Genomic DNA, 50653 nt, shown 5'->3' with positions numbered 1-50653 from the left:
TCAAAAACGAAGATGGTACTTACATTCATTGGATAATTCCAAAAGAATATGGAGAAACAGCCGATATAAGCAAGCTAATACTTTAAAATCTTCATTTAAAATATTACTAAAAGATGAAAATAGAGGTAACTACTATAAAAACAATGAAAATTATCAAAAGATATTAAAAACACTTTCTAAGTATAAATAAGATATAAAATTATGATGGAACGCCGTGTGCGGTGAAAGTCGCATGCACGGTGTGGAGCGGGGGAAAACTTGGAGACAACTTCAAAGAGTTACCTATCGCTATTTGTTAAAAGAGGATATTTAGTATATGATTCAGATATTCTTTTAGATATAAATTCTAGTGTTTCAAGAACATTATATATGCTTATTGAAAAAATAAGATTTGAAGAGCTATATGTTAGAGAATCAGTTTTTGCATTAATAAAAAAAATACCTTTAAAATATGAGAAAAAAACTTTATCAACAACAATTAAAACTTTAGAAAAAGCTTTTAATGAGTTAAAGCAAAAACATCTTATAAAAGATTTTAGATTTATAAAAACATCAACATGGTTAGAATCAGATGTTGAAATATATTTTGATGAAACTCATAATATTTTAAAGCAGGAACGTTTTGACGAAGATAATAAAGATCTTAAAAACATATATAATAATTTAGCTATAAGTTTTACAGAGAAAAATATAGAAGAGATAAAGCCTTTGATTGCTGTAACAAATGAAATGATATTTGAGGTTTTAGAGAAAATGCCTTCTAAAGCTAAAAACTTAAAGTCTATGCCTAAAATTATAAAAGACACAATAGAAACTTATGGTTATGAAAAAGTAAAAGCTACAGCTATATATATGTCTAATCAAAAAAAAGTAACTAGTCCTAAAGCATATTTTTTAAAGGCTCTTGAAAATAATTGGGCTGATGATATTTTACCTAAAGAAAGTAATGAAAGATTATCTGCTACTGTAGTTTCAAAAGAAGAAGTGAATAAAAAAGATGAAATTGATGATATTATAGTCAAATTTTATAATGATTCGCCTGATAATATAAAAAAAGATATTGAAGAAAAAACATATCGAGACTATATTAAAGAGTGTGGACAAGAAACAAAGATTCAACAAATGGCATTTAATGTTGCTAAAAATAAATTGATTTATAAATATATAGAAAAAAACAATTTACATAAAATCAAAAAAGTAGAAATTCAAGAGGTTCAAGAAATTCGAGAGAAAAAGTTTCAAAATAATGAGAATTTAATTTTAGAGTTGGAAGTATTTAACGATATAATAAATAAAAGTATTGACATGTATAAAATGATTCTTAATTTAACAGATGAAAAAATTATAGAAATTAAAAGGGAAACTTTAAAAGAATTAGGAACTAAATTCATTTTAAAAAAACTTACAATAGATGAGATAAATGAAACCATCGCAGAGAAACTGAAATAGGGAGGAAACATGGGAAAAGTTATTACAATAAAAAACAATAAGGGTGGAGTTGGTAAATCATGGCTTACTTTGCAATTAGCTCATATTCTTTCAAATATAGAGGACAATAGAATACTGGTATTAACTTCTGATTCACAAAATAATGTTATGTTGTATGCAGGTGTTGACATTGAATTTGATGAGGGATTGGAAAGTTGGTTAGATAAAGGCGATGGAGACATGATTGCCTTAAGAGAGAATTTATATTATATTCCATTAACAAGTAGTAATTTTAAAAGAGGGTTTGATAAAAAATTAAAAATATTGATTGAAAAATTGAAAGGTGAATATGATTATATTTTAATAGATTCAGTTCCAATACTAAATATAGATAGTTGCTTTCTAGAACTTGCAGATAGTATAGTAATACCAACAATGTTAGATACAGCAAGTTGCAAAGGAATTTTAAACTTGTCAAATGAAGTGGACTTATCAAAAGTAAAGGCGATTGTACCAAATAAATTTTCTAAGACAAAGTCAGAGAAATTTTGGAAAAATATATTAGGAGATTTTTTAAAAGGGAATTCAATTTATTTTGCTGAACCAATACCACAAATGGCATTTTTATCTGAATTAACACATCAAGGAAAAACTATTTTAGAAAGTAGTTCAAAAAAAATAGATGAAATACAGAATAATTTAATAGAACTTGCTAAGGTGGTGTCTTAATGAAAAAAATTAACGTAAAAATAGCAAACAAATTGGGAGAAAAATTTAAAGAAATTAACATTCCAAAAGCTGATAAAGCAATAACAGAAATAGTTGAAATTAAAGAAAAATATAATCCAATATTAAATTATGATGAGTTTGAAATTGAAAATATACAGAAAGAACAAATGATTCTATTTGAAGAAAAAGCAATTCATCATGCTAATGAACTTTCTAAAAATACTATAGCTTTGTCAAAGATATTTTATGAAGCTCAAAAAACATTAGCATCTGCGAAAACAGGATCGTTTGTAAAATGGTATGAAACATTAGGCTTTAAAAAAGATTTTGTATACATGCTTCTTAAAAGAAATGAATTATTTATGGAGGTTGCAAACGAAAGAATATTTGAGATACCCGAAAAAGCAATAAAAACTATTTCTAAAATAAAAGATAAAGTAAATGTTGAAGAGATATTAGAAATTGTTAATGCTGAAAAACCAGTCGTAGTAGCAAAAGAGATTGAAATCAATCTTTCGGGTAACCCGAAAGATAAAACACCCGAAATTGAAGAAGTTGAAATTATAGATAATAAGTTTGATAAAGTTATAGATATTGAAAGGAAAATAGCAGAATATTATCAAAAAATAAAAGAGTTAGAATATGAACTAAGTATCTTAAAGAAAAGTAGATAATATGAAAAAAATGAATTTATAAAAATAAATATTAAGAAAACTAAAAAAATTAGCAAGTTTAAATTTGCTAGTTTTTTTTGTTTTTTATAAATAAAAAATGGGATCTTTTAGTATAATAAAATTCTTTTTTAAAATTGAAATATCTATGGAGCTATATCAAAGATATCGAATATTTAGTTTTTAAAGAAGGTAATAAAAAATATTCAATAAAATTTTTTAGAGTATATTATCCTAAAAGATGTAAAATAGGAGCTTTAGATAAAAGGATAAGAGATGAAATATATGAATTTAAAAATGGAGTATCTTTTGATAAATTTCTTATTAAAATAAAGAATTGGCTTATGGAAAAGTACGGAACTTATCAATTAAATAGAATAGTTATTCTTCCTGTACTAAAATCTAATAAAAAAATAAATGAAAAGAGATATAAGAAATTTTGTGAACTTTTATGTGAAAATTTAAAAATTGAAAATGGATATAGTTGTATAACTATGAAAGAGAATAATTCTCCCGATTATTTAAAAAATGATGTAAAGGTTAAGAAATATGAGTTTATATTGAATGAAGATAAATTAAAGGGAAAACATCTTATAGTTTTTGATGATATATTAACTTCTGCAAAAACTTTTTACAGCAAGTTTCGTAAAGTCCATCACTAAAGTAGTGGGAATATCAAACTTTATAAGAAATCTAATTAAATATTTGTGTAAACCTTCAAGTTGGGGTAATATTAAATTGTCTGAATCTGTTAACTGAAGATGAAAAATAGGTCCAATTCTTTGAAAAGAGATAAAGTCTTTCGACTTGAAATATTTTTACAATCTAAAAGGTATTGAGAAATAGCTCTTGTGGTAGTTGAATGAACAAAATATATATACAAAGCATCAATGGCAACATTGATATTTGTCCGAAGTCTTTTGATGCTAATTGTTTTAGATTTAAACTCAGAAGAAATATTATTAAAATCAGAAGTCATTTTTACTTGAATATGAATATGATTACACTTTCTAGAATTACATTTAAATCTAGAATAGTAAAGATAAGCGTAATGTAAATATGTTCTTGAATTACAAATAGGACACTTTGGATATGGGCGCTTGTTCTTATTAGGATTAGAATCTGGACTAAATTGTCTAGCGCACTGCTTACATTGATATTTTTGATGTCCAAGTTTATTTTTACCAAAACGATAAAGATTTTTAGAGAAACAACGAGGACAAAAGATATTATTAATACACATAGTTAAAAACTGTTCCTTTCTTGGGGAGATTATTGGTTGGTCGAATAACTATTATACCTCAAAGGATTGGAGCCAAATTATATCACAGCTTCAAATATATTTTGAAGAAAGAATTTAAATTTAAGCGTATGAAAGCATAGAGTTAATAAAGCGGACTATTTTTTCGCTTTATTAAGATTTTTCTAAAATATATAAAAAGGGATGACTTAAAAAAATCATCCCTAAAAAATATAAAATATTACTCTAAATTTTTTAGAGTTTATACAAAATATGAAGAAGTTTCACTTTAATAGAATATCTTCACTAGTGGTTTTCAAAAAATCTAATATCTATCTAGTAAATTTGTTTTGACAAACTTTTATCAATCTAAATATTTCTTCAGTATTTCCTTTTACAAACTTTTCAGCTATCTCTTTTTTCATAGCTTCCTCTAAAGTTATTGGATAATTTATTATTGAGAAGAAACTATCTATTCCTTTTTCGTGAGTTTGTACTGCATCATCTGTTAATCCTCCTGCTAAAGCTATTACAGGAATATCAAATTTTTTAGCTATTTTTGCAACTCCTACTGGTGCTTTTCCCATAGCTGTCTGATGGTCTAATCTACCTTCTCCTGTTATAACAAAATCTGCATTTTTTAATTCTTTTTCTAAACCTACTTTTTCTAATATCATATCTATTCCCGGTGATAATTTACCATTTAAGAAAGCTACTAAACCTCCTCCTAATCCACCAGCTGCTCCAGCTCCTGAAAGATTAGAAACATCTACATTCATTTCTTTCTTTATTATCTCTGCTAAATCTTTTAATCCCTTATCTAGCTCTTTAACCATATCTTCAGTGGCACCCTTTTGTCTTGAATAAATTTCTGCAGCTCCTTTTGGACCATAGAACGGATTATCAACATCACATGCCACTAAAAATCTACAATCTTTTAATTCAGGTGAACTCTTTGTTGAATCTATGTATCTTACTTTAGATAAGATTTCTCCTCCAAATCCTAATTCTTTTTTATTTTCATCTAAAAATTTATAACCTAAAGCTTGTAACATACCAAGGCCAGCATCATTTGTAGCACTTCCACCTATTCCAACTATAAATTCACGACATCCCTTTAATATTGCATCTTTTATTAACTCTCCTGTCCCATAAGTAGTTGTCTTCATAGGATTTCTTTTTTCCACTGGTATTAATGGCAGTCCTGATGCTTCTGCCATCTCAATTACAGCAGTTTTTCCATCTCCCATTATTCCATATCTAGCTTCAATTTTTTCCATAAGAGGATTATTTACTGTTACTGTTACAAATTTTCCTTTTGTTCCTTCAACTAAAGAAGCTACTGTTCCCTCACCACCATCAGCGATTGGTACTTTTATTACTTCAGCTTCTGGATATACTCTTTTTACCCCAACTTCTATTGCTTGTCCAAGTTCAAAAGAGCTTAAACTTCCTTTAAACGAATCTATAGCTACTATTATTTTCATAAAAACTCCTTTTAAAATTTAATATGTGTATGACAACTTTCGTTATAAAACAAATAATTCTATTAAAACAATATAAAAAAGCAAGTTATAATAACTTTTGTATTACAACTTGCTTATGTTTTACAATTTAATTTAAAAATTGTCAACTTTTTTCTTATTTTTTTAAATCAATCATAGTTCTTTCTAGATGTCGCTTCATATATATTTGAGCAATTTCAATATCTCTTTTTTCTATAGCGTCTGTAATTAAATTATGCTCTAAAATACGATCTTTTAAAGGTAATTTAAAGTATTGTTCCTTTGCATGGTATCCCATAATATTTAATAACATTTCAAAAACTTTATATATTAGAGAGTTTGAACAATTTTCCAAAATAAATTTATGAAAAATCATATCTTGTTTAAAAAACTCTTCAGGTGTAATATCTTCTTCATTCATCTTACTATTTATATATTTTAAGTGAAGTAACATTTCATCAGTAGCATTTTGTATAAATAGGCCAACCCCAACAACATCAAGTGCTTGACGAAGTTCTAAAATTTTAATATAGTCTCCTTCTCCTAAAATCATGAATGGAATTAAATTATCCATGAAACTTGAGGGAGTTATTTTTTTAACGAAGCTACCACCACCTTTTTTTTTATATAAAATTCCCATAGCTACCATCTTTCCAATAGCTTCTCGAACAGAAACTCTACTCACCATTAACTCTTCAGCTAATTGATTCTCAGAGTCAATTTTATTTCCCTCTTTCCAAATTCCTAATACGATTTTTTCTTCAATATATTTAAAAACTTTATCACTAGCTTTTTCTTTAATCATTTTAAAATCATTCTCCTATATTTTTTTACATTATATCATGTTTTGATGTTTGAAAAAATAAGGATTGAAGATATAAGTTTTTTATTTAAGTTTTTGTTAATTTTATATGTTATAATGAAAAAAATATTGTAAAAGCTGGAGGTATGTATATGATTAGTGGAAAAGGAATTATTTTATTACAAAATATAATAGAAAATAACGGTGAAAAAAGTATAAAGGATCTTTCGAACGAGTTGGAAATAGGTGAAAGAACTGTACGATATGAAATTGAAAAAATAGAGGAATATCTAAACGATAATTATGAGATAAAAAATATATCAAATATTGAGTTAACAAAAGGAACCGTTAAAATCACTGATATTCAAATTGTAAAAAATATATTAAAAGAAAATTATAGTATAAAATTTTTATCTTCTGAAGAAAGAGAAATATACATACTTTTACAAATTTTATTTAAAAGATCTATAAATCAAGGAAAATTATCAGAAAAATTAGATATAAGTAGAAATACATTGAAGCTATACTTAAAAAATATAAAAGATTTGTTAGGTAATTATAACTTAAAATTAGAGATTTCTCCTAAAAAAGGGTTGATTTTAATAGGTGAAGAGGAAAATATAAGACTTTGTACACTGAATTTTTTTGGTATTTTAAAGAGCTCTAAAAACTATTTATTTAAAGAGATTATAGAAAATGAAGTGTTTGTAGAGGAAGATGGTATTGTTGCATTTATGAATTATTGTCAAAAGTTGATGAATAGAATAGTATCAGATGAAGCTTTTGAGATAATAAAAAAATATTTAAAAATAGCAATTGTTATGGCAAAAAATGGGAATAGTATGAGGAAAATAAAAAATGAAAACTTTTTAGAAGAAACAGAAGAGTACAAAGCAGTAAAAAAAGCAAGTGCGTTAATAGAATCAAATTATGATATAGAGTTTTCAAAAGTTGAGTATTTAAAGATAACAGATTTTTTCCTAGGAAGTCATACATATAATCATAGATATTCATATTATGAAAATTGGGTAGAAATGGAGGTTTTAGTTAAAAAACTTATACAAAATTTCAATAAGAGAATAGATGTTGATATATCAAAAGATGATATTCTCTTAGATGGATTATTGAATCATTTAAAACCAACTATTTATAGAATTCAGAACGGGATTCAATTGGAAAATTCAATCTACTTAGAAGTTATAGAAAGTTATCCAAATCTTTTTAAAATAACAAAAGAGGTTATGAATGAATTAGAAAGATATATAGAAAAAGATTTTTCAGATGATGAAATAGCATTTATAACAATTCATTTTAAAGCTTCTATGGATAGAAATAGAGTTATTATAAAAAATAAGAAAAAAGTTTTATTAGTTTGTGGTATGGGATATGGAACATCTAAACTTTTAGCTCAACAACTAAAAGAGTTATTTTCGATAGATATAATAGATATAATACCAAAACATATGCTAACAACAAGTTTAAATAAAAATGAGATTGATGTAATAATAACTACTGTAGATTTAAAGTTATTAGATTTTTTAACACCAGTAATAAAAGTAAATCCAATTTTATCTACTGAAAATATAAATATTTTAAAGAAAAGTGGCTTTGAAAAACGTAATAAAAAATATCTTTTATCTGAATTTATGAATGAAATAGAAAAAAATTGTACAATAAATGATAAAGAAAATATGATTGAATCTTTAAAAAATATTTTAAATTCAAATTTAATTGATGATATTTCGCCGAAAAAAATTACAATTTTTGATATGTTAAATAAAAAACAAATCTCTTTAGGAGAGATTGCAAAAGATTGGGAAGAAGCTGTAAGAAAGGCTGGAAACCTTCTATTAAAGAGTGGTTGTGTAGAAGAAAGCTATGTTGAAGATATGGTTCAGTGTATAAAAAATTATGGAAGTTATATGGTTATGGGTAAAAATATTGCTTTTCCTCATGCAAAAACTGACAGTAATGTTAATAAAACAGCTTTCTCTATAGTTACTTTAAAAAATAGTGTTTTATTTCCCGAAGATATACCTGTAAAAACTATAATAGCCTTTAGTTCTAAAGATAATAAAGAACATTTAGATGGATTTTTAGAAATAGTTGAAGAGATTGAAAAACCAGAATTTAATATGGAAAAATTTGTAAAAAAATTTTGAATAAAATAGGTTCTTTTTTATAGCTAAAAAATAAAATATACTTCTATCATAAAGGTAAACATAACAATCTGGAGGTAGAAAGTATGTCAAAAATTAGTAAAATAACTAGAGAATCTTGGATATTAAGCACATTCCCAGAGTGGGGAACATGGTTAAATGAAGAAATTGAAAATGAGAAAGTTGCACCTGGAACAGTAGCAATGTGGTGGCTTGGATGTACTGGAATTTGGATTAAAACAGAGGGAAATGCAAATTTATGTATAGACCTTTGGGTAAAAACTGGAAAAAAATCAGGAAAAAATCCATTGATGAAGCACCAACACCAACACCAAAGAATGATAGGATGTCAAGCATTGCAGCCAAATTTAAGAAATGTACCTTGTGTAATTGATCCATTTGGAATAAAGGAAGTAGATGCAATTTTATCAACTCATGATCATGGAGATCATATAGATGAAAATGTAGCAGCAGCAGTTATTCAAAATTGTGACCCATCAGTTCCTTTTATAGGACCACAAGCGTGTGTTGATTTATGGATAAGTTGGGGAGTACCAGAAGATAGATGTATTGTAGTAAAGCCAGGAGATATAGTAAAAATAAAAGATACAGAGATTGTTGCTCTAGATTCTTTTGATAGAACAGAGTTAGTGACAGCTCCAGAAGGGGTAATTTTAAAAGATAAAATGCCTCAGGATATGGATAAACTAGCTGTGAATTATTTAATAAAAACTCCAGCAGGAAATATATATCATAGTGGAGATTCTCATTACTCTAACTATTATGCAAAACATGGAAATGACTATAAAATAGATGTTGCTTTAGGTTCTTATGGTGAAAATCCTAGAGGTATGACAGATAAAATGACGTCTGTTGATATGTTAAGAATGGCTGAATGTTTAAATACAGAAGTTGTAATTCCAATTCACCATGATATTTGGACAAACTTTAAAGCAGACCCAAAAGAAATCTTATATCTATGGAATATGAGAAAAGACAGATTACAGTATAAGTTTAAACCATTTTTATGGGAAGTTGGTGGAAAATTTGTATGGCCACTTGATAAAGATAGATTAGAGTACATGTATGATAGAGGATTCCACGATGCTTTTGCAATAGAACCTGATTTACCATTTAAATCAATGCTTTAATAGAAGATAAAAGTATATAAGGAGGAAAAGTATGGGAGTGTTGTCGATTTTTGAGTTTTTCGTAAATAATATATTAACAAAACCAGAGTTCTTTGTAGGTATTTTAGTTTTCATAGGTTATCTTTTATTAAAAAAACCATTATATCAAGCTTTTTCAGGATTTATAAAAGCAACTGTAGGTTATATGATATTAAATGTTGGAGCTGGAGGACTTGTATCGACATTTAGACCAATTTTAGCAGGATTAAACGATAGATTTGGACTAAATGCAGCAGTAATAGATCCATATTTTGGTTTGAATGCAGTTAATAGTGCTTTAGAATCAGTGGGACTTACAACATCTTGGACGATGATAGCATTGTTAATTGGATTTACGTTAAATATTATCTTAGTATTATTTAGAAAATATACTAAGATAAGAACGCTGTTTATAACAGGACACATAATGGTTCAGCAAGCAACAACTGCAACATGGATAATATTCTATGCTTTTCCTCAATATAGAAATGCAACAGGAGCAATAATGATAGGTCTTTTCGTTGGAACTTACTGGGCAGTTGCAACAAACTTAACAGTGGGAGCCACTCAAAGATTAACAGATGGAGCCGGATTTGTAATAGGACATCAACAGATGTTTGCTATTTGGGCGACAGATAAAATTGCTCCAAAAATTGGAGATGCTAGTAAAAAGTTAGATGACTTAAAATTACCTGAATGGTTATCAATATTTCATGATAATATCGTTGCAACAGGAACTCTTATGATTATTTTCTTTGGAACAATTCTAGGAATCTTAGGTGAAGATTATATGAGAGTAGCAGATGCAAAGAATTTCGGAGCAAGTTTAAACTTTGTAACGTATATAGTATCAAAATCATTATATTTCTCAGTTTACCTAGCTATTTTAATGACAGGAGTAAGAATGTTCGTAAGTGAGTTAACTGAATCTTTCCAAGGTATATCAAATAGAATTTTACCAGGAGTTATGCCAGCGGTAGATTGTGCAGCAGCATATGGATTTGGATCTCCAAATGCAGTATTATTTGGATTTATATTTGGAGCTATTGGACAATTTATTGCAATAGCAGGACTTCTAATATTTAAGTCTCCAATTTTAATAATAACAGGATTTGTACCTGTATTCTTTGATAATGCTACAATAGCAATATTTGCAGAAAAAAGAGGTGGAGTTAAAGCAGCAATGATTCTACCATTTGTATCAGGAATACTTCAAGTTATTTTAGGAGCGGTGGCAGTAGCATTATTTAAACTTCAAGGTTTTGGGGGATGGCATGGAAATATAGATCAAAGTACACTTTGGGTAGGACAAGGATTTATATTAAATAATTTTGGTTTAGTAGGTTATTTCTTATGTATAGTTGGAATGTTAGCAATTCCTTTAATTCAATATAAAAAAGTTAATAATCGTGAGCACTACTTTAATAATGAGGTTGAAGTAGTAGAAGATGAAATTGTAGAAGTTAACTATTAAATGGAGGTAAAAATTATGGTAAAGTTACTAGCGGTTTGTGGAAATGGAATGGGAACAAGTATGATGATGAAATTAAAAGCTAAAGGGATTTTAGATAAACATAAAATACAAAACACATGCGAAAATTGTAGTATAGGTCAGGCTAAGTCTGGAATATCAACTTACGATATAGTTATTGCATCAACACATTTAGCATCGCAATTAAACCCAAATACAAGAACAAAAGTTATTGCTTTAAAAAATATATTAGATGTAAAAGAGATGGAAGCAAGAATATTGGAAATTTTAAAATAAAAATATACAAAACAGGAGCAGATTGTCTGCTCCTGTTTTATAAAAGAAGTGAAGGAGAGAAGAATTATGAATTTAAAAAGCTCTTTAATAGAAAATAATTCAATAGCTATAGATCAAATAGCTACTTCATGGGAAGAAGCTATTAAAATATCTACTGATTTACTTGTTAAATCAGGAGCTATTGAAGAAAGATATTACGATGATATTATAAAAAAAACATTAGAGTATGGGCCATATTATGTCATTATGCCAGAAGTTGCAATGCCTCACGCTAGACCAGAATCAGGTGTTATAAAAGATAGTTTCAGTCTAGTTACTTTAAAAGAACCAGTGTTCTTTGGTGAAGATGCAGGGCATGTAAGCATATTGATTACTTTAGCAGCAACAAGTGCTGATAGTCATAATGAGTTTGGATTAGTGCAAGTTGCAGATTTATTTGAGGATGAGGAAAATATTTTAAAAATTAAAAATGCTAAGACAAAAGAGGATATTTTAGCATTAATTTCATAAAAATTTGAAAAGCAAAAAATAGGAGGAAATAAAATGAAACCATTATTACAAGTAGCTTTAGATAACAATACATTAAGTGATGCATTAAAATCTGTAAGTCTTTTAGGAGATGTTGTTGATGTTATAGAGGCAGGAACTATTCTTTGTTTACAAGAGGGAATGGAAGCAGTTAGATGTTTAAGAGCACTTTATCCTGAAAAAGTTATATTAGCAGATACAAAATGTGCTGATGCAGGTGGAACAGTTGCAAAAAATTGTAAAGTAGCAGGAGCAAATTGGATGACAGTAATTTGTTCAGCAACAATTCCAACAATGAAAGCAGCATTAAAAGAGATTGATGATTTACAAGTTGAATTATATGGAGACTGGACATATGATCATGCAAGACAGTGGAAAGAGGCTGGGTTATCTCAAGTTGTGTATCATCAAAGTAGAGATGCTCTTTTAGCAGGAGAAACTTGGGGACAAAAAGATTTAGAAAAAGTACAAAAGTTAATAGAAATGGGATTTAAAGTTTCTGTAACAGGTGGATTAGAATTAGATACATTAAAATTATTTAAAGGAATGGATATATATTGTTTTATCGCAGGAAGATCTTTAAGAGATGCAGAATCGCCTAAAAAAGAGGCTCAAAAATGGCAAGAAGAAATTTCTAAAATTTGGGGGTAAAAACTTATGTATGATTTAAATAAATTTCCTCTTGGAATATATGAAAAAGCTCTTCCTAAAAATATAAGTTGGAGAGATAGATTGAAATATGCTAAGAAGTTAGGATTTGATTTTGTAGAGATTTCAATAGATGAGACAGATGAAAGGTTAGCTAGGCTAGATTGGAGTTTAGAAGAGAGAGAAGAGTTTATTAGTGCTGTTTTAGAAACAGGAGTAAGAGTGCCTTCAATGTGTTTTAGTGGTCATAGAAGATTTCCTTTGGGTAGTGAGAATAAAGAAATCAGAAAAAAATCGTTAGAACTTATGAAAAAAGCGATAGAGTTAGCTACTGATTTGGGGATTAGAAATATACAGATGGCAGGATATGATGTTTATTATGAGACTGGAAATGAGAAAACAAGAGAATTATATATAGAGGGAATGAAGCAGTCTTTAAAATGGGCAGAGCAAGCAAATGTGATGCTATCTATTGAAATTATGGATCACCCTTTTATGAATTCAATAACAAAATATTTAGAGTTTGATAAAATTTTAAACTCACCATTTTTAACAGTTTACCCAGATATTGGGAATTTAACAGCTTGGGGAAATGATGTTCGAGAAGAAATTTTGAAAGGAAGACATAAAATTAGTGCTATTCATTTAAAAGATACCTTGGCTGTTACAGAGGATTTTCCTGGAAAGTTTAAGGAGGTTCCATTTGGACAAGGATGTGTAGATTTTGTTGAGTTTTTTAAACTTTTACATGAAATAGATTATAGTGGACCATTATTAATAGAGATGTGGACAGAGAAAAGTGAAGATCCATTAAAAGAGATTGAAAACGCTAAAAAATGGATGGAGAGTAAAATGGCAGAAGGAGGATTCAAATGTTAGAAACATTAAAAGAAAAAGTTTTAAAAGCAAATTTAGAGCTTCCTAAAAAAGGATTAGTAACATATACATGGGGAAATGTAAGTGGAATTGATAGAGAAAAAAATTTAATTGTAATAAAGCCAAGTGGAGTAGAGTACGATAATATGACTATAGATGATTTAGTTGTTGTAGATTTAGAAGGTAATATTGTAGAAGGACATTTAAAACCATCTTCAGATACTGCTACACATTTAGCTCTTTATAAGAATTTTCCTAATATAGGTGGAGTAGTTCATACGCATTCAAGTTGGGCAACTATTTGGTCTCAAGCTGGGAAATCGATTCCAGCTTATGGAACAACTCATGCAGATTATTTTTATGGAGATATTCCTTGTACAAGAAAGATGAAAAAAACAGAGATAGAAGGAGAATATGAGTTAGAAACTGGAAAAGTTATTGTAGAAACATTTGATGAAAATGGACTAAATCCAGATTTTACACCAGCAGTTTTAGTAAATTCTCACGGCCCATTTGCTTGGGGAAAAGATGCGGGAGATGCTGTTCATAATGCTGTGGTTTTAGAGGAACTTGCTAAAATGGCTTATAATACTGAAAATTTAAATAGACAAGTAGAGAGAATGCAAGATGAACTTTTAGATAAACATTTTTTAAGAAAACATGGTAAAAATGCATATTATGGTCAAGGTGTGGAGGCAAATTAGATGAAAATATTTATAGATACAGCAAATGTTAATGAAATAAGAGAAGCTAATGATATGGGAGTTATTTGTGGAGTTACCACAAATCCTAGCTTAATAGCTAAAGAGGGAAGAGATTTTAAGGAAGTAATAAAAGAGATAACAGAGATTGTAGATGGACCAATAAGTGCTGAAGTAATCTCTTTAGAAGCTGCTAAAATGGTAGAAGAAGCGCTACCTTTAGCTCAAATTCATGACAATATTGTAATAAAACTTCCTATGACAATAGAAGGATTAAAAGCTTGTAAGATTTTAACATCAAAGGGAATAAAAACAAATGTAACACTTATATTTACACCATCTCAAGCACTTTTAGCAGCAAGAGCTGGAGCTACTTTTGTAAGTCCATTTTTAGGAAGATTAGATGACGTAGGAGTAGATAGTGTTAATCTTATAAAAGAGATAGCTGAAATTTTTGAAAAACATAATATAAAATCAGAGATTATAGCAGCAAGTATTAGAAATCCGTGGCATGCAAAAGAAGTTGCTTTAGCTGGTGCTCATATAGGGACAATTCCATATTCGACAATTGTTGCAATGACAAAGCATGAGTTAACAGATAGAGGAATAGAGAGATTTTTAAAAGATTGGGAAAATGCAAAAAAATAGTTTTTAAGGGAGAGTAGTTATGAGATTAAGAGATGTAAAGTTGGTAGAAGAAAAAGCTACTGAAGTAAGAAAAGATATTGTTCAAATGATTTGTAAATCAAAATCAGGTCATCCAGGAGGATCATTATCAGCAGCTGATATAGTAACTGCACTATATTTTTCAGAAATGAATATAGATCCGAAAAACCCAAAAATGGAGGGAAGAGACAGATTTGTTTTATCAAAAGGACATGCAGCTCCAGTACTTTACTCTGCTTTAGCTGAAAGAGGATACTTTGATAGAGAACTTTTAGGAACATTAAGAGCTTACGGATCACCTTTACAAGGACATCCAGATATGAAAAAACTTCCAGGTATAGAGATATCAACAGGTTCTTTAGGACAAGGATTATCTGTAGCTAATGGAATGGCACTATCAGCTAGAATCTCAGGAGAAAACTATAGAACTTATGTTTTAATGGGAGATGGAGAGTTACAAGAGGGGCAAGTATGGGAAGCGGCAATGTCAGCAGCACATTTTAAGCTTGATTCGATATGTGCTTTCGTTGACTCAAACAATCTTCAAATAGATGGAAATGTAGATAAAATTATGGGTGTAGAGCCTCTAGATAAAAAATGGGAAGCTTTTGGATGGAATGTAATTAAAATTGACGGACATAACTTCCAAGAGATATTTGATGCTTTAGATAAAGCGAGAGAAACAAAAGGGCAACCGACAGTAATTATTGCTAAAACTGTAAAAGGTAAAGGAGTATCATTTATGGAAAATGTTTGTGGATTCCATGGGGTAGCTCCAACTTGTGAAGAGACAGAAAAAGCGATAGCAGAGCTAGAGAAAGTATCAGAGATATAATAAATTCGGAGGATGAAATAATGAAAAAATCTACAAGACAGGCTTACGGAGAAGCATTAGTAGAGCTTGGAAGACAAAATAATAATATAGTTGTTTTAGATGCAGACTTAACAAAATCAACAAAAACAAATCTATTTCAAGAGGCATTCCCAGAAAGACATATAAACGTTGGAATAGCTGAAGCAGATTTAATTGGAACAGCAGCTGGACTTGCTACGTGTGGAAAAATACCATTTGCTTCTACTTTTGCGATGTTTGCAGCAGGAAGAGCATTTGAGCAAATAAGAAATACAGTAGCTTATCCAAAGTTAAATGTAAAAATAGCTCCAACACATGCAGGGATTTCAGTAGGAGAAGATGGAGGATCACATCAATCAGTTGAAGATATCTCTTTAATGAGAAGTATTCCAGGAATGGTAGTATTATCACCAGCAGATGCTACAGAAACTAAGAAAATGATATTTGCAGCAGCAGAGTATAACGGACCAGTATATATAAGAATGGGAAGATTAGATGTACCAGTATTATTTGATGATTCATATGATTTCCAAATAGGAATAGCAAATACTATAAAAGAAGGAACTGATGTTACAATATTAGCAACAGGACTTATGACAGCAAGAGCTTTAGAAGCAGCAGAAAAGTTACAAACTGAAGGAGTTTCAGTAAGAGTAGTAAATGTAGGAACAATAAAACCTTTAGATGGAGAGACAGTTCTAAAAGCTGCTCAAGAAACAAAATTTATTGTAACAGCTGAAGAGCACTCTGTAATAGGTGGACTTGGGTCAGCGGTATCAGAGTTCTTATCAGAGACGCATCCAACATTAGTTAAAAAAGTTGGAATCTATGATGTATTTGGTCAAAGTGGAAAGGCTGAAGAATTATTAGAAAAGTATGAATTAACGGCAACGAAATTAATATCAGTGATAAAAGAAACTCTAGAATAAGGAGGCATTATGAAAGCTGTAGCATTGGATTTAGATGGAACGTTGTTGAATAGTAAAAAAGAAATTTCTGAAGAAAATAAAAATATATTGAAAAAGTTATCTGAAAATGGCGTAGAGATTTTAATTGTTACAGGAAGACCTTATCCAATAACTAAAAAAATAGCACAGAGTTTAGAAATCCCTCTTACAGTAATCTGTTATAATGGAGCTAGAGTAATGAATTTAAAAACTGATGAGATAATTTTTGAAAAAGTTTTAGAGGAGAATCAGGTTTTAAAAATAGTAGAGTTTTGTAGAAAAAATAAAAAAGATTTAAATCTTTTTCAAGATGATATCTGGTATGTTGAGGATTTAGAATCTATCGGTACTAAATATTATAAAAATAATTCTAAACTAGAGCCAACATTAAGATCTTTTGATACTTTTGATAATCTTCAAATGATTAAAAGTATTATTATTGATGAAAATGATATATTAGAAAAAGTTGAAAAAGAGTTAAGAGAAATACTGGGGAATAGTGTTTATTTTACATATTCTCAAGATAAATATTTAGAAATTCTTAATAAAGATGTAAATAAAGGATTAACATTAAAGAAAGTTTTGGAAAAAAAAGGAATTAAGATGTCAGAGTGCATAGCTTTTGGAGATGCTCATAATGATTTAGAGATGTTAGAGTTAGTCGGAGTTGGAGTAGCAATGGGAAATGCTCATGAAATTTTAAAAAGTAGAGTTCAACATATAACTGATAGTAATGATAATAATGGAGTAGCAAAATTTTTAAAGAGTTGGAAGAGCTAAAAAAATAATAGTATATAAAAAAATACAGTAGCTAATCTACTGTATTTTTTTATAAATAATCTATTATTTATATTAATCCCAACATTCAACCCTTTCACCATATGGCATATCTATATCATTTTTATTAAAACTAGGATCTAATCCACTCTCTTTTTGATTGCTATAATCACCTAAAGCTTCAAAAGCAACTTTACCTAGTAAGAATATAGCTATAAGATTCAATACTGCCATTAATCCCATAAATAAATCAGCCATATTCCAAACAAGTGCTAACTCTCCAATAGAACCAAACATTACCATTCCAATAACTCCAACTCTATATAAGTTTAACCAAGTTTTATTTGGAGTTAAAAATTCTATATTCGTTTCTCCATAATAATAATTTCCAATTATTGAGCTAAAAGCAAATAATAATATACATAATGCAATGAAAACATTTCCCCATCCTCCAACTTGAGAACTTAAGGCATTTTGAGTTAATTGAATTCCTGTTAATCCTTCAGTCTTATGTGCTCCTGATATTAAAACCATAAAAGCTGTACATGAACAAATCAAAATTGTATCTGTAAATACTCCTAAAGTTTGTACAAATCCTTGCTTTACAGGATGAGAAGTTTCTGCTGCTGCCGCTGCATTTGGTGCTGATCCCATGCCTGCTTCATTAGAAAATAAACCTCTTTTTACTCCAGTCATAATAGCAGCTCCTATTCCTCCACCAACTGCTTGTCTAATACCAAAAGCATTTTCAATTATATCTCTAAATATTTCTGGAACCATACTTATATTGCTTATAATTACATACAATGAAACTAATATGTAAAGAATAGCCATAACAGGTACTACTGCAGCACTAAAGTTTGCTATCCTTTGAACTCCACCAAAAATTATAGCTCCCGTTCCAACAGCTAATACAATACCAATTATTGTTCTATCCAATTTAAAAGCTTCATGAAAAGCTAAAGATATTGTATTTGATTGAACTGAATTAAATATTAGTCCAAAAGTTATTGATATTAATATTGAAAATGCAACACCCATCCATCTTTTATTAAGAGCTTTCTCCATATAATAAGCTGGTCCACCTCTAAAAGCTTCTCCATCTTTTACTTTATAAATTTGTGCTAAAGTACTTTCTACAAAACTAGATGCTCCACCTATAATGGCTATTAACCACATCCAAAATATAGCACCTGGACCTCCTGAAGCTATCGCTATTGCAACTCCAGCTAAATTCCCAGTTCCAACTCTAGAGGCAGTACTTATGCAAAATGCTTTAAATGATGAAACTCCACCTTTATGACCTACGCTATCACCTAAAATTTTTATCATTTGTCCAAAATATCTTATTTGAACGAATTTTGTTTTTAATGTAAAATATGTTCCTACAAATAATAACATTACAATAAGAACATAACCCCATAAAATATCATTAAAAAAATTTATTAATGAATTTAATATCTCCATTTTTCCCCCTTTATTTCGATTTTTATGAAATAATTATATCATAAAAAATATGTATTGAAAATTTATTTTCGAAAAAAGGTACTATGAAATAAAATAAGAATATTTTTAGTATTTTTCTAATTTATATTTTACTTGAGATATGTTAGCATGAATATGCTATAACTGTAAATAGAGAACGAATTTTAAAATTTGGATTTAGTATTTTAAAGTTTAATAATTTCTCGATTTCCTTTTATTCACATTCGTTAGGTCGCCCCTGACCTAGATAATTAAGTATAGTAATAAAAAAACCTCCATTTATAATATTGTAAATGGAGGTTTTTTTAAAAAATAACTTTATTTTTTCCTTGAGCTTTAGCTAAGTATAAATTATCATCAGCTTTAGATATTGTTGAATATAGAGTATTCTTATTAATAAAGTCTTTGTGTACTCCGCCAAAGGAAGATGTTATAGAGTAATTATCAATAATGTTTAAATTATATATCAATTTTTGAAGTAGTTCTAATTTTTTTAAAACAAATTCTTTTTCTTTATTGGAGAAAATAAGTAAAAACTCTTCGCCACCCCATCGAATCCCATAATCATTTTTTTGTAATATTAATCTTATAGAATCACTAAATCCTTTAATAACAAGGTCACCCGTATGATGCCCATATGTATCATTGATAGTTTTAAAATTATCAATATCAATTAAAATCATAGAACATTTCTCGAGCGGAAATTCTAGTTTACTATCAATAAAATATCTATTATATAGTTTAGAAAGTGGATCTCTAAAAATAAGGTAACTCTCAATCTGTCTTTTTAATATAAAAATCTCTTTTTCTAATTTTTCTTCTTTGAGAACATAAATAATAGAGATTGCGATAATTAAAATTAGAAGAAACTCTTTAAGTCCAAAAAGTTGACTGAATTTCTCTTTCTTTATTAGCAGTGTATAATCAGTCTTTCCAAATGGAAAACTATAGTAATTACTATAATCTTTTATATTAATTATGTTTTTGTCTGTGGATATAATAATATTCTCATTACCATCAATAATTAAAGCATTTAAATTAAAACGTTCTTTAAATTTAAATATATCATTTCTAAAAAACTCTTTATTGAAATCAAAATACCAGATGCCTTGAAGTAAAATTTGATTGTTATAAATTGAATAGATAGGAAACCCAATACTTATCATCTCTTTTTTATACACCTTATCTGTATACAGTCCGTATAGCACAAATTCTTTATTTTCTCCAGAAAAACTTCGATTAGTTTGAAAAAACTTATAAGACAGTGATTTGTTAGATAGAACATCTACCCATTTTTCATTAAAGATATCAGTATATATAATTTGCTCATAATTTTCAAAACATTTAAATTCAGCATAAGCTATTCCTATAATTTCTTTATTTATCTTATCTTTTAATCTATTCTTGAAAAGATTTAGTGGAAGATTCATATAGGTATCTGGAATGTACTCTAAATTTTTTAAATAAACTCCCCCCTGGTCACTATTAAAATAAATCATATTATTTTTTTGTTGAAACTCAGGTATTTTAATCTCTTTTTTTAATAAAGAGATATACTTTATTTCCTGTTCTAAAATTTTTATTTTTTTATTAAAATGTATATTGAAGTTGTTAACTTCATAATTTATATTTTCAATTAATCTATTTTTATTATTTAAAACTAAAAAAATCAATAAAATTAATAAAAATAGGTAGGTAATTCTTATATATTTTTTCAATGTTCCTCCTAAAAATAAAGAAAAGAAGTATCCTCAAAAGGATACTTCTTCCCTGTTAGTAAAAAATCACTGTATTTAAATAGCTAGGTTATTTTAACATATTTTAGCAATTTCTTGTATTTGAAAAATTCTGTATAAGTATTATATTTTTTTCACATATCACTATTTTTAAGGTAATTACATAATTTTTTTAAGTATTCATTTTCGAGTCTTAAAAATCTTACTTCTTCTTCTATTGATGAAAAGCTTATACTTTTTTCCTCTTTAACTTTTTTTATAGTTTTAGGATTTCCTCTTTTCTCATAGATAAAAGCATCTTCCCCCTCTTGTTCATATTTTTTTATCCAAACATGTATCTGAGTTTTTGAAGCTACCCCAAACTCTTCAGCTAACCCATTAAAGCTTATATTTCCCTCTTTATATCTTTTTATAACTGACATTTTAAACTCTTTAGAATATTTTTTATTTATTCTTCCCATGCTAATCTCCTCATTTTGAAAATTTACTTATATATAAATTTAAAAGGTAGATTATATTAAATTAATCTACCTTTCATCTATGTATAATATTATTTTAAATTTTTACTTATATCATATCTACTTATTTAATATATAAACTTTTTATATTTTATTTTAATATAATTCTAATATATTTTAATAGTTTTTTATATTTGAAAATTTCTGTCAAATTTATATATTTTTTTCATAGATTGCTATTTCTTAAATAATTACATAGCTTTTTTAGATATTCATTTTCTAATCTTAAAAATCTAGCCTCCTCTTCTATTGATGAAAAACGTATACTTCTCTCCTCCTTAACTTTTTTTATAGTTTTGGGATTTCCTCTTTTTTCATAGATAAAAGCATCTTCTCCCTCTTGTTCATATTTCTTTATCCAAACATGTATCTGAGTTTTTGAAGCTATTCCAAACTCTTCAGCTAACCCATTTAAGCTTATATTTCCCTCCTTATATTTTTTTATGACTGATATTTTAAACTCTTTAGAATATTTTTTATTTATTCTTCCCATACCAATCTCCTTATTTTAAAAATTTACTTGTATAATACCTCTTTACCTACAACGGTAGGAGTCATAGGTTGATAAACTTCTTGTAATTCAGGAAGTTTAACCCCAAAGTTAAATTTCATAATAACTCTACCTAGATGTCTAACTCTAGGATTTTCAGTAGTAAATACAGATCCTTTAGGTAGCGTTGCTGGGTCTACTTTTATAATCAAGTTTTTACCTTTTTCTTGAGTTACAGGTGGTAAGTGATATCTTCCATGTTTATCAGTTTCCATTACTAATCCTTCAACTGTTGCTAATCTAACTCCTGGAATTCCCTCCTCTTGTATTCCGTTATTTGCTACATAAATCTCTACAAACATCTCCCCTTTTTTGTTTTTCAAGATTTTTTGTCCTATTTGAATATCTTGAGAAGTCATACCCGCTTTTTTATCTCCAGTATGTTTTGTAACTATTTTTCCATCTGAATGAAGCGTAATATCAGTTCCATCTTTAGTCGTAACTCTTATACTATCAACTGCGTCAGGTCTTAAGACTTGTTTTCTAATTGTTACCACATGATTTAAAGGTGACTCAGCTTCTGAAATTCTTCCATCAATAAGGTCAACTTTAAATTTGTCACTATCTTTTACAGGAATAGACATTCCATATTGTTTAGCTATTGATGAACCACTTACATAAGATTTATCTTTTAAATTAATCTCTATAATAACACCTCTAGCCATACCATAATCTTGAATACCATCTTCATCTCTATCGTGGAATACTTTACCTATAATTGTAGTAGTATCAAATAGTTCATCTGGAACGATATCAACATCTGCTGAATCTTGATTAGATAATGGATTTTTATTTTCATCTACAACGACAGCTGTATTTGTATATTTTCCAGGTTTAACTCCAACACCAACTTTTAATAGATAAGTAACTTGAATCTCTGTGTTTGCAGCTATAGATTCTATTGGTCCGACAACAACCTCTTTACCACCTGTTGCAGGAACTTTTATAGATGTATTTGTTAAATTATCAACAATTCTAGCTGAATCTTTTACAAATACAAATCCTGGTGGAATATTATCTTTAATATAGATATTTGTAACAGTTGCTGTTGAGTTATTTTTAACTGTAATAGTGTATGGTACAAACTTACCAACAGAAGCTTCATCTTTTTCTGAAACTTTTTGTAGTACTAAATCCCCATCTAGCGCAACAAGTAAAAGTGTTCTTCTTAATTCGTATTCATCACCAGTTAAAGTATTTTTAGGATTATCATCATTTAATTCTGCAAAGTTTTCAATCTCATAATTTTGTTTAAATGTACCAGTACTATTGACTTTAGCATTTAGTACATAAGTAACTGAGCTATTTGCAGGAATTATAGCAAAGTTACTTGTTTCTGTTCCGATAGCACCATTGGTAGAAATAGCTCTCATAGCTCTAACTTGAGGTGCTGAAGTTTGGTAATCATTTGACTCTAAGAACGCTACTAATTTATCGACATCTACTTCATCTAAATATGTTTGTTTTCCATCTTTGTCAGTTATTATAACCCCTTTAAATTGAATATCTTCAAAAGCTGGACTAGTTCCTTCTGTATCTGTTAAATCAACTTGGTCATTTCTAATTTTTGTATCTTTTACAATACCATTATTTTCATTTGTTAAGGTTACAAAGTAAAGTACGTTTGAACCAGGTTTAACAACAGGTGGTTTACTATTTTTTAATGTAGCTGTAGGTAGATTTGATGCAGTGTTAGTGATATTAGTATCTATTGTAAATACGTCATTTCTTAATTTAACACTGTATTTTTTTACTTCTACAGTTTCACTATCTTTTCCTAATTCAACATCTCCTTTCTTTAAGATAGCAGTATTTTCTATTGTGATTCCATTGTCTCCAACTTTATCAAATGTTACTTCTAAGATGAAGTTTACAGTCCAAATATCTCCAACATTGATTGTGATATCTTGGATCGTTTCACCACCTTCATTAACAGTTCCATTTGTTAGAGAAACATCTTTTATAACTCCTAATTCAGATAAGCCAGGAACTAATATATCCTCTAGAATTAATCCAGTTAAATTTGTACTTCCTGTATTTGTAACTTTAATTTCATAAGGGATTTGTACAACTTTTAAGTTAGGATCATAAATAGGTGTTTTAGAAGATTTGTCTACTTCTATTTTATCTAAAGAAGCAAGAACTAAAGTTCTTCTTAATTCAGCAGCGTCACCATTTAATGCTTTAGGATCATCACCATTTAAAGAAGCGAAATTCTCAATGACGAAATTATCGCTAAATGTAGCATCAGGAGAGATTGTAGCTCCAAGAACTAGAGAAAGTTTAGAATCTCCAGGAACTTGAGAGAATTTAATTTCAGTAGGAGTGATGCTGTCAACTTTGTATCCTAACTCTTCTAACTTAGCTTTTAAAACATTTAAATCTGTTGATTTAAACTCAACTGGCACACCATCTTTACCTGCATAAACAAAACCTTGAATTTCAAGAGTAGTGAATACGTTAGCACCAGCAGTATCCTTAACTGAAGTATGGTCAGTATTAATTGTTACATTAGTAGCAACAGCAGGGTTACTATTTTCTAAAGTAGCAAAGTATAATAGTTGGCTACTAGGTTCAACAGACAGTGGATTAGCGTTTTTCTCACTAGCTGAAGGAAGGTTAGTAAATAGACCTTGATAGTTGTCTGTAACATTAAATACGTCTTGTCTTAGAGTAAGATTAGGTTTTTCTAAATCAACAACCTCATCATCTTTACCTAAAACAACAGAGCCTTTCTTTAAAATAGCTTCGTTTGTAACTTTTAAACCATCTTCAACTTTAGAGTATGGAACTAAAAGTTTAAATGTCATAGTCCAAGTTTCACCAACAGCAACAGTAATATTAGAAACTGTTAAATCAGCAACTGTACCGTTAGTAACAACAACATCTTTAACTTCACCAAGTTCAGCAACACCAGGAGTCATAACATCTTCTAATGTTAAACCACTTAAAGGTATAGAACCAGTGTTTGTAAATGTAATCTCATAAGGAATTGTAGCAATTCCAGTAACAGGGTCATAAATTAGTGTTCCAGCAGTTTTAGTAACAGGAATGTCATCTAAAGAAGCAAGAACTAAAGTTCTTCTTAATTCAGTATCATCGCCGCCAAGTGCTTTAGGATCATCACCATTTAAAGAAGCGAAGTTCTCAATGGCAAAGTTATCACTAAATGTAGCGTCAGGAGAGATTGTAGCTCCAAGAACTAGAGAAAGTTTAGAGTCTCCAGGAACTTGAGAGAATTTAATCTCAGTAGGAGTAATACTGTCAACTTTGTATCCTAACTCTTCTAACTTAGCTTTTAAAACATTTAAATCTGTTGATTTAAACTCAACTGGCACACCATCTTTACCTGCGTAAACAAAACCTTGAATTTCAAGAGTAGTGAATACGTTAGCACCATCTGTATCTTTAACTAAAGTATGGTCAGTATTAATTGTTACATTAGTAGCAACAGCAGGGTTACTATTTTCTAAAGTAGCAAAGTATAGTAATTGGCTACTAGGTTCAACAGATAGTGGATTAGCGTTTTTCTCACTAGCTGAAGGAAGGTTAGTAAATAGACCTTGGTAGTTGTCTGTAACATTAAATACGTCTTGTCTTAGAGTAAGATTAGGTTTTTCTAAATCAACAACCTCATCATCTTTACCTAAAACAACAGAACCTTTCTTTAAAATAGCTTCGTTTGTAACTTTTAAACCATCTTCAACTTTAGAGTATGGAACTAAAAGTTTAAATGTCATAGTCCAAGTTTCACCAACAGCAACAGTAATATTAGAAACTGTTAAATCAGAAACTGTACCATTAGTAACAACAACATCTTTAATTTCACCAAGTTCAGCAACACCAGGAGTCATAACATCTTCTAATGTTAAACCACTTAAAGGTATAGAACCAGTGTTTGTAAATGTAATCTCATAAGGAATTGTGGCAATTCCAGTAACAGGGTCATAAATTAGTGTTCCAGCAGTTTTAGTAACAGGAATGTCATCTAAAGAAGCAAGAACTAAAGTTCTTCTTAATTCAGTATCATCGCCGCCAAGTGCTTTAGGATCATCACCATTTAAAGAAGCGAAGTTCTCAATGGCAAAGTTATCACTAAATGTAGCGTCAGGAGAGATTGTAGCTCCAAGAACTAGAGAAAGTTTAGAGTCTCCAGGAACTTGAGAGAATTTAATCTCAGTAGGAGTAATACTGTCAACTTTGTATCCTAACTCTTCTAACTTAGCTTTTAAAACATTTAAATCTGTTGATTTAAACTCAACTGGCACACCATCTTTACCTGCGTAAACAAAACCTTGAATTTCAAGAGTAGTGAATACGTTAGCACCATCTGTATCTTTAACTAAAGTATGATCAGTATTAATTGTTACATTAGTAGCAACAGCCGGGTTACTATTTTCTAAAGTAGCAAAGTATAATAGTTGACTACTAGGTTCAACAGATAGTGGATTAGCGTTTTTCTCACTAGCTGAAGGAAGGTTAGTAAATAGATCTTGGTAGTTGTCTGTAACATTAAATACGTCTTGTCTTAATGAAACTGTATCTTTATATAAATCTACAGAAACCTCTTCAGAAACTGTAATATTAACATTAGGAGTATTAGGATTTACTAGAGCTCCTATATCTTTTACAGTTGTTGTATCAACAATCATACCATTTAAATTATATGTAACTGTAATCTCTTTTGAACTAGTAGCTTTTCCAGCTACATCAAAACTCTCATTTAAAATTACAATATTTCCAGCTCGAGTCCAACCAGAAGAAACTTTAGCAACTGTTAAACCTCCTAAGTCAGTTAAAGTATCTTTTATAGTAACTCCGTTGTATGGAATATTTGTAAGGTTTTCAACAATAAATTTATATGTGATATCTGCTTGATTATTTAAAGAGTTATATACTACTGAAGTTGATGATTTCTCAATCTCTATAGTAGCGTCTTTAGACACTTCAATAGTTACATTATCTGTTTCTCCAACTGGAGGATTAGATTCGTCTTCTGAACCTGTTCCAGGTTCTTTTCCATCAGATGTATCATATAAGAAAGCTTTATCTGTAGCTGTATCAACTGTAGTAGTCATTCCTTCTAAATCATATATAACTGTTACAGTTACATCTTTTGTAGTTAAACCTAATAGATTTTCAATTTTAGAGTCTAAAACTATAACTTCTAAATCTTTATCATATATTCCGTCTTCAACAGAAGCTATAGTAAGATTATTTAAACTAACTATTTTATCTACTACTGCTAACTCAGCATAAGGAATATTTGTTTCGTTAGTTACAGTGAATGTGTAAGTAACACTTACTGTTCCATCTTCGTTATAAACTGGTTTTCCTGGAGTTTTTAAAATTGAAGCTTTTGGGTCTTTAGTTAATACAGTGTCAACCTCATCAGATGTTCCTAATGGATTTTCATCATGTAAAATATTGATGATTCCCACATTTTTAACAGTTTGTGAAGTTGTTTCCATACTATCTAAGTTATAATTGATTTTATATTTTTTAACAACCTCTCCATTACCAGGTAAATATATAGTTCCTAAATTCCAAATAGTGTATGATTCAAGCTCTTTTGATTCCAATGTATTTCTCATACTGAAAGCATCAGGTCCATCTAAAACTTCAACTACACTATTAATTGTAACTTTTCCTAAATTATAGATTTTATCTTTTAATTCTAAACTTGTTATTGGTATTAAAGTACTATTTTTAATTGTGAATGTGTATATTACATCAGCTGTACCATCATTATTATAACTTACATCACCTCTAGACTTTTCAATTGTTGCAGTAGGTGATTTTGTAATTGGAACTGTAACCTCTTCTGATGGAGTATTTTTATTTTGTTCCTCAGAAGATTCAGGGTTATTTCCAGGTACATATGGATTTTCAGGATCAGAATAAGCAAAGGCTTTATCTGTAACACTATTTGAAATAGATGTCATATCGTCTAAATTGTACGTAATAATAATTGAAACTTTCTTTTCTCCAACTAAATCAACTATCTCAGGAAGTATAATCACATTATTATTTATTGTTAATGTATCTTCTCCATATTTAATACTTTCTATAGTTAATTCGTCTAGTTTTTTTATTTTATCTACAACAGTAACTGAAGTAGGTATCTTAGTCGGATTATTTACAGTGAATGTATAAGTTACACTTGCTGTTCCATCTGTATTGTAAATTGGAGTAGATGCAGATTTTGAAATAGAGATTTTAGGTTCTTTTGTAAAGTCTACTTTAACCTCATCAGAAATATCTAAAATATTTTCATCTTCATTTAATCCTTCACCAGGATCTTTATTACCAGAAGTATCATATAGATATGCTTTATCTATCGCACTTTCTATCTCTTTTGCCATGTTCTTTGTGTCATAAGTAATGACTAGTGTTTTCTCTATTGAACCTGTGAAGTCTAATATGCTATCTAATGTTATAACTCCTTTAGTTTCATCATATGATCCACCAATAACTGAAGTTATTTTTAAATCCTCTAAACTTATAATTTTATCAACTATAGTTAAGTTTTCATAAGGGATTTTAGTAGGATTATTAACAGTGAATGTATATGTAACTTCAGATGTATTATTACCATTGTCTTTTACAGTACTAGCTTTCTTTTCGATAGTCACTGAAGGTGATTTTTCAAAATCAACTTTAACTACTTCTGAAGGAATATTAACTTGTCCAGGTCCTGCAGGATCTCCTGCTACATATGAATTAGTAGTGTTATCATATAGATATGCTCTATCTGTAACAGAATCAATAGTTGTTGTCATATCATTTAAATTATATTTAAATGTAACCTCTAAATTTTCTGTTCCAACTAGATTCTCAATAATAGGTAGCACAAGAATATTATCTGTTATACCAATTACTATTCCATTATATGTAGCTTCTATAATTTTTAAATTTCCTAAACTTAATACTTTGTCTACAACAGTAACTGAAGTAGGTATTAAAGTAGGGTTATTAACTGTAAATGTATAAGTAACACTAGCTACATCTCCTTCAATAACTGGTGTAGTAGCAGACTTTATAATTGTAAGAACAGGAGTTTTAGTAAAATCTACAGAAACTTCTTCAGTTTGTCCTATGTAGCCATCGTTTTCAGTTCCCGTTCCAGGATTTGTATTATTAGATGTATCATAAATATATCCTTTGTCAGTTACTGTTTCTAATCTAGCTATCATATCATTTAGATTATATTTAACTGTAACTGTAACAGATTTTGTTTCTTCTCCAGCTAAAGCAAAACTTGAAGTTGTAATAAGGTTATTAGTTGCATCATAAGTTCCACCTATAACTGAAGCAGCATCAATTGTTATTTTATCTATAGTAATAATTTTATCAACTATTGTTAAATCACTATATGGAATTTTTGTTCCATTAGTTACAGTGAATGTATAAATAACATTAGCTGTACCATCTTGGTTGTATACGACATTTCCAGGTGTTTTTGTAATTACTAACGCTGGAGTTCTTGTTAGTGGTGTTTCAACCTCTTCTGAAGTATCAAAAGGAGTTTGTGAATCTTTTGGATAGATATATGCAGTATTTTTAACAATCTCTTGGCTAGAAGTCATATCTACTACCAAGTATTTAATATAAATAGTTTTTGTTATATCTCCAGCCCCAGGAATTTCTATGTTAGGAATAGTTATCTCTGTTTTATCTGAACTTAAATAAACTCCATTTCCAGTAGCGTCTATAACTTTAGCTTTTAGACCTGTCATATTAGTTAGTTTATCAGTTAATGTTAAGCCACTGATAGGAATCTTAGTTTCATTTGTTATTTTAAAGCTATATGTAGCAATTGGTTCTAAAGGATTAGCATAGTCAACTCTTACAAGAGATTTTACTAAGCTAACTTTTGGAATTCTAATTAAAGGAGTAGGAACTTCCTCTGTTGTATCAGCTAAAGTTCCATTATTAGGATCTTTAATGTATGAAGTAACTTGACCATAGTCATAAAGAGTTATATTTTCAGTAGACATATTAGTTAAGTCATACTCAATTGTTACATTAATTGTGTTAGTACCTAAAGCTCCAATTCCAGCTGTTGATACCTCTACATCCCCATTAGCATCAGGAGTTAATACATTTCCATCCACTGAAATTTTAGAGATTGAAACTTCCCAATTATCCTTATCTACAAATAAATCTTTTACTGATAACTTAGTATGAGGCATATTTAAGGGGTTTTCAACAGTAAATGTATATGTTGCAGTGGCTTTAAGTCCATCATCAGAATAGTTAGGACCAGCAGTTAATTTCTTATCTAAAAATACAATCTCTTTAACTTCAAAAGTTCCTTCCGCTGAATCTTCCCAAACATCATTTGTCTCAGGAGTTGTAACTTTAATAGTGTTCAGAACATCATTATCCAAATGTGTTATTAAAGAGTAAGGAATAACAACGAAAAATTCTATTTCAACTTTACCTTTTGATGTAGATGTTGCTCCAGGAAGCATAATATTTGAAATTTCTCCAGTATTAACGTCTAAAGTAGCACCTGTAGGTAATGAACTAGCTTCAAATTTAATACCACTTGTATTTGAAATATGATCAAAATTTAACTCATCTGTCAAGTTCAAATGAGGAAGTATTAAGTTATTAAGGTTTTGAATAGTAACTTTATATTTAAGTTTTAATACTTTGTTAGTATCATCATAAATAGGAAGCCCTTCACCTGTTAAAAACTCTTTTGAAACTTTTATCTGTGGTTTTGTAGTTACAGGTTTCTCAATATTTCTAGCTCCGTCTCCTCCTCCAGCAGGACCTAAATCATCTATATACGGTACAATAACTTTGTCTCCAGCTACGTTAACTTTAAAAGTTTTACCGTTTTTAGTATTATATATATAGAGATTGTTATTATTATCAAAGAAAACTCCAACTATATCTTCACCAGTAAACTCAACTCCAGGACCTTTAGTAGTTGATAACTTTGTAAGGTTACCACCACTTGTTGACATAGAGTAGATATTTCCCTCCACATCTCTATTTACAAAGTAAAGTCGCCCATCTTTTTGGTTATATGCCCAGTCACCTAGTTCAATACCGCTAGGGATTCCAGATACTATAGCTTCAACTACATAATCATTTGTTGTATTTATTGCTGTAGTTACACCTATATCTTGTGTTCTAGTAATTTTATAGATATACGTTTTATCTTGATTTCCAGCTATAATATACATATTTCCAGCTAAATCAAATGTACCTGTATTGACATATGTTTTTCCATATTGTCCATTAGTTGCTATTCTTTCAGAAGAAGTAGCTAAAGGACCTGTTATAGTTTCAACTAAAAGTTTTGAAGTATTATTAGGATCTTTACCAATTCTTTCTAAAACGATTTGGAATTGACCATTAAATTTTCTTTGTCTAATAGCGTACATAAAATTATCTTGGCTATTATATCCAAAGGCATTTACTAATTGCCCTGGAGTATATGAATAAATATTATTATATGTTGCAGCAATTGTTCCATCTGAAAGATCAATAGCTCTAACGCTTACGTTTCCAGAAGAAGAACCTGTTTGTTGTGATATATACCCAACCTCTTGTTCACGCCCTGTAAAAGGTGTTGGACTGGCTGAATAAGCCATGGTTGTTGTGAAAAAACTTAAAATTGCAAATAAAATGAGTTTTACATAATTTTTGACTTTCATATGCCCTCCCTATTAGAATTTACCGATTAGGTTGATAAACCAACCTTTGGCATTATAGTCTAAGTCTGTTAAGTCGTCATCAAATTTAGAGAAGTTGTATCCAACTCCAACTTTGAAGTTTTGTCCCACTTCTCTATATACTGCTACTATCGCTCCATGTTCATATGAGTCATCCTTCATATCTCTAAGTAGATGATATTCTCCAAAAGCATACCACTGTTTAATAAACTCATAGTTTAGTCTTACTGCATAAAGATCTAAGTTAGAATCATACCATTCTCCTTCTCCTTGTCCAGCTCTTAAACTTTCAAGTCTTACAGCGTATTTAGCACCAATATCCCATCTTTGATTAAATTCGTAGATTCCCTCTAAAGATAATACATGAGCTTTTTCATCATTTGTAGAGTTTAATTGGCTATCAATTCCCATATTGTAAACATATTCATACTTACCGATTAAGTTAAGTCTATCATTCCAAATAGGTCTATAAGCTAATCCAACTCCAGCTTCAGCAGATTTATCATCTTTATCATAGAAAGAGTCTCTATAGATATAGTTAAGCTTTCCAAATAGAGTATACTCTTCATCTATAACTTTTTTAGCTCTATTTATAGTTGCCCAAGTGTCAGCTGATAGATTATTTCCTCTATCTCTTCCATACTCTAATTTGTTTCTAATCATAAAGTCTTTACCGTAGTATCTACTGTATAAACTTACAGATGTTCTTTCTAATTTTCCATTATTTGTATCTAAGTCACCTTGTTGTATTAAAGTTCCTAAGCTTAAGTCAGATGTATAATCATAATCTAAACCATAAGTTTGTAAGAAACCTCTTCCACTATTTTGATCAACAAACTGATTTTCATGGAACATATTTAAATTATCATTGTATTTAAATTTTTGTCCCACAGTGAAGATACTATTATTACCATCATTAAATAGTCCATTGTCATTTTCTAAAGCGTATCCTGCATATATATTGTGTTCAGGAGTTAAGTCATAACCTAACATAGCTTGAACTCCTTGACCTCTATTACCTGTACTTCCTTCAGCATTAAGCTTTAGTTTTTCACCTATTTTTAAGTTTGTTCCTAAAGTATATAGGTTATTCGCTTCATAGTTATCAGAAAGTACATCTGTTTGAGCTTCAACATAAACAGTTTTATTAGGTAGGAATTCATAGTCTGCTCTAACTCCTAAAAGGATAGCCTCCTCTTTAGCAAACTCATTATTATAATTCCACTCTTTATTTTTTAAATACTCTAACTCTGTTGAAAGAGTCAGTTTTTCATTATATTTATAAGAAAGTAGAATATCAGCTCTATCTTCCTCTACTTGATTAAATCCAGGATTTACGAAATCTTGATCGGTTTCTTTAAATTTACTAGCTCCAAGTGATAAATCCCATCTTTCATTTAATTCATAATCTAATTCAAATCCATAGTCATCTATTTCAGCAGAGTTTGCAAGACCAGCTCTAGAGAATCCTCTCTCTTTTTTACGATACCAGAACCCCATTCTATCAGCATTTCCAAATCCTTCATTGAAATCTTTTAAAGCCACCTCTCCTTCTAAATAATATGCATACCCATCAATATTATTGTAAAGAGAATTTAAATCTTTATAATTTAATATATCCTCCCAATCTTTTTTCGTTAAATCTAAGTTATAACCACCATTATATGAAAAGTTATTAATTATATTTTGTGAACCTTTAGAATGTGCTACCTCCATTCTTAAATATGTGTTATCTGTTTTTCTTAAAGTTAAGTCTGCACCTTGAAGCTCATAATCTTCAAAGCCATCTCCTCTAGCCTCATTTACTAAAGTTCCACCAAGAGCTATATTGTCTGTTAACCAAGCTTTACCTCGTGTACCATATGTTAATTTAGAAAAATCTGTGTCAGAAGAGTAGAACTCATAATCTGCAACTAATACTACTGATTCTCCGTAGTAAGGCATCTCTTTTATAATATCTCCAGAACCACCATCAGCTATAATTGTAGGTAATGGATTTTTTAAGATGATTCTACCTTGAAGTTCATTTATCTCGTAGTCTCTAAACTCTTCTAGAACAATATCTCTTAAAACTCTTCCTGTTCTAGGGTCTCTAATTTCAACTCTAAGTTTAGCGCTTCCAGTAACAATATCTTGGAAACTTAGGAAATAAACACTTCCTCCTGTTCCTGCAAATTCATCTGATGAGAAAAGTGTTTCAGGCTCTGAAATAAATGCTTTAACTTGATATTTACTTTCTCCAAAATCAGTACCTTGCAAACTTTGGTACTCAGCTTTTGCTCCATATAAACTTCTATCATAGTCACCATAGTAGTTACCAGTAAAGCCAGTATTATAACTTCCCCACATAGCATGAGATTTATCTTTGTCTACTCTTAAGTAGAACTTACCAGCTGTTTCAGTATCTCTATAGTATGTAGAGTCATCTCCTAAATTGAATTCAATATCATCTCTTTCAAGTTTTTCAAACATCTCTCTAGAAGTTCTTTTAGAGAAGTCTTTAAACATATAATCAAATTCATTAGCCCAAGTATCAGCTTGAGCAGTTACTCTGTAGCCGTTCTCCCAAAGTCCCTTATAGTAAAATGCCAATCTACCTGTACTAAATAAATCACCATCATACTCATTATTTGGAGCTAAAATAGCTTCATTTCCAGATACATAGTTTTGCCCAATGAAGATGTCAGCCATACCCACTAAGAAATCATATCTTCGTGGAATATCTACCCTCATATCATAGTTATACTCTTTTCCGTGATTATCGTATAACTTAACATTTAAAATTTTCTCTCCCTCATTCTCTGTATACATCTCATATACAAAGTTTCCATTTTTATCAACCTCTAGAGGTTGACCATTTAAATCAATAGTTCGTATAGTATTTAAACCTTTTCCATAAACTCTAACCCTAGAACCAGTAACTAAGATACTTCTAGACTTAGTGTTATCTTTTCCAAAGAAGTTGTGTTCAATATTATTATTTTCAACACTCTCTTGAAAAGTAAATTTTTCCATATTTGTTTCATCAAAGTTTCCATATTTATCATAAACTCTTAATTTATAAAGATATTCATCACCATCATTTGGATTAATTTTTTCTTTATACTGCCAAGATAACATCTCATTTACATTAAGAGAGTCACCTTTAATAACTTCTATAGGTGCTATCAAATTCTCATCTTCAACTGAGTATATAGATAACTCCCATCGAGCTATGTTATTAGGATAGTTCGTGTAAATATAAAATGGGATGGTCTCACTTTGAAGAGCCACCCTTGATTCAGTTCCTAAGGAAAGTTTTGGTTCAATTGGAACAGGATCTACCAAAGAGTATATATAAGCTCCTCTATTTTCCAAAGTAAACCTTCCAGGATAAATAACCTTTTTTACTTCATTCTTGTTTTGTTCTAATCTGTTAAAGTCAATTGTCCCCATGGTGCTAATTGTTACCTCATCTGCTTCGCTTTGTGAAAGAGAAACATTAGAAATCACTATTAGTGCTGCTAATAAAAAAGTGAGTTCTTTTAATCGTTTTTTTCTCATAATTTTCACCTCTTTTTTATTGAAAATACAAACTATTATAATTAGTATTACTCAAATTTAAAGGAATTGTAAATTTGAAAGTTTTTAATGGATTGCTTATAAAATTTCAAATCTTCTAAAAAAAGGAACAATAAATTTTTGATGGTATAAGTAGAGTATTTTGAATATTTAAAAACCACTTTGAAAATTTCTAAATTTTTTTATATTTTTTTTCAAATTCACATTTCATAAATTTCAGTATAAAATTAATTCAACAAGGGTTTTTTTCAAACATTTTCATATGGCAAAGCACAGGAAACTGTGTGACGCAAAACTAAAGGGCCTGTAAAATGGCAGCCAGTTGCAATAGGTAGTACTTTTAATCTTTAAGATTAAGAGTATTATTCTTATTGCAACTTTTTTTTATTTAAATTCTAGGGGGTATTTTTTTGAAGTATATATTAGTAATGTTTTTATTTATTGTGAATCTTTTGAGTTACAGTTTTCATATAATGCCAGATGGGTTTGAAAAGAGATTTGACAATGGAAATGGTTATCAAGAGTTTTACTTTCCAAATAATGGGATGGAAACTATAAGATATAAATTCTCAGTAGAACCAGGAAGTATTATTCGTGGGGATATGAGTAAATGGGTAGAGCTTTATCCAAAGATTTTAACAGTTAAATCTGGTGATGTTGGGATATTAAAAGTTTATGCTAATGCACCTAAGGGGACTCCAGTTGGAGAGTATGGGTTTCATTTAAACTGCGTACCAATTACGATACCTGAGTTAGATAAGAGCCAGAAGAAAGTTGTTGCTAACGCAGGAGTTACAATCTCAGCATCTTTAGAGTTGATAGGTTATGTGGGAGATATACCACCTGTGATTGATATTGTAAAGCATGAGATTTTTGAAGAAAAAGGAAAAACAAAATTAAAAATTGATTTGAAAAATGCTTCTTTAAAAAGAGGGGTAGAGTACGGAATTGAGGTTAAAGGAAAGAATAAGACAGTTTCTAGAAACTCAATGGGACGTATCTATGAAAAGGAAAGTGTTACTAAGGTTATTGATTTAGAAGGGATGAAGAAAAATGACCCTTATGAATTAATCATATATGAAGAGATTAGCAACAACCTTATTAAGAAAATCAAATTATAGAAAACAAGGAGGAGATTAAATATGAAAAAGATTTTATTTGGATTAGCTGCACTATCAGCTATGGCGTTTGGAGCATCAACAGGGGTACATAACTCAACTTACGGAAATAACCAAATCGACGTTGAAACAAGAGCGTTTATCATTAACTCAGGATTAGTTATTACATCATCGGAAGGAACAGCAGATGGAGCACCAACAGACGCTATTAAAAAGGCAGTTTTAGATCATGGAACACTTATGGCAGGAACATCAGCTGATTCAACAGTAGCAAGAAAAGTTTATATAAGAAAAACAAATGGAACTAACTTTCCAGCAGGAACAGTTCTTAATATAGCATTAAATGCTGATACATCAAACACAAACAATCTTAAGCATGTAGATAGTGACGACGTGTTAGCACATACACTAACAGCCGCAGTTATTGAAAGCCATGCAAAGTTTGAATCTGGTTTTGGTGAAAGCACAAATGGAGGTCAAATTTTATCGTTAACTGGTGAGACTGAAAAAAGTGCTGGAAATTTTGAGGTTAAATCAATTCGTAATATAGAAGTTAATTTACAATCTGTAATAAATTCAGCGCAAATGGGAACAACAAATAATCCAATTGAAGGTCAATATACTAACACATCTACATTAGCTGTTAGATTTAGTAAAATACCTACTACAACATCTGATGAAGAGTATAAAGCAAGTTATACTCCAACAGCTGGAACTGTAAACAATACTTCTACTGTAAACCAAACAGAAGGAATTAAAGCAGATGGAACAGTTGTTCCAAATGCTTCAGCTTTAGCAAAAAGATAATAAATAACTATGGCCACTATTATGGTGGCCTTTTTTGAAAAAAGAGGTAAGTAACAGTTAAAATAAAAATATAAATTACGAAAGATAATTCTGATTTTTATAGTTTTTATTATACAATAAGTTGAGGTGAAATTAATGAAATATTACTCAACCAGAGAGATGGTAAAAGTATTAAATGTTACAGCTCAAACATTAAGAAACTGGGATTCTAATGGAAAATTAGTGCCACATCATAAAACAGACAGTGGATATAGGTATTACTCAGAGGAGCAACTTAATAAATTTTTAGGAATTACTATTGTTAAAAAAAATAGAAAAACAATTGGTTATTGTCGAGTTAGCTCTAATAAGCAAAAAGAGGACTTGGAAAGACAGATAGAGAATGTAAAATTGTACATGCTTGGAAGAGGTATAAATTACAATAAAAAAGGGTTCAATAAACTGGTTGATCTCATAACGGATGGAGAAGTTGAAAAAATTGTACTTTTGTATAAAGATAGATTATTAAGATTTGGATATGAACTAATTGAAAATCTTTGTAAAAAATACTCTGTTGAAATAGAAATAATAGACAATACTGAAAAAATCGAACAAGAAGAGCTTGTAGAAGATCTAGTACAAATAGTTACTGTTTTCAGCTGTAGACTTCAAGGAAAGAGAGCAAATAGGGCAAAACAAATGATAAAGGAGCTGATTTCTGATGATTCTATCAAAGAAGATAAGGTTAAAACCTAATAAAAATCAGGAATTATTTCTTTGGCAATCAACAGGAACAGCAAGATTCATATATAACTGGACTTTGAATAGACAAAAAGAAAACTACGAAAATGGTGGAAAGTTTCTCTCTGATAACATCCTTAGAAAAGAGATAACAGAACTTAAGAAATCAGAATTAGAATGGTTATCACAAGTTTCAAATAATGTAGCAAAACAAGCTGTTAAAGATGCTTGTGATAGTTATAAAAAATTTTTTAAGAAGCAGAGTGCTTTTCCAAAATTCAAGAGTAGAAAGAAAGCTAAACCGAGTTTCTACAATGATACTTCTAAATTAAAAGTAAAAGAAAATTTAGTTTTAATTGAAAAAGTTGGTTGGGTAAAAACTTCAGAGCAGATTCCCATGAATACGAAATATACTAATCCAAGAATAAGTTTTGATGGTAAGTATTGGTATATCTCAGTGGGTATAGATAGTGCTAAACATGTTGTAGAACTTACTGATGAAAAAATAGGAATAGATTTAGGTATAAAAGAGTTAGCGGTCTGTTCCAATGGTAGGGTATTTAAAAATGTAAACAAAGGGAAAAGAGTAAAAAAACTTAAAAAAACTTTAAAAAGACTTCAAAAACAAGTTTCAAGAAAATACTATAAAAATAATGGAGGTGAAAACCGTTACCAAAAGAGCCAAAATATCTTGAAACTTGAACAAAAACTTAGGCTCATTCATAGAAGAATTTCAAATATCCGCAACAATAATCTTCATCAGATTACAAATGAGATAGTGAAAACCAAACCATCAAAAATAGTAATGGAAGATTTGAATGTTAAAGGTATGATGAAAAATAGACATCTTTCAAAGGCGATAGCTGAACAGAATTTCCATAAATTTGTTGTATTTATGAAATATAAATGTAAATTTAATGGAATAGAATTTATACAAGTACCAAGATTTTATCCAAGTAGTAAAACTTGTAGTTGCTGTGGTTCGGTCAAGAAAAACCTAAAACTTTCTGATAGAATTTTTAGTTGTGAGTGTGGAAATAAGATGGATAGAGATCTAAATGCGAGTATAAATTTAAGGAATTACAGAGTTTCATAGAGAACAGAAGAAAACTGTAATATGTACCGTTCGTTATGCGGGAATTTAAGCCTTTGGAGAGTTATACAAACGAAAGTAGTCTATATTTTTGGGCAAAATCGGATTCTATGAAAAAGGAATAATACTTTTAACTTTATGCTGATTTGATAAATCTTTATAGAGTTTTATAAGTGTTTGGTAACGGTGAATGAATGATTAAACATATTTTTTTACTTTTTTTACTGATGTTCTCCAGTGCCTTTTCATATATAAACATCTATCCAACAGAGTTTAATAAAAAGGTAGATGGACAAGGTGGACTAATAGAGTATAACTTGTACAATAGAACAGATAAAAACGTAAGATACCATATATCCCTTTTAGATTCTAAAACAGACTCAATGGCTAGTTGGGGTGAGATATATCCTAAAACTTTAACTTTAAAACCTAGTGAGGAAAAAACTATAAAACTTCTAATTAAAGCCCCTAAGGGAACTAAAGAGGGAGAGTACAGTGCCGTTTTAAATATAAAAGAGATGGAGGTTCCAAGCTTAGAAAAAGTTAAGTCTAAAAATACAAGTGTAACTATTTTGACAAACTTTAGCATGGAGATTTTAGGGTATGTAGGAGCTATCAATCCAAATCTAGAGATAACTGATTTTGGTTTAAAAAAATCTAAAAAATCTTTAGAGTTTAGCGGAGTGATGGAGAACACAGGAAAGAGATCTGGAAGATACAATATGTTTCTAACAGATTCAAAAGGTAATAATAGATATTTCTTAGGGGATTTTACAATTTTAAAAAATGAATCTATACAGCTCTCAGATTTCAATCAGAATATTAAAGATGAAAAAACTTTGAAACTTTTACCAAAACTTAATTGGATTTTTATTGTAGATAAGGATAATGAAAAGGTAACAAATAAGCTTTCAATATAAAAATATTTTAGAAAAGGGAGGGAAATTTTATGGAGAACAAAAAAAGAATAAGAAAACAGTTGGGAATCTTTATTTTTCTATTATTCTCTGTAACAACCTTTTCCCAAGAGTATACCTTAGAAGATTTAAATGCTTTAAAGGCTTCAGGACTAATAACTCTAGAGGACTATGATATTTTGAAAAGTGAACTCCTAGGGGAGGATATAGCAGGAGATGCACTTTTTACTTTTAACATCAATGATAAGATAAAAGAGGGAGCTTTTAAGTTAAAAAAAGAGAACGATAAATACTATTTTTCACTTTTAAACTTTTTTAAAGTTTTACAATTTAATAACTACAGTATCAAAAATGAAAAGATGCAGATGCGTCTAGGAAAATCTTTAGATGAGATTGACATAGATATGAAAAATAAAAAGCTTTTTATAGGAAGAATCAATAAAACCATACCTATAACAGATGATAATATAATTACTGAAAATAGTGATTTTTTTATAGAGAGTTCTTTATTTGAAACGATGTTTTTACAACGTTTAGAAATAAATGAAGCTAAACTGTTAATAAAAGGGGATTTAAACTTTAACCCTCCATTTGAAATCGAATACTATTTAAATAGAAATAGAGAGAAGATGCAAGAGGAGGCAAATAAAAAGAGAATTTTACATACAAATGACAATGGACTTTTAGATGTGGGATACTTAAAGACAAACTTCTCAGCTAATTTTTCTAAGAATAAAGGGGAGAAAAGTTACGACAAAGATTGGTTTGGAAATTTAGAATATAGGGGAAATCTTTTATATGGAGAGTTTAATACATCTTACAATGTAAAGGATGATAAAATAGGGGATACATATATATACTACCCTGACCTTTGGAAAGAGCACTCTTTAGAGGTTGGGAGTTACGGTAGTACATCAAGGGAGTGGGGAGTATCTTTTAAAAAGGAGAAAGGATACTTTATACAAAATGACAACATAGTTATAAGGGAGAACGTTCCTCTTGGAAGTAAGGTGGAACTTCTTTATATGGGATTCCCACTTGCAGTTGCAAATGAGGAAGGTGGCTTTGTTGAATTTAGAAATAGAGAGATTAAAAGGGATAGGGATTATGTTTTAAGGGTTCATACTGATGACGGTAGAATCTATGATATAAATGTGAATACAAGTAGAGATTTTAACCAGCAAGGGGCTGGGCAGATAGAGTATAACTTAGATATTCGTGAGGATCATAACAATGATAACTACAGTTTCTTTGGAGATATCTATTATGGTTTAACTGATAATCTAACTTTTGGACTAGGTGGAAAAAGAGTTACTGAATATAATGATGAAGATGAAAAAAGATATATAAATACAACTATGGGAGAGTTTGTATATTCAAACACTATCTATAAGTTACCTTATACTTTAGTTTTAGGTGGGGAACACACAGAGGACGATAGATACCTTTATAACTATCAAGGTAAAATAAATTTATATAATCTATCTCTATACACTTCTCAGTATAACTACGGTGGGTACTACAACGAGAAGAAATTAAGAGAATATTCATTAGAATATTCTCCAGGTTCTGGTTATACATTTGATTATAACTATAGAATCAATGAGTATTATAAAGATGAAAAAACTATAGACTATGATTTTGGAGTTTCAGTATATAAATCTATTTTTAAAGATCTTTTACTTACTGCAGATACAAGAAAATCTAGAAATAGTAAACATGAGTACTCAGTATATTTAAACTATACAGGGTTTCATAACTTCAATACAACACTTAATAATATTTGGACAAATGATGGAAGAGATTATGAAACTACATTAGCTTTTACAAATAAAAACTTTTGGGAAGTTGTAGACTTTTCACTGGACTTTTCCTACTCAAATCGTAGTGAAAGTTCTATAAGTGTTAGATTCACTCTTGACTATGATAATCTTATTAACTTCGCATTCTTTAAAGGAAAAGGTGGAGCTGAGTCTTACGCTGTTGGAGTTAATAGAGTTATTGATCTTAAAAATATCAAAGCTGATATTGAGACTATGGATTCTAGTAGAGTTGAGATAATCACATTTGTAGATAAAAATGGAAACTACACTTATGATGAGGGAGAGGAAACTGTTGATAATGTTGAAGTTGAGATTGGATCTCAAAAGGTTGTCACTGATGAAGATGGTAGAGCTTATATGTTTGGGGTTCCAAACGGGATACTTTATGAGTTAAAACCTAAGATTAGAAAGCCATCATACTCTATGGGAGATACCATTATTGAGGTGAAGGGAAGAAATACAGGAACTATTACAGCTTACATACCTATAACTCCGATGACTGATTTAGAAGGATTTATAAATATTGATGATTTTAAAGATTTAACTGAAGAGCAAAGACAAGCTATTTTTGAAAATATTGTTGTTAAAGTTTCACACAAAGAGAGAAATATTGAGGAGTTAACAATTCCAGATGAAAGTGGATATTTCCATATAAGTGGACTTTTCCCAGATGGATATAACGTACAGGTTATGTATTTAGGAGAAGATTTTGATATTCCAAATCTATCAGAGAATATAAAACTTGCTTACATTGAAGGAAGTTCTCAAAAGTTTGTATTTAACTTTACTAAAAATAAGATTGCTTTAGTTAAAAATGGAGATAGGGGGAACTTATAGTGATTAAAAATATAATTTTATTTACACTTTTTTATACTCTCTTGGCATCTGCCCAAGAGAGTATTCCTCTTCCTAGCATACCAATGATACCTTTAATTCCTGCTACACCTATAGAGAAAGTAGAGGAGATAGAGTTAGAAAATGGAGAGGTTATTGAAGAGATTTGGGATTTAATTAAAACAAATACGATTATGGTGAAATCTAATGTTGACATTGTTGTTCCACTTGAAATTATGACAGATGTGGATATCAAAGCACTAATTATAGATGATCAAAAACTTGAGATACCATTTGAGATTGAGCTTAATAAAGAGCCTGATAAAAAGGATTTCTACTCTTTAAACTATTCTGAAACTGCTATAGATATTGATAATGATGGAAAGATAGATACACATATTATTTCACCAAAGTATATCAATAAAAAAGTAGTGGATGATAATCTCTTAATTATTGATGGACAGAATATAAGTGTTGAGGGGACACATAGAAAAAAAGTTTATATCAATATAGAGATGAAAAGTAGGAGGTAGAGATGAAAAAAAATATAGTTATTACTTTTTTACTCTTCTATACAGCTTTATTTTGTGAGATACACTATAAGGTTGTGAGTCCTATGAAGTTTAGAAAAGTTAATACCACTCACATTGAAAAAGATAAGGTTTTAGGAGAGGCTATTTTAGAAGTTTATACAGATAATCTTGAAGAGGATGCTGGGAAAAAGATAGTTTTAAAATTTCCTGAATATAACCTTTTGACAAATAGAAGAAGATGGATAAAAGTTGAAAAACTTATAATGGAAAAAGAGGAACAGGAGTTTATTTTGGATAAAGAGAGAGTTCAAATTAAACTTTATGGAATTTTAGATAGAAGAGACTTAAATCGTGGGGAGGATATTAAGGAGATTGAGGGGGAGTATATAGGATATATTCCTATGATTATATCTCAATATAAGAAAAGAGGGGGAGAAGAGAAATGAAAATTTTAAAATATATTATTTTCTCTCTTATTTTAACTCTGTCTCTAAGTGGGGGAGAGGTTATTGAAACTCTTCCAACTAGAGAAAGAGCTGAGATGAATATAGAGGTGACAAAAGTTTTTAGTGAAAAGTTAGATGCTCTTTTAGATGAGAGTAATAAGGAGATTACTTTAAATTTTAAAGAGGTTCCTGTTGATGAGAGTCAATTTGAAGTTTTTCTTATTGAAAATTTAAATAGCTTACCTTCGTACTCTGTTTCTAAAGGGGGAAGAAAAGCTTTAGAGGTTATTAAAAATGGAGCTAAATTGAGAGCTGGAAGTAAGATAAACTCAGGGAAGTTATCATACTTTTTAGATAGAGCAAGAGGGGAAAGAGCTCTAAAAATACAGTATGAAGAAAAGCCAGAGAAACTATATTTAGGAGTTTTAAACAAATCTACCAATACAGTAGCTAAAGTTTTTAGTATAAATTATGATGTTCCAACTACTTACGGTGGAACAATAACCAATTTTTCTAATGGATTACCAAATGAGATGAGTTTTCAAGATGATGGCAGTTTTACAGATAGTACACGATTTTATTCCATTACTCATTCCAGTTCTATTGATATTGCAATGGACAATTATAATGGAACTACTTATAGATTATCAGCAATTGTAGGTGGACACTCTTTAAATTCAAACGATGGAAATACTATAGAGAATGGTGGTGTTGCAAAGTTTATTCAGCCACAAGTTAAAGTAGATAATTTAGATGGGGAACTACCAATTAAACTTAATTTATTAAGTGTTACACCAAGTAGTGGCATACAGATTTTTAATCATAAAATGCATCCAAATGATAGTAGTTCTATTATTGCAATTAGAGGAAGTACACTGAGTTTAAAAGTTAAATTTCAACCAAGTATTGATTTAGATATAATTAAAAAAGCTAGAACAGTTAATAAAATAGAGGTTCCTTTAGTTTGGAGTACTACAACTGGGCAGATTAATCAAGTTGCATTACCTAAAGCTGATTGGAATAATAATGGAAGCATTCCGCATTCAAATAACAATAGAACTGAAATTGCACCTTATCCAAATTTAAAAATTGTGAAAAGTCAAACTACACATAGTGGGACTATTGAATTTTCAAGTCGAACAGAATCCACAATAAAAAATATATCTGATTCTAATTTTTTAAAAGGGTTAAAATATAAAGGATATGTTGGAATATTCAATACAACTACAGATACAAATGCATTAGTTTATTCCAGCGTTTCTGGAGAAGGTGTATCAGATGGCGGAGATTCAAATGAACTTCAATTTACAAAAACTAATGCGTCGGGAAATTCAATAACTTTTAAAATAAATTATAACAAAGGAGAGCCAATTTATGAGTTAGTTAGTTATACTCAATCAAATTATAAAAAAGATCTTTTGGAAGATAGAACTTTTGATTTTGTAATAAAATATTTTGAAGAATCAGGATTAGCTAGAAAGATAGATAGTATAAAAGTCATAACTCCAACTATGAGACATACAATAAACTCGTCAAATATTCCAAAAGAAGTAGTCTTTTATGATGATGGGGATACTATTAGAGACACTTTAAGTCTAGACGCTGAAGGTAATTATGTTTTTGCTGGTGGAAGTATGAGTTACATAATCGAAAATGTTCCAAATAGCTATCCAAGTTATTTCCCAGTAATTTCACTATATGACAAAGATTTTAGTATCCCATTTGATGTATCAAATTTAGGAGATGGAACGAAATCTATATCTTCAGATGGTCGATATATAGTTAATTTTGATGGAGAAACAGAAATTGGAGTAAATTTATATTTTGGACAGTCAAGTTATAAATCTGTTCAAAGTACATATAACTCACATAAATTACATCCTTTTGAAATAACTCAGAAAATAAATAGTCAACTTAAACTTCTAAGATCTTTTATGTTAGGTGGTTATATAAGGCCAGAAAGCATAAGAACGGAAACTACTGCTAAAGCTGGACCAGGAAGTTTTCCCGCTCTTTTAAGATTTAGGATACCAAAATCTCTTTTTATTCAAAATAGAGATAAAAATGATTCAAATAAAATAGATCTTACATATATATCTTCAACAAATAGAAATCTAAGTTTTATTCTTGGTAAAAAGGATGAAACATCAGCTCATGTGAATCCAAACAATACTCAACATATCGAGTTGATTCCAACTATAAAAATAGAGAAAAATCAAATAACCAGAGATATGACTATGACTATTGATAGAAATTATGATGAGGAGTTTATTGATTTTAATGCTTCTGGAAGTACAAGTAAAAGTGGAATAACTTTATCCTCTGGGTTTAACATGAAAGGATTACCATTTAAGAGCGATATTATCATTAAAAATAAGGGAGTTACCAGTGATATAATTCATAGAGTAGTTGGAGAAGATGTAGATGGTGGTGGAAATACCACTCAGAATATAAAATTTGAAGTAATAGGAGAAACTGGGAAAAAAGCTAAGATAGAACTTAAATATGGAATTAATGGATTACCAAGTTTAGCTGTTAGAGATTGGACAGGTTCGGATACTTTTAAACTACAAATTCTCCATAATGAATTATCAGGATTAAATAGAAGAATATATAATTTAGATATAGTAATCCCAGAAATAAATAAGTTAGGTGTAAATCATAATGTTAAAGATGCAACTTATTTAGATGAGGACAGAAAGAATCTGACTAGTGAAACTGAAATTCCTACTTACGCAGTTTTTGCAGGTGGATCACTAACTGTAACTTTAGAAAATTTTGGTGTTAGAAGATTTCCAATTTTTACCTTAGGTAAAAGTAGTGTTGTAGAGGTTGTGAACTATTATCCATATAATAATTTTAATGATTTAGTTTTAGAGTATAAAGATTATAAATTTAAAACTAGAATTCATTTTTGGTCATATTTCAATAATAGTTTTAATCTTGAGTATTTAAAAAAACAGGTAGCAGTTGGAAAACACAGCAATGATAATAATGGAACTAATCTTAGTTTTACAACAGATTTAAGATTAAATATTCCAGAATTAAATATAATTCAGATGAGAAAAGAGGAGAGGTTTGCTGATTATGAAATTATTTTAACTCCTGAAGATAAGGATTTTAATGTAATTACAGCAACAGTAGGAAAGAAAAATGAGCAATCTAACGTGTTTACAGTTGATTCAGATTCAGATTCAAAAATTACAATACATTATCCTAAAATTATTTTTACAAAAGATAATATTATCCAAAGTGGAGTGGTGAGCTTAAATACAAGTTATCAAAAAGGTATAACTATAGATTTTAATAAAGATGGAGTTGCGACAAGTAATGCGGTAGCTTTAGAAAGTACATCTAGATTTCCTCAAGGTTTATCTTATGGTGGAACAATTGAAATTTATCAAGGCGAAACTAAAATAGGTGATACTATGAATGTAAATGGACTTGATAAATATACAGGAGCTGGAGATACCAGTAAGCATCAATTTACTTTAAAAGATTATCTTGGAAGGGATACTAAAATATCTTTACAGTATAGAACTGATGGTTTAGTTTCATTCTCATTGGACGAATGGGAAGGAGAAGGAGAAATAAACTTTACAATTGTTCATAAAGAGGGCTCTGGATTAACAAGAAAAACTACTAATATGAAAATAGTAACTCCTAAAATAGGAGAAAAAATATCTAGTGGTGTTTTAGATTTTGGAGTTCTTTTAAAAGGTTCAAATATTGATTATCCTGCTGAAACATCTATAGTTGTTCAACCTTTTAGTGGTCATAATTTAATTTTAGAGTTAGAAAGTCCAAATATATCCTTAACTAATGGTAATTCAATTGTAGAAGCAACAAAACTTTCTATTGATTCTGGAGTAGCTGAAGGAACTAATAAAATATTTAAATTAAGTGGAGTTATAACTAAAGATAGTTTAAATAAATCAACAGCTGAGGGAGCTCATATAGGTACAATAACATTACAAATGAAAGTAGTATCTGCAACAACTGTTAATTTAAATAATAAATAATTGGAAGGAGAACAGATGAATTTATTTTTAAATATTTATGATTTATTTGATTATAATATAGAAAGTAAAGAACATGCTTCAAGAGTAGCTTTATATTCTAAATTTTTAGCTGAAGAGTTAAAATGTTCTGAAAAATTTATCAATGAGATTTTCAATTATGCTCCTTTACATGATATTGGAAAATTAAAAATAAGTAATGATATCCTAAAAAAGCCAGAAAGATTAACAATTGAGGAGTTTGAAGAAGTAAAAAAACACCCAGAGTTAGGGTTAGAGCTTTTGGCAAAGATGAATTTGGGTAAGGTTGCTGAGAATATAGCTCATTATCATCATGAAAAATGGAATGGATCAGGATATCCTAAAGGTTTAAAAGAAGAGGAAATACCATTAGAAGCTAGGATTGTTGCTTTATCTGATGTTTATGATGCTCTTAGAGAATCAAGAGTTTATAAAAAAAGTTTTTCTCATGATGAAGCAGTAAAAATCATTTTAAATGGAAATGGAACTCATTTTGATCCTAAACTTGTTGATATTTTTTATAAATATAATGAAAAATTTGATGAGATTTTTATCAATTTTTAAAAAAAGTAATAGAATTTAAAAAAAGTATGTTATAATCACCTATAAATAAAATTTATAGGTGATTTTTTTGAGTAAATGTAATGCTATTGAGGAATATATCCTCAAATTAATAAGAAATAAAACATATATGCCTGGTGATAAGGTTATATCAGAGAATAAAATAATTGAAAAATTTAATGTTAGTAAAATGACAGCAAGAAGAGCTATGCAAAATTTAGTTCAAAGAGGTTATCTTTATCAGAAAAGAGGAAGTGGAACTTTTGTATCAAGTAGCGATGATAAAATTAATATAAACTTTGATGAACTTTTAGGATTTACAGATAAAATGTTATTACAAAATAAAAATCCAGTGACTAAAATTTTAGGGTTTAAAATTATAAAAGCTACCCATACTTTAGCAGATACATTAAAAGTTAAACCTGGCGATAAAATATATTCAATATTACGGCTTCGTTTAGCTGATGATATACCCATAGTTTTAGAGTGGACCTTTATGCCTTTTGAACTTTTTCCCAATTTGAAAATTTCTGATTTAGAAAAATCTAAATATGAGTTTTTAAAATCTTTGGACTTAAAGATTAATCGAAGTATAAGAGAATTTTTTCCAATAATACCTCCAAAAGATATTCAAGATATATTAAAACTACCAAATTCTACTCCTATTTTTAAAGTTGAATTGAAATCTTATTTCAAAGATGAAAAAATTTTTGAATTTTCGAAACTTTATTATAACCAAAGTAGATGTACATTTAAAGAGATAAAAACAGTAAAGAAATAAAAAAAACAATCACATTGACTAATTTATAACAAAATGGTAGAATGTAAAAATGAATTTTAAAGACGAAAAAGTTTTGTTAATTTAGGAGGAAAATGTTTTTTAAGAAATTTGTACTGTTATTATCTCTAATGTTACTAATATTTTCATTTGATGCTTTTGCAAACTCAAAAGGAGCATCTATTGATATAAACGTTAGAGCTACCATTATTAAGCCAATAGAAATTATTCAAAGCATTGATACTAAAGAAAATAGCATCACTGTTCAAAATAAAAATATTAAATCTATTGAGATTGATAATAAAAAGATTAAACCAAATAATAAAAATATTTATGTATATAATACTAGTAGTTCTAAAAACCTTAAAAAAAAGTTTATAAAAGTTAGTATAAAGATTTAATTATGAAAGCTTTTATAAAAATACTTATATTTTTTGTAATATCTAAGTTTTCAGTTGCTTTTATGCTATACCCAAAGGAGTTAAAAAAAGATATTACTAAAGGAGCTTTAGAAACTTTTACTATCGTAAATACATGTAATCAAATCTACGTTGTTAGAGTGGAAAGTAGTTTTAAAAATGTAGATATTAAAACTCAAATATATCCTAAGGTTTTTATACTAAATCCTCAAGAGGAAAAATTTGTAAAGATATCTTTACAAAGCGATAAAAATTTGGAAAATCAAATGCATACAGGAAAGATAAAGTTTACCTTAATTCCAGTACATCTAAAAGAGTTTAATAATATTATTGTTGAATTGTGTATTGATGCAGAGGTTTATACTCAAAGATAAATTAAAAAGATACCATCTTCAGTTAACTGAAGATAGTATCTTTTTTTAGTTATTATTATCAAAAATTTCTTTAAACTCTTTATTGTAACGAATGAATATATCTACAATTTTAGGATCAAAATGCTTCCCACTATCTTTAAAAATTATTCCCATAGCTTTTTCATGTGAGAATCCCTCTTTATAAACTCGACTTTGTCTAAGAGCATCATAGACATCAGCTAGTGCGACAATTCGAGCCTCTAATGGAATATTTTCTCCTTTTAGGCCGTATGGGTAACCAGTTCCATCCCATTTTTCATGATGATAAAGAGCTATATTTTCTGCAATAGTTCCAATTTTCATTCTAGATACCAAATCAAATCCAAGTACAGAATGTTTTTTTATCTCTTCAAACTCTTCATGCGTAAGTTTCCCAGGTTTTTTTAATATAGCATCACTGATACCAATTTTACCTAAATCATGTAGAGAAGCATATCTTGAAATATCTTCAGTAAATTTTTTAGGACAATTTAGTTTTTTAGCAAGTAATTCAGAGTAAAGATTAACTCTTAAAATATGTGATCCAGTATCTGTATCGCTAATTTCATTAACTTTTTCAAAACTATCAACTAAAGCATTTAAAATCTGTTTATAGTTATTTGAAATTTTTTTCGTTCTTTTATATAAAAATATTAAAAAGATTATAAATAAGCCACTTATCGTAGAAATAGCAATTGTTAATTTGTAGTCCTTAAATTCTAAGTCTGGTTTTATAAAAATCTTATTTATAACATCTTGTTCTAAGGATGTTGTTGGAACAATGCCATTAAAGAATTTATATAAGTTCTGATCATTCATACCAAAACCTATTCTATTAACAGCTTCATTTACGTGAGAAAGATGTATTTTATTTTCAAGACTTAAAGCATTAATTTCTAAAGTTGTAATTCTGTAGTCTCCCATAAAGTAATCAATTTTACCGTTAGCTAAATCTTTTAAAGCTTTTGAAAGCTCATGATACCTAATAATAGTATTGTGATTAGTGGTTATAAATGGGGTATTTTTTAAACTATTTCTAACAGAAATAACACCTATTTTACTATCTTTAATCTGGTCTAAGGAATCTATAAAATAGTTTTCTTGATTACTAAAAACAGCTGTATTAGCACTATAATACGGAGCTATAAACAACTCATTGT

The 50653-nt window shown here is 29.3% G+C and carries 40 protein-coding genes and 1 riboswitch; of the genes, 30 read left to right on the top strand and 10 right to left on the bottom strand.

Features of this window, described 5'->3' with window-relative positions; genetic code table 11:
• From H5J23_RS14100 to H5J23_RS10680, 5 genes are all read left to right on the top strand, one after another.
• The coding region (locus H5J23_RS14100) for a hypothetical protein (protein WP_221892826.1) at nt 1-190 on the top strand (190 nt) is incomplete at its 5' end.
• 68 nt (nt 191-258) lie between these two features.
• Nucleotides 259-1449 (top strand): hypothetical protein, encoded by a 1191-nt coding sequence (locus H5J23_RS10695; protein WP_185892203.1) that lies wholly within the window; start codon nt 259-261, stop codon nt 1447-1449.
• Nucleotides 1450-1458: 9 nt separating this feature from the next.
• On the top strand, nt 1459-2157 hold the full coding sequence (locus H5J23_RS10690) for a ParA family protein (RefSeq protein WP_185892202.1): 699 nt from the start codon (nt 1459-1461) through the stop codon (nt 2155-2157).
• The gene (locus tag H5J23_RS10685) at nt 2157-2831 is read left to right on the top strand and encodes a hypothetical protein (protein WP_185892200.1); all 675 of its coding nucleotides are present in this window, start codon (nt 2157-2159) and stop codon (nt 2829-2831) included. The genes H5J23_RS10690 and H5J23_RS10685 overlap by 1 nt, the downstream gene beginning before the upstream one ends.
• 134 nt (nt 2832-2965) lie before the next feature.
• Complete coding sequence (locus H5J23_RS10680) at nt 2966-3490, top strand: hypothetical protein (protein ID WP_185892199.1); 525 nt, start codon at nt 2966-2968, stop codon at nt 3488-3490.
• An 89-nt stretch (nt 3491-3579) separates the two neighbouring features.
• On the opposite strand, the gene H5J23_RS14330 is transcribed toward H5J23_RS10680, so the two are convergent.
• From H5J23_RS14330 to H5J23_RS10665, 3 genes are all read right to left on the bottom strand, one after another.
• Nucleotides 3580-4071 (bottom strand): IS1 family transposase, encoded by a 492-nt coding sequence (locus H5J23_RS14330; protein ID WP_185892197.1) that lies wholly within the window; start codon nt 4069-4071, stop codon nt 3580-3582.
• Nucleotides 4072-4400: 329 nt separating this feature from the next.
• Nucleotides 4401-5555 (bottom strand): glycerate kinase, encoded by a 1155-nt coding sequence (locus H5J23_RS10670; RefSeq protein ID WP_185892195.1) that lies wholly within the window; start codon nt 5553-5555, stop codon nt 4401-4403.
• Nucleotides 5556-5709: 154 nt separating this feature from the next.
• Complete coding sequence (locus H5J23_RS10665) at nt 5710-6378, bottom strand: FadR/GntR family transcriptional regulator (protein WP_185892193.1); 669 nt, start codon at nt 6376-6378, stop codon at nt 5710-5712.
• Between the two features lie 149 nt (nt 6379-6527).
• Between H5J23_RS10665 and H5J23_RS10660 the strand changes: the two genes are divergently transcribed.
• The 12 genes from H5J23_RS10660 to H5J23_RS10605 all read left to right on the top strand — a co-directional run bounded on the left by H5J23_RS10660 (nt 6528) and on the right by H5J23_RS10605 (nt 17470).
• Nucleotides 6528-8537, top strand: a complete 2010-nt coding sequence (locus H5J23_RS10660; RefSeq protein WP_185892192.1) for a BglG family transcription antiterminator — start codon at nt 6528-6530, stop codon at nt 8535-8537.
• An 83-nt stretch (nt 8538-8620) separates the two neighbouring features.
• A complete protein-coding gene (gene ulaG, locus H5J23_RS10655; protein WP_185892190.1) occupies nt 8621-9685 on the top strand; it encodes an L-ascorbate 6-phosphate lactonase in 1065 nt (354 codons plus the stop codon).
• 31 nt (nt 9686-9716) lie between these two features.
• Nucleotides 9717-11177: a PTS ascorbate transporter subunit IIC gene (locus tag H5J23_RS10650; RefSeq protein WP_185892189.1), complete on the top strand. Its 1461-nt coding sequence runs from the start codon at nt 9717-9719 to the stop codon at nt 11175-11177.
• A gap of 15 nt (nt 11178-11192) precedes the next feature.
• Nucleotides 11193-11471 (top strand): PTS sugar transporter subunit IIB, encoded by a 279-nt coding sequence (locus H5J23_RS10645; RefSeq protein WP_255494409.1) that lies wholly within the window; start codon nt 11193-11195, stop codon nt 11469-11471.
• A 66-nt stretch (nt 11472-11537) separates the two neighbouring features.
• Nucleotides 11538-11981 (top strand): PTS sugar transporter subunit IIA, encoded by a 444-nt coding sequence (locus H5J23_RS10640; protein ID WP_185892186.1) that lies wholly within the window; start codon nt 11538-11540, stop codon nt 11979-11981.
• 33 nt (nt 11982-12014) lie between these two features.
• Nucleotides 12015-12650 carry a 3-keto-L-gulonate-6-phosphate decarboxylase UlaD gene (locus tag H5J23_RS10635; protein ID WP_185892184.1) on the top strand — a complete coding sequence of 212 codons (636 nt, stop codon included), beginning with the start codon at nt 12015-12017 and terminating at the stop codon, nt 12648-12650.
• A gap of 6 nt (nt 12651-12656) precedes the next feature.
• The gene (locus H5J23_RS10630; RefSeq protein WP_185892182.1) at nt 12657-13526 is read left to right on the top strand and encodes an L-ribulose-5-phosphate 3-epimerase; all 870 of its coding nucleotides are present in this window, start codon (nt 12657-12659) and stop codon (nt 13524-13526) included.
• Nucleotides 13520-14227, top strand: a complete 708-nt coding sequence (gene araD, locus H5J23_RS10625) for an L-ribulose-5-phosphate 4-epimerase (protein ID WP_185892181.1) — start codon at nt 13520-13522, stop codon at nt 14225-14227. Before H5J23_RS10630 ends, araD begins: the two co-directional genes overlap by 7 nt.
• Nucleotides 14228-14872: a fructose-6-phosphate aldolase gene (gene fsa / locus H5J23_RS10620; protein ID WP_185892179.1), complete on the top strand. Its 645-nt coding sequence runs from the start codon at nt 14228-14230 to the stop codon at nt 14870-14872. It begins immediately after the preceding gene.
• 19 nt (nt 14873-14891) lie between these two features.
• Nucleotides 14892-15725, top strand: coding sequence for a transketolase (locus tag H5J23_RS10615; RefSeq protein ID WP_185892178.1), 834 nt, complete (start codon nt 14892-14894; stop codon nt 15723-15725).
• A gap of 17 nt (nt 15726-15742) precedes the next feature.
• Entirely contained in the window at nt 15743-16672 is a 930-nt protein-coding gene (locus H5J23_RS10610; protein ID WP_185892205.1) for a transketolase family protein, read from the top strand.
• A gap of 9 nt (nt 16673-16681) precedes the next feature.
• Nucleotides 16682-17470 (top strand): Cof-type HAD-IIB family hydrolase, encoded by a 789-nt coding sequence (locus H5J23_RS10605; RefSeq protein ID WP_185892176.1) that lies wholly within the window; start codon nt 16682-16684, stop codon nt 17468-17470.
• Nucleotides 17471-17542: 72 nt separating this feature from the next.
• Here H5J23_RS10605 and H5J23_RS10600 read toward each other — a convergent pair whose 3' ends face one another.
• The 6 genes from H5J23_RS10600 to H5J23_RS10575 all read right to left on the bottom strand — a co-directional run bounded on the left by H5J23_RS10600 (nt 17543) and on the right by H5J23_RS10575 (nt 34994).
• The gene (locus H5J23_RS10600) at nt 17543-18934 is read right to left on the bottom strand and encodes a sodium:alanine symporter family protein (RefSeq protein ID WP_185892175.1); all 1392 of its coding nucleotides are present in this window, start codon (nt 18932-18934) and stop codon (nt 17543-17545) included.
• Nucleotides 18935-19257: 323 nt separating this feature from the next.
• The gene (locus H5J23_RS10595) at nt 19258-20670 is read right to left on the bottom strand and encodes a GGDEF domain-containing protein (RefSeq protein ID WP_185892173.1); all 1413 of its coding nucleotides are present in this window, start codon (nt 20668-20670) and stop codon (nt 19258-19260) included.
• A 152-nt stretch (nt 20671-20822) separates the two neighbouring features.
• Nucleotides 20823-21149: a helix-turn-helix domain-containing protein gene (locus tag H5J23_RS10590; RefSeq protein ID WP_185892171.1), complete on the bottom strand. Its 327-nt coding sequence runs from the start codon at nt 21147-21149 to the stop codon at nt 20823-20825.
• A 223-nt stretch (nt 21150-21372) separates the two neighbouring features.
• Entirely contained in the window at nt 21373-21699 is a 327-nt protein-coding gene (locus H5J23_RS10585) for a helix-turn-helix domain-containing protein (protein ID WP_185892170.1), read from the bottom strand.
• Nucleotides 21700-21722: 23 nt separating this feature from the next.
• Entirely contained in the window at nt 21723-31433 is a 9711-nt protein-coding gene (locus tag H5J23_RS10580) for a DUF11 domain-containing protein (RefSeq protein ID WP_185892168.1), read from the bottom strand.
• Nucleotides 31434-31445: 12 nt separating this feature from the next.
• Nucleotides 31446-34994 (bottom strand): hypothetical protein, encoded by a 3549-nt coding sequence (locus H5J23_RS10575; protein WP_185892167.1) that lies wholly within the window; start codon nt 34992-34994, stop codon nt 31446-31448.
• A 272-nt stretch (nt 34995-35266) separates the two neighbouring features.
• Nucleotides 35267-35342, top strand: a riboswitch (cyclic di-GMP riboswitch).
• A gap of 80 nt (nt 35343-35422) precedes the next feature.
• Between H5J23_RS10575 and H5J23_RS10570 the strand changes: the two genes are divergently transcribed.
• The 13 genes from H5J23_RS10570 to H5J23_RS10510 all read left to right on the top strand — a co-directional run bounded on the left by H5J23_RS10570 (nt 35423) and on the right by H5J23_RS10510 (nt 49475).
• Complete coding sequence (locus H5J23_RS10570; RefSeq protein WP_185892165.1) at nt 35423-36133, top strand: hypothetical protein; 711 nt, start codon at nt 35423-35425, stop codon at nt 36131-36133.
• A gap of 21 nt (nt 36134-36154) precedes the next feature.
• Entirely contained in the window at nt 36155-36937 is a 783-nt protein-coding gene (locus tag H5J23_RS10565; RefSeq protein ID WP_185892163.1) for a hypothetical protein, read from the top strand.
• Nucleotides 36938-37072: 135 nt separating this feature from the next.
• On the top strand, nt 37073-37672 hold the full coding sequence (locus H5J23_RS10560) for an IS607 family transposase (protein WP_185892162.1): 600 nt from the start codon (nt 37073-37075) through the stop codon (nt 37670-37672).
• Nucleotides 37638-38753: an RNA-guided endonuclease TnpB family protein gene (locus tag H5J23_RS10555; protein ID WP_185892160.1), complete on the top strand. Its 1116-nt coding sequence runs from the start codon at nt 37638-37640 to the stop codon at nt 38751-38753. Before H5J23_RS10560 ends, H5J23_RS10555 begins: the two co-directional genes overlap by 35 nt.
• A 191-nt stretch (nt 38754-38944) precedes the next feature.
• Nucleotides 38945-39670, top strand: a complete 726-nt coding sequence (locus H5J23_RS10550) for a hypothetical protein (RefSeq protein WP_185892159.1) — start codon at nt 38945-38947, stop codon at nt 39668-39670.
• A gap of 29 nt (nt 39671-39699) precedes the next feature.
• Complete coding sequence (locus H5J23_RS10545; protein ID WP_185892157.1) at nt 39700-42327, top strand: hypothetical protein; 2628 nt, start codon at nt 39700-39702, stop codon at nt 42325-42327.
• Entirely contained in the window at nt 42327-42857 is a 531-nt protein-coding gene (locus tag H5J23_RS10540) for a hypothetical protein (RefSeq protein ID WP_185892156.1), read from the top strand. Before H5J23_RS10545 ends, H5J23_RS10540 begins: the two co-directional genes overlap by 1 nt.
• A 2-nt stretch (nt 42858-42859) precedes the next feature.
• Entirely contained in the window at nt 42860-43303 is a 444-nt protein-coding gene (locus tag H5J23_RS10535; protein WP_185892154.1) for a hypothetical protein, read from the top strand.
• The gene (locus tag H5J23_RS10530) at nt 43300-47325 is read left to right on the top strand and encodes a hypothetical protein (RefSeq protein WP_185892153.1); all 4026 of its coding nucleotides are present in this window, start codon (nt 43300-43302) and stop codon (nt 47323-47325) included. Before H5J23_RS10535 ends, H5J23_RS10530 begins: the two co-directional genes overlap by 4 nt.
• A gap of 15 nt (nt 47326-47340) precedes the next feature.
• Nucleotides 47341-47907, top strand: coding sequence for an HD-GYP domain-containing protein (locus H5J23_RS10525; RefSeq protein ID WP_185892151.1), 567 nt, complete (start codon nt 47341-47343; stop codon nt 47905-47907).
• A 67-nt stretch (nt 47908-47974) separates the two neighbouring features.
• Nucleotides 47975-48685, top strand: a complete 711-nt coding sequence (locus tag H5J23_RS10520) for a GntR family transcriptional regulator (RefSeq protein WP_185892150.1) — start codon at nt 47975-47977, stop codon at nt 48683-48685.
• Nucleotides 48686-48777: 92 nt separating this feature from the next.
• Nucleotides 48778-49083: a hypothetical protein gene (locus tag H5J23_RS10515; RefSeq protein ID WP_185892148.1), complete on the top strand. Its 306-nt coding sequence runs from the start codon at nt 48778-48780 to the stop codon at nt 49081-49083.
• Nucleotides 49084-49085: 2 nt separating this feature from the next.
• Nucleotides 49086-49475: a hypothetical protein gene (locus H5J23_RS10510; RefSeq protein ID WP_185892146.1), complete on the top strand. Its 390-nt coding sequence runs from the start codon at nt 49086-49088 to the stop codon at nt 49473-49475.
• 45 nt (nt 49476-49520) lie between these two features.
• Here the strand turns inward: H5J23_RS10510 and H5J23_RS10505 are convergent.
• The coding region (locus H5J23_RS10505) for an HD domain-containing phosphohydrolase (RefSeq protein ID WP_185892144.1) at nt 49521-50653 on the bottom strand (1133 nt) is incomplete at its 5' end.

It is taken from the genome of Cetobacterium sp. 2G large (assembly GCF_014250655.1).
GTDB lineage: Bacteria > Fusobacteriota > Fusobacteriia > Fusobacteriales > Fusobacteriaceae > Cetobacterium_A > Cetobacterium_A somerae.
This window is presented reverse-complemented; position numbering and strand designations above follow the sequence as displayed.

Excerpts from the sequence above, each read along its gene's own strand:
- H5J23_RS10690 (WP_185892202.1), top strand. The coding sequence starts at position 1,459 with ATGGGAAAAGTTATTACAATAAAAAACAATAAGGGTGGAGTTGGTAAA.
- H5J23_RS10685 (WP_185892200.1), top strand. The coding sequence starts at position 2,157 with ATGAAAAAAATTAACGTAAAAATAGCAAACAAATTGGGAGAAAAATTT.
- H5J23_RS14330 (WP_185892197.1), bottom strand. The coding sequence starts at position 4,071 with ATGTGTATTAATAATATCTTTTGTCCTCGTTGTTTCTCTAAAAATCTT.
- H5J23_RS10670 (WP_185892195.1), bottom strand. The coding sequence starts at position 5,555 with ATGAAAATAATAGTAGCTATAGATTCGTTTAAAGGAAGTTTAAGCTCT.
- H5J23_RS10665 (WP_185892193.1), bottom strand. The coding sequence starts at position 6,378 with ATGATTAAAGAAAAAGCTAGTGATAAAGTTTTTAAATATATTGAAGAA.
- H5J23_RS10660 (WP_185892192.1), top strand. The coding sequence starts at position 6,528 with ATGATTAGTGGAAAAGGAATTATTTTATTACAAAATATAATAGAAAAT.
- ulaG (WP_185892190.1), top strand. The coding sequence starts at position 8,621 with ATGTCAAAAATTAGTAAAATAACTAGAGAATCTTGGATATTAAGCACA.
- H5J23_RS10650 (WP_185892189.1), top strand. The coding sequence starts at position 9,717 with ATGGGAGTGTTGTCGATTTTTGAGTTTTTCGTAAATAATATATTAACA.
- H5J23_RS10645 (WP_255494409.1), top strand. The coding sequence starts at position 11,193 with ATGGTAAAGTTACTAGCGGTTTGTGGAAATGGAATGGGAACAAGTATG.
- H5J23_RS10640 (WP_185892186.1), top strand. The coding sequence starts at position 11,538 with ATGAATTTAAAAAGCTCTTTAATAGAAAATAATTCAATAGCTATAGAT.
- H5J23_RS10635 (WP_185892184.1), top strand. The coding sequence starts at position 12,015 with ATGAAACCATTATTACAAGTAGCTTTAGATAACAATACATTAAGTGAT.
- H5J23_RS10630 (WP_185892182.1), top strand. The coding sequence starts at position 12,657 with ATGTATGATTTAAATAAATTTCCTCTTGGAATATATGAAAAAGCTCTT.
- araD (WP_185892181.1), top strand. The coding sequence starts at position 13,520 with ATGTTAGAAACATTAAAAGAAAAAGTTTTAAAAGCAAATTTAGAGCTT.
- fsa (WP_185892179.1), top strand. The coding sequence starts at position 14,228 with ATGAAAATATTTATAGATACAGCAAATGTTAATGAAATAAGAGAAGCT.
- H5J23_RS10615 (WP_185892178.1), top strand. The coding sequence starts at position 14,892 with ATGAGATTAAGAGATGTAAAGTTGGTAGAAGAAAAAGCTACTGAAGTA.
- H5J23_RS10605 (WP_185892176.1), top strand. The coding sequence starts at position 16,682 with ATGAAAGCTGTAGCATTGGATTTAGATGGAACGTTGTTGAATAGTAAA.
- H5J23_RS10600 (WP_185892175.1), bottom strand. The coding sequence starts at position 18,934 with ATGGAGATATTAAATTCATTAATAAATTTTTTTAATGATATTTTATGG.
- H5J23_RS10590 (WP_185892171.1), bottom strand. The coding sequence starts at position 21,149 with ATGGGAAGAATAAATAAAAAATATTCTAAAGAGTTTAAAATGTCAGTT.
- H5J23_RS10585 (WP_185892170.1), bottom strand. The coding sequence starts at position 21,699 with ATGGGAAGAATAAATAAAAAATATTCTAAAGAGTTTAAAATATCAGTC.
- H5J23_RS10580 (WP_185892168.1), bottom strand. The coding sequence starts at position 31,433 with ATGAAAGTCAAAAATTATGTAAAACTCATTTTATTTGCAATTTTAAGT.
- H5J23_RS10575 (WP_185892167.1), bottom strand. The coding sequence starts at position 34,994 with ATGAGAAAAAAACGATTAAAAGAACTCACTTTTTTATTAGCAGCACTA.
- H5J23_RS10565 (WP_185892163.1), top strand. The coding sequence starts at position 36,155 with ATGAAAAAGATTTTATTTGGATTAGCTGCACTATCAGCTATGGCGTTT.
- H5J23_RS10560 (WP_185892162.1), top strand. The coding sequence starts at position 37,073 with ATGAAATATTACTCAACCAGAGAGATGGTAAAAGTATTAAATGTTACA.
- H5J23_RS10555 (WP_185892160.1), top strand. The coding sequence starts at position 37,638 with ATGATTCTATCAAAGAAGATAAGGTTAAAACCTAATAAAAATCAGGAA.
- H5J23_RS10550 (WP_185892159.1), top strand. The coding sequence starts at position 38,945 with ATGATTAAACATATTTTTTTACTTTTTTTACTGATGTTCTCCAGTGCC.
- H5J23_RS10545 (WP_185892157.1), top strand. The coding sequence starts at position 39,700 with ATGGAGAACAAAAAAAGAATAAGAAAACAGTTGGGAATCTTTATTTTT.
- H5J23_RS10535 (WP_185892154.1), top strand. The coding sequence starts at position 42,860 with ATGAAAAAAAATATAGTTATTACTTTTTTACTCTTCTATACAGCTTTA.
- H5J23_RS10530 (WP_185892153.1), top strand. The coding sequence starts at position 43,300 with ATGAAAATTTTAAAATATATTATTTTCTCTCTTATTTTAACTCTGTCT.
- H5J23_RS10525 (WP_185892151.1), top strand. The coding sequence starts at position 47,341 with ATGAATTTATTTTTAAATATTTATGATTTATTTGATTATAATATAGAA.
- H5J23_RS10515 (WP_185892148.1), top strand. The coding sequence starts at position 48,778 with ATGTTTTTTAAGAAATTTGTACTGTTATTATCTCTAATGTTACTAATA.
- H5J23_RS10510 (WP_185892146.1), top strand. The coding sequence starts at position 49,086 with ATGAAAGCTTTTATAAAAATACTTATATTTTTTGTAATATCTAAGTTT.